This is a genomic window from Streptomyces diastatochromogenes, assembly GCF_002242805.1.
Classification (GTDB): Bacteria; Actinomycetota; Actinomycetes; order Streptomycetales; family Streptomycetaceae; genus Streptomyces; species Streptomyces diastatochromogenes.
In genome coordinates, this window is sequence record NZ_MCGQ01000018.1 from 1 (window position 1) to 40,481 (window position 40,481).

33 protein-coding genes are annotated in these 40,481 nt (G+C 73.5%); 20 read left to right on the forward strand and 13 right to left on the reverse strand.

Features of this window, described 5'->3' with window-relative positions:
- Nucleotides 1-140: 140 nt before the first annotated feature.
- Nucleotides 141-1,805 (reverse strand): FUSC family protein, encoded by a 1,665-nt coding sequence (locus tag BEK98_RS22515; protein ID WP_094218448.1) that lies wholly within the window; start codon nucleotides 1,803-1,805, stop codon nucleotides 141-143.
- Nucleotides 1,806-1,982: 177 nt separating this feature from the next.
- Between BEK98_RS22515 and BEK98_RS22520 the strand changes: the two genes are divergently transcribed.
- The 6 genes from BEK98_RS22520 (at nucleotide 1,983) to BEK98_RS22545 (ending at nucleotide 7,846) form a co-directional block, all read left to right on the forward strand.
- The gene (locus tag BEK98_RS22520; protein WP_094218449.1) at nucleotides 1,983-2,543 is read left to right on the forward strand and encodes a DUF5134 domain-containing protein; all 561 of its coding nucleotides are present in this window, start codon (nucleotides 1,983-1,985) and stop codon (nucleotides 2,541-2,543) included.
- An 84-nt stretch (nucleotides 2,544-2,627) separates the two neighbouring features.
- Complete coding sequence (locus BEK98_RS22525; protein WP_208643196.1) at nucleotides 2,628-3,323, forward strand: phosphatase PAP2 family protein; 696 nt, start codon at nucleotides 2,628-2,630, stop codon at nucleotides 3,321-3,323.
- Between the two features lie 10 nt (nucleotides 3,324-3,333).
- Nucleotides 3,334-4,023, forward strand: a complete 690-nt coding sequence (locus tag BEK98_RS22530) for an HAD family hydrolase (protein ID WP_094218450.1) — start codon at nucleotides 3,334-3,336, stop codon at nucleotides 4,021-4,023.
- A 151-nt stretch (nucleotides 4,024-4,174) separates the two neighbouring features.
- Nucleotides 4,175-4,840 (forward strand): TetR/AcrR family transcriptional regulator, encoded by a 666-nt coding sequence (locus BEK98_RS22535; protein ID WP_094218451.1) that lies wholly within the window; start codon nucleotides 4,175-4,177, stop codon nucleotides 4,838-4,840.
- Between the two features lie 171 nt (nucleotides 4,841-5,011).
- Nucleotides 5,012-6,355 (forward strand): FAD-dependent oxidoreductase, encoded by a 1,344-nt coding sequence (locus BEK98_RS22540; protein WP_094218452.1) that lies wholly within the window; start codon nucleotides 5,012-5,014, stop codon nucleotides 6,353-6,355.
- 135 nt (nucleotides 6,356-6,490) lie between these two features.
- Complete coding sequence (locus tag BEK98_RS22545; protein WP_094218453.1) at nucleotides 6,491-7,846, forward strand: nucleobase:cation symporter-2 family protein; 1,356 nt, start codon at nucleotides 6,491-6,493, stop codon at nucleotides 7,844-7,846.
- On the opposite strand, the gene BEK98_RS22550 is transcribed toward BEK98_RS22545, so the two are convergent.
- Nucleotides 7,799-10,663, reverse strand: coding sequence for a hypothetical protein (locus BEK98_RS22550; protein WP_143684145.1), 2,865 nt, complete (start codon nucleotides 10,661-10,663; stop codon nucleotides 7,799-7,801). The two genes, BEK98_RS22545 and BEK98_RS22550, sit on opposite strands and share 48 nt — an antisense overlap.
- A gap of 138 nt (nucleotides 10,664-10,801) precedes the next feature.
- Between BEK98_RS22550 and BEK98_RS22555 the strand changes: the two genes are divergently transcribed.
- Both BEK98_RS22555 and BEK98_RS22560 read left to right on the forward strand, forming a co-directional pair.
- A complete protein-coding gene (locus BEK98_RS22555) occupies nucleotides 10,802-10,987 on the forward strand; it encodes a hypothetical protein (protein ID WP_094218455.1) in 186 nt (61 codons plus the stop codon).
- A gap of 15 nt (nucleotides 10,988-11,002) precedes the next feature.
- The gene (locus tag BEK98_RS22560; RefSeq protein WP_425276621.1) at nucleotides 11,003-11,413 is read left to right on the forward strand and encodes an STAS domain-containing protein; all 411 of its coding nucleotides are present in this window, start codon (nucleotides 11,003-11,005) and stop codon (nucleotides 11,411-11,413) included.
- A 10-nt stretch (nucleotides 11,414-11,423) separates the two neighbouring features.
- Here the strand turns inward: BEK98_RS22560 and BEK98_RS22565 are convergent, their stop codons facing one another.
- Nucleotides 11,424-12,749, reverse strand: coding sequence for an SGNH/GDSL hydrolase family protein (locus BEK98_RS22565; protein WP_094218456.1), 1,326 nt, complete (start codon nucleotides 12,747-12,749; stop codon nucleotides 11,424-11,426).
- 23 nt (nucleotides 12,750-12,772) lie between these two features.
- The gene (locus BEK98_RS22570) at nucleotides 12,773-14,098 is read right to left on the reverse strand and encodes an extracellular catalytic domain type 1 short-chain-length polyhydroxyalkanoate depolymerase (RefSeq protein WP_244201933.1); all 1,326 of its coding nucleotides are present in this window, start codon (nucleotides 14,096-14,098) and stop codon (nucleotides 12,773-12,775) included.
- A 290-nt stretch (nucleotides 14,099-14,388) separates the two neighbouring features.
- Between BEK98_RS22570 and BEK98_RS22575 the strand changes: the two genes are divergently transcribed.
- Both BEK98_RS22575 and BEK98_RS22580 read left to right on the forward strand, forming a co-directional pair.
- Nucleotides 14,389-15,345 (forward strand): pectate lyase family protein, encoded by a 957-nt coding sequence (locus tag BEK98_RS22575; RefSeq protein ID WP_094218457.1) that lies wholly within the window; start codon nucleotides 14,389-14,391, stop codon nucleotides 15,343-15,345.
- A 31-nt stretch (nucleotides 15,346-15,376) separates the two neighbouring features.
- Entirely contained in the window at nucleotides 15,377-16,180 is an 804-nt protein-coding gene (locus tag BEK98_RS22580; RefSeq protein ID WP_094218458.1) for a pectate lyase, read from the forward strand.
- Nucleotides 16,181-16,311: 131 nt separating this feature from the next.
- Here BEK98_RS22580 and BEK98_RS22585 read toward each other — a convergent pair whose 3' ends face one another.
- A complete protein-coding gene (locus tag BEK98_RS22585; protein WP_094218459.1) occupies nucleotides 16,312-17,070 on the reverse strand; it encodes a PaaX family transcriptional regulator C-terminal domain-containing protein in 759 nt (252 codons plus the stop codon).
- A 71-nt stretch (nucleotides 17,071-17,141) separates the two neighbouring features.
- On the opposite strand from BEK98_RS22585, the gene BEK98_RS22590 reads away from it, so the two are divergent.
- Both BEK98_RS22590 and BEK98_RS22595 read left to right on the forward strand, forming a co-directional pair.
- Nucleotides 17,142-18,806, forward strand: a complete 1,665-nt coding sequence (locus BEK98_RS22590) for a DNA alkylation response protein (protein ID WP_094218460.1) — start codon at nucleotides 17,142-17,144, stop codon at nucleotides 18,804-18,806.
- A gap of 144 nt (nucleotides 18,807-18,950) precedes the next feature.
- The gene (locus BEK98_RS22595) at nucleotides 18,951-20,927 is read left to right on the forward strand and encodes a HEAT repeat domain-containing protein (protein ID WP_094218461.1); all 1,977 of its coding nucleotides are present in this window, start codon (nucleotides 18,951-18,953) and stop codon (nucleotides 20,925-20,927) included.
- 98 nt (nucleotides 20,928-21,025) lie between these two features.
- On the opposite strand, the gene BEK98_RS22600 is transcribed toward BEK98_RS22595, so the two are convergent.
- A complete protein-coding gene (locus BEK98_RS22600) occupies nucleotides 21,026-21,604 on the reverse strand; it encodes an Rv1733c family protein (protein ID WP_094218462.1) in 579 nt (192 codons plus the stop codon).
- A gap of 278 nt (nucleotides 21,605-21,882) precedes the next feature.
- Here BEK98_RS22600 and BEK98_RS22605 point away from each other — a divergent pair, with 278 nt between their 5' ends.
- From BEK98_RS22605 to BEK98_RS22620, 4 genes are all read left to right on the forward strand, one after another.
- A complete protein-coding gene (locus tag BEK98_RS22605) occupies nucleotides 21,883-22,968 on the forward strand; it encodes a WD40/YVTN/BNR-like repeat-containing protein (RefSeq protein WP_167444233.1) in 1,086 nt (361 codons plus the stop codon).
- Between the two features lie 138 nt (nucleotides 22,969-23,106).
- The gene (locus BEK98_RS22610; protein ID WP_094218463.1) at nucleotides 23,107-23,784 is read left to right on the forward strand and encodes a uracil-DNA glycosylase; all 678 of its coding nucleotides are present in this window, start codon (nucleotides 23,107-23,109) and stop codon (nucleotides 23,782-23,784) included.
- On the forward strand, nucleotides 23,781-24,755 hold the full coding sequence (locus BEK98_RS22615; protein ID WP_094218464.1) for an N-acetylglucosamine kinase: 975 nt from the start codon (nucleotides 23,781-23,783) through the stop codon (nucleotides 24,753-24,755). Before BEK98_RS22610 ends, BEK98_RS22615 begins: the two co-directional genes overlap by 4 nt.
- Before the next feature lie 142 nt (nucleotides 24,756-24,897).
- Entirely contained in the window at nucleotides 24,898-25,821 is a 924-nt protein-coding gene (locus BEK98_RS22620; protein WP_094218465.1) for a sirohydrochlorin chelatase, read from the forward strand.
- 65 nt (nucleotides 25,822-25,886) lie between these two features.
- Here BEK98_RS22620 and BEK98_RS22625 read toward each other — a convergent pair whose 3' ends face one another.
- Complete coding sequence (locus BEK98_RS22625) at nucleotides 25,887-26,918, reverse strand: lactonase family protein (RefSeq protein WP_094218466.1); 1,032 nt, start codon at nucleotides 26,916-26,918, stop codon at nucleotides 25,887-25,889.
- A gap of 282 nt (nucleotides 26,919-27,200) precedes the next feature.
- Complete coding sequence (locus BEK98_RS22630; RefSeq protein WP_094218467.1) at nucleotides 27,201-28,691, reverse strand: FUSC family protein; 1,491 nt, start codon at nucleotides 28,689-28,691, stop codon at nucleotides 27,201-27,203.
- Nucleotides 28,692-28,939: 248 nt separating this feature from the next.
- Between BEK98_RS22630 and BEK98_RS22635 the strand changes: the two genes are divergently transcribed.
- From BEK98_RS22635 to BEK98_RS22650, 3 genes are all read left to right on the forward strand, one after another.
- The gene (locus BEK98_RS22635) at nucleotides 28,940-29,416 is read left to right on the forward strand and encodes an Lrp/AsnC family transcriptional regulator (RefSeq protein WP_179851790.1); all 477 of its coding nucleotides are present in this window, start codon (nucleotides 28,940-28,942) and stop codon (nucleotides 29,414-29,416) included.
- 20 nt (nucleotides 29,417-29,436) lie between these two features.
- Complete coding sequence (locus tag BEK98_RS22640; RefSeq protein WP_094218481.1) at nucleotides 29,437-30,132, forward strand: HAD family hydrolase; 696 nt, start codon at nucleotides 29,437-29,439, stop codon at nucleotides 30,130-30,132.
- 286 nt (nucleotides 30,133-30,418) lie between these two features.
- A complete protein-coding gene (locus BEK98_RS22650; RefSeq protein ID WP_094218469.1) occupies nucleotides 30,419-31,921 on the forward strand; it encodes an MFS transporter in 1,503 nt (500 codons plus the stop codon).
- 61 nt (nucleotides 31,922-31,982) lie between these two features.
- On the opposite strand, the gene BEK98_RS22655 is transcribed toward BEK98_RS22650, so the two are convergent.
- Nucleotides 31,983-32,756 (reverse strand): LysR family substrate-binding domain-containing protein, encoded by a 774-nt coding sequence (locus BEK98_RS22655; protein WP_094218470.1) that lies wholly within the window; start codon nucleotides 32,754-32,756, stop codon nucleotides 31,983-31,985.
- A 58-nt stretch (nucleotides 32,757-32,814) separates the two neighbouring features.
- Here BEK98_RS22655 and BEK98_RS22660 point away from each other — a divergent pair, with 58 nt between their 5' ends.
- Entirely contained in the window at nucleotides 32,815-33,216 is a 402-nt protein-coding gene (locus BEK98_RS22660) for a DUF5997 family protein (protein ID WP_094218471.1), read from the forward strand.
- A 15-nt stretch (nucleotides 33,217-33,231) separates the two neighbouring features.
- Here BEK98_RS22660 and BEK98_RS22665 read toward each other — a convergent pair whose 3' ends face one another.
- From BEK98_RS22665 to BEK98_RS22680, 4 genes are all read right to left on the reverse strand, one after another.
- Entirely contained in the window at nucleotides 33,232-34,128 is an 897-nt protein-coding gene (locus BEK98_RS22665) for a peptidoglycan-binding protein (RefSeq protein ID WP_094218472.1), read from the reverse strand.
- Nucleotides 34,128-35,678, reverse strand: a complete 1,551-nt coding sequence (locus BEK98_RS22670; protein ID WP_094218473.1) for a DUF6519 domain-containing protein — start codon at nucleotides 35,676-35,678, stop codon at nucleotides 34,128-34,130. Before BEK98_RS22670 ends, BEK98_RS22665 begins: the two co-directional genes overlap by 1 nt.
- A gap of 54 nt (nucleotides 35,679-35,732) precedes the next feature.
- Nucleotides 35,733-37,910 (reverse strand): hypothetical protein, encoded by a 2,178-nt coding sequence (locus tag BEK98_RS22675; RefSeq protein WP_094218474.1) that lies wholly within the window; start codon nucleotides 37,908-37,910, stop codon nucleotides 35,733-35,735.
- Nucleotides 37,910-40,481 (reverse strand): putative baseplate assembly protein (locus BEK98_RS22680; protein ID WP_094218475.1); only part of this gene is annotated, 2,572 nt, incomplete at its 5' end. The genes BEK98_RS22680 and BEK98_RS22675, both read right to left, overlap by 1 nt.

Here is a 40,481-nt window from a genome sequence, read left to right on the forward strand (position 1 = left end):
GCCCGCAGCACCCCCGGCCCCCGCCTGCCCACCGCCCGCAGCACCCCCGGCCCCCGCCTGCCGACCGCCCGCAGCGTCCCCGCCGCCCGTCTGCCCCATGCCCGCTGCGTCCCCGGCCGGTGGTCGTCCGTTCGTCGGCGTCATGGCCGTGCGTCCTCCGTTGTCCTGCCCGTGTCGTGGTTCAGGGGTGCGCGCCCCTGGTGTCGTGCCGTCGCGGCGAGCGTACGGTGTCCGGACTGTTCGGCGAGCACGACCCGCTCCGTGGGCAGGGTGCGCTGCCACCACTCGCCGGAGGCGGCGTCGGCCGTGGCGCGCAGGTCGACCAGTGCGGCGGCGAGGGTGCGGTGAGCGGTCTCCAGGGCTCGGGGTTCCGGGTGCGGCTCGGCGAGCAGGCGGGCGGCGTGTTCGCGGGCGTGTTCGACCGTGGTCAGCGCGTGTTCGATGCGGTCGCCGGCGCGCCGGTTGGTGACGGCCACGGCCGCGACGAAGCCGACCAACGCGCCCACGAGGGTGTCCGCGATGCGCTCGGTGATGAGCCGGCCGGGGTCCTGGCTGCGGGCGAACTCGGTGATGAGCAGGGCCATCGGCGTGACGCACACACTGCCGAGCCAGTAGTTGCGGCTCATCAGCGCCTCGGCGCCGAAGTTGAAGGCGAGGCAGAGCAGCACCAGGGCCGCCGGGTGGAGATGGGCGAGCGGGGTGACCGCGGCGAAGACGAGGACGCCGACCAGGTTGCCGACGACGCGCTGGATGCCCCGGCTCCAGGTGAGGGTGACGTTGGCCTGGTAGAGGGAGGCGGCGGTGACCAGCGCCCAGTAGGGGCGGCCGACTCCCATGGCGAGGGAGGCGTATCCGGCGAGGGCGCAGCCGATCGCGGTGCGGGCGGCGAGGGGCGCGAGCGGGGCGAGCCGGTGCCGCAACGGGCGGCGCGGGAAGGCGAGTTCGGCGTCCACGCCGAGCAGCTCGCCGGTCGGGTCGTGCGGGGTCTCGATCCCGGCGACCGGGCCGGTTCCGCGCAGGTCCCGGGCCCAGGCGCGCAGCCGTTCCGGGTCGGTGTCGGCGGGGGCGGCCAGGGCGACCTCGGCGCGGATCAGGAGCCGTTCGAGGGTGCGCCGGGTGCGGTCCGGGCGGGTGCCCGCGGCCAGCAGGGACTGCCAGGCCGCGTGGATGGCGGCGGCACTCGCGGCGCGGGCCCGGGCGTGGCCCTCGGCGGTACCGCGCGTGGCGGCGTACACGGCGGCCGCGTTCAGGGCCTGGGCGGTGGCGCGGCGCTCGGGGCCGTGCGGGCGCAGCAGCCCGGGTGCCATGCCGACCAGCCAGGCCCAGGTGCCGGCCGCGAGGGCCAGCCCGACATGGCCGGGGACCTGGCCGAGGCTCTGCGGTGCGAACAGGGAGGCGGAGCTGATGAAGGTGAGGACCACGTTGCCGGGCGGACCGATGCGGGTGGCGTCGCACACCGTCTTCTGTACGGCGGCCAGGAGGGCGCCGACGGTGACCAGCACGACGGCGTCGCTGGTGAGCGAAGCCGCGAGCAGGGCGACGGCGAGGCCGCCGACCATGCCGAGCACCACCCAGGCCAGGGCCCGGGCCCTGGCGGCGTAGGGCCGGTTGTGGCCGTAGAGCGCGCACAGGGATCCCGCCATCGTGTACATGGCGAGGTCGAGACGCCCGAGCGCCAGCAGGGTCAGGTTGGGCGGGGCGACCGCGGCGACCGCGCTCAGCGCGGGCTTGAACCAGATGTCGGAGGGCCGCCCGAGGCGGAGCACGCCGGCGAGGGGAAGACGATGACGGGTCGCACTGCTCATACCATCAATTTAGCATGTGTTTTACTCGTAAATGATTTGGATCAGTTGTCGGTTGCCTCCTGCCTCACCTGCTGTGCTCCGGCGAATGCTCCCCGTGTACCCCCTTGCGCTCGCATGCGCCCCGCGTGGCGCGGGCATCGCATTCCTCGACCGACCGTCGAGCGTGGAGGTGTGCGCGTGCACGGACCGGTGTCGGCCGCCTGGCTGCTGGTCGCGCTGTGCGCGGCGACCGGCGCCTACTGCCTGCTGCGGATGCGCAGCGCCGTCGAGGAGCAGCGCCGCGCCGCGGGCGGCGAGGCGCTCATGGGGTTCGGCATGGCCGCGATGGCCGTGCCCGCCGCGGTGTTCACCCCGCCGGGCTGGGCCTGGCCGCTGTACGCGGCCGTGTTCGGCGCGGCGGCGCTGCGCGCCCTGTGGGCCGCGCGCAGCGGCCCGCACCATCTGCACCATGTGGTGGGGACGGTGGCGATGGTCTACGTGTCCCTCGTCATGGCGGCCTCCCCCACCTCGCCCGCCGCCCACCACCACCCGCACATCGGCGCCGGAGTGCCGCTGGTGACGGGCGCGCTCCTGCTCTACTTCACCGGTTATGTGCTGCTGTCCGGCGCCCGGCTGGTGCCCGCCGCCGCGACGGCGGGCACGACGGGGGCCGTGCGCTGGGGCGACCGTCCGGAGCTGGCAAGGGCGTGCCGGCTGTCGATGGGGATCGGGATGGTCGCGATGCTGCTGACGATGTGAACCCCCGGGCCTCCGGGGGAGGCCGGCGGAACCGAAGGGTCCGGCAAGTGGCCCCCGGCCCGTCTCGTCGACGAAGATCGCCGCATGCCCCACCAGCCCGCAGACCCTTCGCCCCGCCCGTCGGCCCACCGCGCCGCGGCCGTCGTGGCCGTCGCGCTCGCCGGCTGTGGCGGGCTGCTGCTGGTGCTCGTCGCCATCCGGTGGCATCCGCTGCTCGGCCTGGACGGCGACGTCTCGCGCACCACGCACCGCTGGGCGGTCCGCGAACACGGTCTCACGCATGCCTTCCGCATCCTGACGGACTGGGTCTGGGACCCGCTGACCATGCGTCTGGTGTGCGCGGCCGCGGCCGGCTGGCTGGTGTGGCGCCGCGCGGCCTGGTGGACGGCGCTGTGGCTGGCGGTCACGGTCGCCCTGGGCACCATCGTGCAGCAGTCGGTGAAGGCCGCCGTCGACCGGCCCCGCCCGATCTGGCCGGATCCCGTCGACAGCGCGCACTACGCGGCGTTCCCCTCCGGGCACGCCATGACGGCCACCGTGGTCTGCGGACTCCTGCTGTGGCTGCTGCACCGCTTCGGCGCGGGCCGCGCCCTGTGGCGTACGGCCGTGTCCGTGGCCGTCGTCTCGGTGGCCGGCGTGGGCCTGACCCGGGTGTGGCTGGGCGTCCACTGGCCTTCGGACGTCGTGGGCGGCTGGCTGTTCGGGGCGCTGGTGGTGGCGTTGGCCGTGACGGTGTACGAGTGGCCGCGGGGCGGCCGGGCGCGGTCACCGCGCGGGTAGAGTCCGGCGCATGGCTGCCGTGCTCTTCGATTTCTCGGGAACCCTGTTCCGCATCGAGTCCACCGAATCCTGGCTGCGGGCCGGGCTGAAGGAGACCGGCCTGACACTGGCCGAGCCCGAACTCGCCGACACCGCGAAGGCCTTGGAGGCGGCCGGTGCGCTGCCGGGCGGGGCGGACCCCGTCGAGGTGCCGGCGGACCTCGCCGGTGTGTGGGCGGTGCGGGACGAGAGCGCCCGGCTGCACCGGGCCGCCTACACCGGACTGTCGCGCCGCGTGCCACTGCCCGGCCCGGGCCTGCACGACGCGCTGTACGAGCGGCACAAGTCCCCCGCCGCCTGGTCGCCGTACCCGGACACCGCCGAGGTGCTGCGCACGCTGCGCGAGCGCGGGATCGGCGTCGGCGTGGTCAGCAACATCGGCTGGGACCTGCGCCCGGTCTTCCGTGAGCACGGGCTCGACGCCTACGTGGACGCGTATGTGCTGTCGTACGAACACGGCGTGCAGAAGCCGGACCCGCGGCTCTTCGAGGCCGCCTGCGCGGCACTGGACGTCGATCCGCGGCAGGTGCTGATGGTCGGTGACAGCAGGGTGGCGGACGGCGGGGCTGCCGCGCTGGGCTGCCGGGTGCACTTCGTGGACCATCTGCCGGTGGCGCAGCGGCCCGACGCACTGCTGCCGGTGCTGGACCTGGTGGCCTGAGGGTACGAACGCCGGGCTCATGCGCCGCCCGCCTGAGACGATCCCCCGCGTCGCCCCAGACGGACGGCAGCCCCGAACTGGCTCCCGCGCACAGCGGTGCCACTGCGCTGAGTATAGTTGGCTGGCAGCCAGTCAACGCAGGAGTTACAGGATGTCCCCGCGCAGCGCCTCGGTCAATGAAGAGTTGCGCCGTCGTTCCAGGGAGCGGCTGCTACAGGCCGCGGTGGAGCTGGTCGACGAGCACGGCTTCGAGGCCACCACGCTGGCCGACATCGCGGACCGGGCGGGCTCGGCGCGCGGACTGGTGTCGTACTACTTCCCCGGCAAGCGCCAGTTGGTGCAGTCCGCCGTGCACCGGCTGATGCACCGCACGCTGGAGGAGGCGCTGGAGCGGGAGCCGCACACCGAGGACGGCCGGGAGCGGCTGGCCCGGGCCATCGACGCGATCCTGGGCCTCACCCGCGACCGGCCGGTGCTCATGCGGCAGCACATGGCGGGGCTGCTCCAGGCCGAGGGTTTCGTGCCGTGCCCGGAGCAGCGGCGCCTGGCCGAGCTGTTGAGCGACACCGTCGCCCGGTACGGCTCCCACGACGTGACGGCCGACTATCCCCTGCTGCGGGCTCTGCTGATGGGGGCGGTGTACGCGGCGTTGGTGCCGGGGGCGCCGATGCCCGTGCCGACGCTGCGGGCCGAGCTGTTCCAGCGGTACGGGCTCGACTGGGAGCAGGGCATGCCGCCGGGGAGCGACATGGACACCGGGTCGGATCAGGGGCAGGACCTGTCGCGGTTCTTCGCGACCGAGGAGCGGTCCGAGTAACGGATCCCCGGTCCACTCGTCGCCCGACTCTCCTTTTCAGTGCACACACGCAACGTAACCGCATGATCACAATTTGTCCGGGTCACCCTGCCGGCCTCTGCCGTTGCGGGCCCGGCGGTGCCATGCTGGAGCCGTCCGCACACCCTCCTCCTTCGGGCAAGGAGTACCGCCGTGCTGCGTGTCGCCGTCGTCGGATCCGGGCCGAGCGGGTGTTACACCGCTCAGACCCTGGTCCAGCTCGATCCCGAGGTGCGGGTGGACGTACTGGACCGGCTGCCGTGCCCCTACGGGCTGGTGCGCTACGGCGTCGCCCCGGACCACGAGAAGATCAAGTCCCTGCAGGGCAACCTGCGCACGGTGCTGGAGCACGACCGGGTGCGGTTCCTCGGCGGGGTCCGGGTGGGCGGACCCGGCGGGCTGCCCGTGGCGCGGCTGCGGAGCCTGTACCACGCGGTCGTGTACTGCGTGGGCGCCGCCACCGACCGCCACCTCGGGATTCCCGGCGAGGAGTTGCCGGGCAGCTGGTCGGCGACCGAGTTCGTGTCCTGGTACAGCGCGCATCCGGACGCGGCCGACGCCGGGTTCGTGCGCGGGGTCCGGTCCGCGGTGGTCATCGGCGTGGGCAACGTGGCCGTGGACGTCACGCGGATGCTGGTGCGGGGAGCCGGTGAGCTGCGTCCGACGGACATGCCGCAGGCGGCGCTGGACACGCTGGCCGCGAGCGGGGTCGGCGAGGTCCACATGGTGGGCCGGCGCGGCCCCTCACAGGCCCGCTTCACCACCAAGGAGCTGCGCGAGCTGGGCGGCCTGCCGGACACCGAAGTCAGCCTCGATCCGGACGAGTTGGCGCTGGACCCGGCGTATGCGGATCCCTCCGCGCTGCCCGCCGTGCAGCGCCGCAACGTGGAGGCGCTGCGCGGCTGGGCGGCGGCCCCGCCCCGGCAGACGGCCCGGCGGATACGGCTGCGGTTCTTCCTGCGGCCCGTGGAACTGCTCGCGGACGACGCCGGCAGGGTGGGCGCCGTGCGCTTCGAGCGGACGGCGCCGGACGGGCGCGGCGGCATCACGGGCACGGGACGGTACGAGGACGTCGCGGCCCAGTTGGTGCTGCGCTCGGTCGGCTATCGCGGAGTGCCGCTGGAGGGGCTGCCGTTCGATGCGTCGACCGGCACCGTGCCGCACGCGGAGGGCCGTGTCCTGCGCGACGGCGTCGCGTCGCCGGGCGAGTACGTCGCCGGCTGGATCAAGCGCGGCCCGACCGGTGTCATCGGCACCAACCGGCCGTGCGCCAAGGAGACGGCGACCTCCCTGCTCGCGGACGCGCCCGCGCTCGTACGCCGGGAGGTGCCGGAGAACCCGCTGGAGGCGCTGCGGGCGGCGGGTGTCGAACCGGTGCCGTGGGCGGGGTGGCAGGCGATCGAGCGCGCCGAGGCCGCACTGGGCGCACGGCTCGGCCGGAGCGTGGTCAAGCTGGCCGACTGGGACGCGCTGCTGGGGGCTGCGCGGTCGGCCTAGGCCGGGTCGGAGCCGGCGGCTTCCAGGTGGGCATGACACACAACGGCAACACCCTTGACATCAACAAACTGTTCAAGGACCTTACGGTCTCGTGCTGTTCGGATGTCACTCCCCACCCGCCGCTCTGGAGTCCCCATGGCCACGACCGCAGAAGTGCACCCCGTCGACGAGATACCACCGGTGGGCCGGCTTGCGGCCTTCGGGCTGCAGCATGTGCTCGCGATGTACGCGGGCGCCGTCGCGGTGCCACTGATCGTGGGCGGTGCGATGAAGCTGTCGCCCGCCGACCTGGCGTATCTGATCACCGCCGATCTGCTGGTGTGCGGCATCGCCACGCTGATCCAGTGCGTCGGGTTCTGGCGGTTCGGGGTCCGGCTGCCGATCATGCAGGGCTGCACGTTCGCGGCCGTGTCGCCGATGGTGCTCATCGGGACGACGGGCGGCGGACTGCCCGCGATCTACGGCTCGGTGATCGTCGCGGGACTCGCGATCGTGCTGCTCGCACCCGTCTTCGGCCGGCTGCTGCGCTTCTTCCCGCCGCTGGTCACCGGCACGGTGATCCTGATCATCGGGGTCTCGCTGCTGCCGGTCGCGGGCAACTGGGCCGCGGGCGGTGTCGGTGCGAAGGACTTCGGGGAGCCGAAGAACCTGGCACTCGCGGCCTTCGTCCTGGCGGTCGTGCTCGGCGTGCAGCGGTTCGCGCCGGTCTTCCTCAGCCGGATCGCCGTACTGATCGGCATCGCGGTGGGTCTGGCGGTCGCCGTGCCGTTCGGGTTCACGGACTTCGGCGGGGTCGGGGACGCGGACTGGGTGGGGATCAGCACGCCGTTCCACTTCGGGGCGCCCACGTTCAAGGCGTCCGCGATCGTGTCCATGCTGGTGGTGGCCCTGGTGACGATGACGGAGACGACCGGTGACCTGATCGCGGTCGGCGAGATGACCGGCCGCCGGGTCGAGCCGCGCTCGCTGGCCGACGGGCTGCGCGCGGACGGCCTGTCGACCGTCCTCGGCGGGGTGTTCAACACCTTCCCGTACACGGCGTACGCCCAGAACGTGGGCCTGGTCGGGATGACCCGGGTGCGCAGCCGCTGGGTGGTCGCGGCGGCCGGCGGCCTCCTCGTCCTGCTCGGTCTGCTGCCCAAGCTGGGCGCGGTGGTCGCGGCGATCCCCGCGCCGGTGCTCGGCGGGGCGGGCCTGGTGATGTTCGGGACGGTCGCGGCGAGCGGGCTGCGTACGCTGGCCCGCGTCGACTTCAAGGGCAACAACAACCTGACGGTGGTGGCCGTTTCGGTGGCGGTCGGCATGCTGCCGGTGGGCGTGCCCACGGTGTACGCGAAGTTCCCGGACTGGTTCCAGACGGTGATGAACAGCGGGATCAGCGCGGGGTGTCTGACGGCCATCGCACTGAACCTGCTGTTCAACCATCTGCCGGGGAAGGCCGGTTCAGCCGCCGTCGCCGAGGCGGACGGCGTGTCCGTGGCCGGACAGTGACGCGGCGAAGCCGCCCGCCGCGTCCAGCCCGAACCGTCCGTGGAGTGGCGGCGGTGGGTCGCCGCCGGTGACGCGCAACAGGCCCTCCCAGGCCTCGGAGTCGCCGGCGTCGACGCCCGTGCGATAGCACCGCTCCGCGCGCCGCCGGTCACCGGCCTCTTCGTGCAGGCGGCCCAGCGCGGTCCACGCGGCCGTGTCGCCCGCGTCGGCCGCCTCGCGGTAGGCCACCTCGGCGCCCGGCCCGTCGCCGCGGTCCTCCCTGACCTGCCCCAGAGCGGACCAGACTCCCGAGCCGCCCGCGGCGACGGCCGCCCGGACGGCGCGCAGGGAGCCCTCCCGGTCGCCCGCACGCTCCCGGATCCGGGCGAGCGTGGCCCAGGTGTCCCCGGAGCCGTGCTCGGCGGCCTCGTCGGCGGCGCGTTCGGCTCCTTCGGTGTCGCCGGTCCGCTCCCGGATCCGGGCGAGCGCGATCCATGCCTCGGTGTCCCCGGCCCGGGCGGCCCGGGCCGCCGCGAGGTCGGCCGACGCGCTCTGTCCCGCTTCCTCCCGTACCCGGGCCAGGGTCCACCAGGCCTCGGCATGGCCGAACCGCGCGGCCCGTACGGCGGCCTCCTCGGCGCCCTCGGTGTCCCCGCTCTCCTCCCTGAGCAGCGCCAGATGGGCGAGCGCGCCGGTCGACCCGGCCGCGGCGGCCAGCCGGCAGGCGTGCTCGGCCGCGGCGGTCTCCCCCCGCTGCCGGTGGTACCGCATCAGTGCGCTCCACCCCTCTGCGTTCCCGAGTCCGGCGGCCCGCGTGGCCGCGGCTTCCGCGCCTTTCCGGTCCCCGGCCCGCCACCGGAGGTGCACCAGGGAGGACCAGGCCGTGGGGACACCCGCGTCGGCGGCCTCCAGATAGGCGGTCTCGGCTTCGGCGTCGCGTCCCGTCCTGTCGTACCACCGCGCTCTGCCCATCCAGCCCCAGGGGTCCCCGGCCGTCACCGCACGGGTGTACGCCGCGAGCGCGCCGGCCTCGTCACCCGTCCGCTCACGCCGCCGGGCCAGCGCCAGCCACGGCCGGGTATGCCCCTGCTCCGCCGCGGCCACGGCGGCTTCCTCGGCGCCCGCCCGGTCACCGACGTACTCGCGCAGCCGGGCGAGGAAGTCCCACGCCGAGGGCTCGCCCGCCAGCGCTGCCCGTTCATGGGCCCGCAGTGCTCCGGCGCCGTCGTCATGGCCCTCGCGCACCCCGGCCAGCACGGCCCAGGCCCACCCGCTGTCCGCGGCCACCGACTCCGCCGCCGCCCGGTCGCCGGCCTCCTCCCACAGCAGCGCCAGTGCGGGCCGGGCGTCGGCTCCCCGGTCGAGGGCGCGCCGGTAGAGCCGTAGCGCGTGTCCGTGGCGGCAGCGCGCACGCGCCTCCCCGCCCATGGCGTACAGGTCGTCCGCGGTACGGCCGTGGGCCTCGGCCGCCTCCCACAGTTCGGCGGGTGGGGCGAGGTGGGCGCGGGCGCGGCGCACGCTCTGGTCGAGGTAGTCGGCGGGGTGGTAGCCGTCGGCTGCGCCCACGCCCGGTGCGACCCGGTCGGGGACCAGGGCGGGCAGCCGGCCGCCGTCGGCGGAGCTGAGCGCGTGGACGGCGGCCGCGAACCACTCGGTGTCCCCGGTGACGCGGGCCGTGGACGGGAGGTAGCCGACGACGGCCGCCGCGAGCAGTTCGGGCGACAGCGCGGCCGCGTGGCCGAGGCGCCGCGCGTCGACGGCCGCCGTGACGATCGCGTGCTCGATCTCGGAGAAGGCGTTGCCCGGTCCCATCTCGTACTGCCGTACCAGCTCCGGACCACCGGTCAACTGCTGGATGACCCGCGCCGGTTCACCGGCCGCCGCCAGCGCCGCCCGCAGCCGCGGGTCGTGCGCGGCCGCCTTCCTGGCCCGGCCCAGGCTGCCGCCGAGGTGGTCCGGGACGAGGATCTCGGCGTGGTGGGCGCGCAGCAGGGCACGGGCGTGGAAGTGGTCGTCGCCGCCCGGGGCCGCGATACGGCGCGCGTACTCGGGCCACATGCTGCCGAGGACGGCGAGTGGGGCCGTCCGGCCGAGGAGGCCGGCCAGGGACTCGGCCACGTCCTCGCCGGCGGGTCCGGTCAGGTAGCGCTGTGTCTCGTTCAGCCAGATCACCGATCCGGCGTCCACCGCGTCGCCCGCGACCCAGTCGAGGAGTTCGCGCGGACCGGACGGGAACAGGACGGGCCAGTCGGGCAGTTCAATGCGCACGGCCTCGAAGGCCGACCGGGTCTTGCCGGTCGACGACTGGCCGACGAGCACGGCCAGTACCGCCTCGCCGCCCCTGGCACACCGCAGGCGCTCACGCACCGTCTCGTCGTGGGTCCGCTCGATGTACGGGGTGAGCCGGTCGAAGCCGGCGCCGTCCACGTCCACCGCGTGGTGCACACCGAGCCGGGCGGCGCCCCACGCCTCGGCGGTGCGCGGGGGCGGCCCGGGGCGCTCCTTCGCCTCGATCCACAACTCCCGTATCCGTACGACCGTTTCGGCCGGGTCGCGGTCCATGAGGCGGGCCAGCACCGCGGTGACCGACTCGGCGTCGTGCAGGCCGGGGAGTTTCGCACCGGTGAGGAGTCGCCCCACGGTGTCCCGGCTCGGGGCGCCGGGCAGGGAGTCGTCGAGGGCGGCCGTCTCCGCGATCCGGTCCAGGCTGGGCGTGCCGGCGGACAGGTACAGCCGGTACAGATACCGCTTGAACTCCCGCAACGCTCCCGGCGGCAGCCGCGGCGGCGCCACCGGGCGGGGTTTGCGTCCTGCGCCGCCGCTCTCGTCGCTACTCATCGCCCCGTTCCCCGTCCGGGCGGCGTCCCGGCGGCCTCTCGTCGCCACCGGTCGTCGACCGCTCGCAGGCAGCCATCCTCTGATCAACGACGGCGCCTCGTCCAGTCGGCGCCGCGATTCCCGCTCGTGGAGGCTCGGTTGATCCCCTTTCCCGTTCCGTCGGCCGCCCTGCGTGCCCTGCTGGTGCTGCCCCTGCTGCTGGCCACACTCGCCTGTCTGCCGGCGCTCGTCGTGCTGCCGTTCCTGCGGAACGGAGGCGCACGGACCGAGCGAATCGTGCGCCAGCTCGTCGCCTGGACACGTACGTTGGTCATGTCGCTGTGAGACAGGGAGTAGCCCGTGGAACCGATCGTCGACGGCCGCCTGAGCATCGTGTACGAGCACGTCTCCGCCTCGGTCACCGTGGTGACGCTTGCGGGCGAACTGGATGTGTACACATGCGTGACCCTGCGGGAGGTCCTGGTCGGCCTGATCAACGACGGGCGCTTCCTGCTGGCCATCGACATGCGGGAGGTCGACTTCATCGAAAGCCCCGGCACCGGGGTCCTCGTCGGCGCTCTCAAGCGCCTGCGCGCGCACGGCGGCCACTTGGCCCTGAGCGGAGCCCAGGGGCAGGTCCGGAAGCACTTCCGCATCACGAGGCTGGACAGGATCTTCCCGATCCACCCGACGGCCCTGGCGGCGGAGGAGTCCCTGTCCGCACCGGCCCTGGACCACCGCACCGCCAGGACCGCCGCCCCGGCCCGCTGAACTGCTCACCTCACCGCCGGAACAGCCTCTCGGGAACCGCCCCCGCCAGCACCCCGTACCCCTTCGGGTTGAGATGCAGCCCGTCCCCGACCTGGAGGTCGGGCAGCAGTCGGCTCGGCTGGGCCGGGTCCCGTACGGCCCGGTCGAAGTCGATCACCGCGTCGAAGTGGCCGGGGGTGCGGATCCAGGTGTTCACGCGCTGTCGGGACGCCTCCCGCTCCCCCGCCGGGTCGTCGTAGGGGGTGTTGCCCCCGAACGGCGTCAGGGTCGCACCGTAGACGCGGATGCCCTGGGCGTGGGCGCGGACCACGATCTGCCGGTAACCGGCGATCAGGTCGTCGGTGACCGCGCGCTGGGCCTCGGGGGTGGCGGCGGCGGTGCCGATGTCGTTCACGCCCTCGAAGAGGATCAGCCAGGAGACCCCGCTGCGGGAGAGGACGTCACGGTCGAGGCGGGCCAGGACGTTGGGGCCGAGCCCGTCGTTGAGGACCCGGTTGCCGCCGGCGGCCTGGTTGAGGACGGCGATGTCCGAGGTGGCGGCGCGGTTCCGGAGCCGGTCGAAGAACTGGTCCGGCCAGCGGTCGTTGCCGTTGGTGGTGGAGCCGCGGCCGTCGGTGAGCGAGTCGCCCACGACGGCCACCGCCTCGATGCCGCCGGGCGCGAGCACCTCGACGTCGCTGAGCAGATACCAGTGGTTGACCGGGGTCGCGTCCGGGAGGTCGTCGTCCCGGGTGTGGTCGCCGTGCAGCAGGTACGAGGTGGTGCGCGAGCCCGGGTGCGAGGTGAGCGCCAGCGACGGCTGGCCCTGTGCGGTGTACGCCGTCACGGTCAGGTCGGATCCGGCGCGCAGGTCGAAGTCGAGCGGGTCCGAGACCAGTTGGGCACCGACGGGGACGGTGGCCGCGTCCCGCCCGGCGAAGGTGACCCGTCGCAGGCTGTCCGGCTCGATCGCGCTGACGCCGGCCTGTCCGCCGCTCGGCAGCGCCACGGTCACGGCGGTCAGCGGCAGCGGGGTGTCGCCGTAGGCGTTGGAGAGCCGCAGCCGGATGCGGTGGCCGCCGGTGGTGACGCGGACGGTCTGCCGCAGTGTGGTGTCGGTCAGCACCGACTTGTCACCGGTGAAGGGCGCGGGCGGCAGGTTCGCCGGCTCGGTCAGCTGCGGCATCCCGGTCCAGGTGTTCACCCAGTGCCGGCCTGTGGCCGAAGTGGCCATGGGGCGGGCCGAGTTCGTCCTGTCCAGCAGTGCCCTGAGCGCCGAGGACGTCACGACCAGGGTGAGCACGAGGACGCAGGTGGTGAGCAGGGTGGCGAGCGGGGCTCTGCTGGGTGGCTTCATGGGCGCCCTTCTCCGTGGTTGCGTCAACCGACCGTGCATTCCGTGCCGTTGAGCGTGTAGGCGGTGGGTGCCGCGCTGTTGCCGGTGTGGGTGGCCTGGTAGCCGATACCGACACTCGCGTTCGGCGCGAGCGTGCCGTTGTACGAGAGGCCGGTCGCCGTCACCGCACCGGAGGACGGGCTGTACGTGGCGTTCCAGCCACTGGTGATGGTCTGGCCGGCCGGCAGGGTGAAGTCCAGTTTCCAGCCGCTGATCGTCGTCGTGCCGGTGTTGGTGATGGTGACGGAGGCGGTCAGGCCGGTGTTCCAGGCGTTGGTGGTGACCGTCACCTTGCAGGCGCCGGCGGGAGGTTGGGGCGCGGGGCCGTCGCCGCCGAGGCCGAAGAAGGCGAGGGCGCGGGAGGCCATGCCGTAGGAGTAGAGGTTGTGCCCCACGCCCTGGAGGCTGATCGCCTCGACAGGTGCCCGGTCACCGGTGCCGCCGTAGCGGGTGCGGGTCCAGCCGGACTGGGGTGTGTCGGTGGCGGCGGGGGTCTGGCCGACGCCGAGCACATCGGTCCACTGCTTCATCTCCTCGCCGAAGTTGGGATAGCGCAGCGTGTCGTCGGCGGTGCCGTGCCACAGCTGCATCCGCGGCCGGGGGCCGGTGTATCCGGGGTAGGCGGCGCGCACCAGGTCGCCCCACTCCCGCGGGGTGTGGGTGACGGTGCCGCCGGAGCAGGCGCTGTTCCACTCGGAGCCGTCGGTGGTGGCGAAGCAGCCGAAGGGCACGCCGGAGAAGGCGGCGCCCGCGGCGAACACGTCGGGGTAGTCGCCGAGCAGGACGTTCGTCATCATCGCGCCGGAGGAGATGCCGGTGACGAAGATCCGGCCGGTGTCGGCCGCGTAGGTGTGGGTCACCCAGTCGACCATCGACCTGATGCCGACCGGGTCGCTGCCGCCGCCGCGGCGCAGCGCCTGCGGCGAGGAGACGTCGAAGCACTTGCCGGCGCGGGTCACCGACGGGTACACGACGACGAACCCGTACTGGTCGGCCAGGGAGGCCCACTCGGTGCCGGAGTACATCGCCGGCCCCGAGCCCGTGCAGTAGTGGGCGGCCACCACGACCGCCGGATGCGCGGTGACGCCGCTCGGGACGTACACGTACATCTGCAGGTTGCTGGGGTTGTCGCCGAAGCCGGTGACCTCGGTGAGGGTGGCCGTGGGGACGGCCTCGGTGCGGGCGGCGGCCGGGGGTGCGGCCAGGGTCAGCGCCGCGAGCAGGGGCAGCAGCGCTCCGAGGAGTGCGAGCAGCGCCGAACGCAGCGGTGTTCTCTGGCGATTGGGGGTGTCGCCGGCTGTGGGGGGCACGTCGTTCGTCCCTTCTGATCGCGGCTCGTGCGGCGTCGTGCGGGGGAACTTCCGGCATCGTGGCATGGACATGCGCGCCATGGAAGCGCTCCCACACACTTGCCCGCCGACCGAAAACAGCCGTGCGCGAGGCGTTGACTAGAAAGCGCTTGCCCCCTACGGTCCGTTCATCAGCGTGACCGAGAGGATCTCGAATCAACCCCAACCGGTCACTCCACCCCCACAGGCGTTCCAGATGGCGTACGTCGTTCACGTACACAACCAACCCCCACTGGAAGGGACGCACCCGCATGCGAACACAACGACTCATCGCGCCGGCGGCCGCCGCCGTGGCCCTCGGCGCCGCCGCCGCACTCGTGTCACCCCAGGCCGCCGGGGCGGCCGCCGCCTCGCCCGTCGGGTTCGGCGCCGGGACGACCGGCGGCGGCAGCGCCACGGCGGTGACCGTCTCCACCCTGGACGCCTTCAAGGCGGCCGTGGCCGGCGGTTCGGCGAAGGTGGTGAAGGTCAACGGCCTGATCTCGCTCAGCGGTCAGGTCGACATCGGCTCCAACACCACGGTCCTGGGCGTCGGTTCGTCCTCCGGCTTCACCGGCGGCGGACTGCGCCTGAAGAAGGTCGCCAACGTCGTCATCCGCAACCTGAACATCAGCAAGGCCGTCAAGACCGACGCGATCACCGTGCAGGGCTCGACGAAGGTGTGGATCGACCACAACTCCCTGTCCTCGGACCGTGATCACGGCAAGGACCACTACGACGGCCTGGTCGACATCACGCACGCGTCCGACTACGTGACCGTCTCCTGGAACACCTTCAAGGACCACTACAAGGGCTCGCTCGTCGGCCACAGCGACAACAACGCGAGCGAGGACACCGGGCATCTGCGGGTGACGTACCACCACAACTGGTTCGACAACGTCAACTCCCGCATCCCCAGCCTGCGTTTCGGCACCGGGCACTTCTACGACAACTACGTCGTCGGCGCCGAGACCGCCGTGCACTCGCGGATGGGCGCGCAGATGCTGGTCGAGAACAACGTCTTCCGCGACACCCAGGTCGCCGTCACCACCAGCCGGGACAGCGACGTGGACGGCTACGCCAACCTGCGCGGCAACGACCTCGGCGGAGCCGCGACCGAGGTCTCGCGCACCGGCACCTTCACCAGCCCGCCCTACGGCTACACCGCCGAGCCCGCGTCCACCGTCGTGGCCTCGGTGACGGCCGGCGCGGGCGCCGGACGGATCTGACCACCCCCACTCGGAGGAAGGCATTCGGGACATGACCTCACGAGCACCCTCGCGCACCGGATCCGTGCGCGCCCTGCTGGGCGGACTCGCCGCCCTCGGCCTCTCGGTTGGCATGATCATGACTGACGGAGCCACGGCGAACGCCGCGACCTGGCCCACGGCCAACGGCAGTCAGGCGGTCACCGCCACCATCCCGGTCTCCGGCACCAAGGACTACGGGATGAAGCGCCTCTACGGCTCCGGGGACCTCGGCACCGGCGGCCAGAACGAGGACCAGGACCCGCTCCTCGAACTCGCCCCCGGCGCGGTCCTGAAGAACGTCATCATCGGCGCCCCGGCCGCCGACGGCATCCACTGCCTCGGCAGCTGCACACTGCAGAACGTCTGGTGGGAGGACGTCGGCGAGGACGCGGCCACCTTCCTCGGCTCCTCGTCCTCCAACGTCTACACCGTCAGCGGCGGCGGGGCGAAGGAGGCCAGCGACAAGGTGTTCCAGTTCAACGGCGCCGGAACGCTGAACGTCTCCAATTTCGCGGTGCAGAACTTCGGCACCTTCGCCCGCTCGTGCGGCAACTGCAAGACGCAGTACAAGCGCACGATCAACCTCAACTCCATCGAGGCGACCTACAAGGGCAACAAGCTCGTCGGCATCAACACCAACTACGGCGACAGCGCGACCCTGAAGAACATCACCATCGTCGGCGACTCCAGCAAGAAGATCGTTCCGTGCCAGAAGTACGTCGGCAACAACACCGGCAAGGAACCGACCACCAACGGCTCGGGTCCTGACGGGACTTACTGCAAGTACGCGTCGTCGGACATCACCTACAAGTAGGCACCCGGGGGTCGTCGTCCGGCGCGGACGGCGACCCTCAGCTCCTGTGTGCCAGGCCGGTCACACCTCGGGGGTGGCGTTCGCCTCCGTTGCGAGCCGCGCCCGCAGGGCCGACCTTGCCGAGATCGCGCTCAGCGGTCCCCGCGCAGCCCCACCGACGCGGCCAGTTCCTCCTGGTAGCCCGCGTAGGCCGTGCGAAGGGCCTCCCCCGGCCAGTCCGGTGGCAGGAGTGCGGGCGGGAGAACGGGGTCGGTGAGCAGGTGTCGTACGGCCGCGGCGAAGGCGGTGAGGCGGTCGGCCGGGTGATGGGAGTCGGCGGCGTGGGCGAGCAGGGTGCGCGCGGTGGCGGCCCAGGCGTCCAGCGGCCACAGGCGGGCCACCAGGTCGAGGGGTGAGTCGTCGGGGCGGGCGGTGTACGACTCGGCCACGCGCGCGAGGTCGCCGGGCAGGGGCCTGTCGAGGTTGGCCGGGCGCAGCCATACGCCCTCGCGGAGTTCGGCCAGGCGCAGGGCGGCCAACCGCGCGCGCAGGTCGGCCCGTTCGGCGGGGCCGCGGCCGGTCGCCGTGATCACCACCATCTCCCAGTCGCCGTCCCACGGGCGCGTGCGGGGACGCAGCGCCTCGTCCTGGCGGCGCTGACGGGCCAGCAGCCGGCCACTGAGCCGGTACACGGCGTCCGTGCGGCGCAGGTCCCCGGCGGCCACCATCCGGCTCAGCGCGGCCCGCAGCGTGGAGCCGCCGACGCCGAAGGGCTCCACCAGCCGGACCAGGTCCTTCACCGGCAGCTCGGGCGGATGCGCGCCCAGCAGCAGGCTCAGCACCACCGACCGCGCGGACAGCGGCCGCAGGCCGGCGGCCTCACCCGCCTCCGCTGACACGTTCATGCGCATGGGCACGTACTGTACGTGCGCCTCCTTGTTGCATCATTGCTACAGCCGCAAGAAGAGTGCAACATGGTCGCATGGTCTCGATTCCCGCGCAGTCGCCGCCGCAGCAGTACGCCACCCACGACGTCATCAACCAGGCCCCGCCCCTGGCCCCGTACGACGCCTCCGACGACCGGGCCCTGCTGGAGGGGCTGCGCCGGGAGGGTGCCGGGTGGGCCGAGGACGGCATCCGGCAGCTCGGGCTCCGCGCGGGCGGCGAGGAGGCCCAGGAGTGGGGCGAGCAGGCGAACCGGCACGAGCCGGAGCTGCGCACCCACGACCGCTACGGCCACCGGATCGACGAGGTCGAGTTCCACCCCAGCTGGCACCATCTGATGCGGACCGCGGTCGCCGAGGGCCTGGCCGGCGCGCCGTGGGCGGACGACCGCTCTGGCGCGCATGTGGCCCGTACCGCGGGCGGACTGGTGTGGGGGCACACGGAGGCCGGACACGGCTGTCCGACGTCGATGACGTACGCCGCCGTCCCCGCGCTGCGCGCCCAGCCGGACCTCGCCAAGGTCTACGAACCGCTGCTCACCAGCCGCGCCTACGACCCCGAGCTGCGCGTCCCCACGGAGAAGCCCGGGCTGCTCGCCGGGATGGGCATGACCGAGAAGCAGGGCGGCTCGGACGTCCGGACCAACACCACCCTGGCCACGCCCACCGGCGAGCCGGGCGTGTACACGCTGCGGGGCCACAAGTGGTTCACGTCCGCGCCGATGTGCGACGTGTTCCTGGTGCTGGCCCAGGCGCCCGGCGGCCTGTCCTGCTTCCTGGTGCCCCGGATCCTGCCGGACGGCAGCCGCAACACCTTCCGCATCCAGCGGCTCAAGGACAAGCTCGGCAACCGGTCCAACGCCTCCTCCGAGCCGGAGTTCGACCGGACGGTGGCCTGGCTGGTCGGGCCGGAGGGGCGGGGTGTGAAGACCATCATCGAGATGGTCAACTGCACCCGTCTGGACTGCGTCATGTCCTCGGCGACCCTGATGCGCAAGACGCTCGTCGAGGCGGGCCACCACGCGCGCCACCGCAGCGCGTTCGGGGCCCGGCTGTTCGACCAGCCGCTGATGCGCAACGTCCTGGCCGACCTGGCGCTGGAGTCGGAGGCGGCGACGACGCTCACCCTGCGGCTCGCCGGTGCGGCGGACCGGGCGGTGCGCGGGGACGCCGGGGAGCGCCCCTTCCGGCGGATCGCCACCGCCGTCGGCAAGTACTGGGTCACCAAGCGGGGCCCGGCGTTCACCGCGGAGGCCCTGGAGTGCCTGGGCGGCAACGGGTACGTCGAGGAGTCCGGCATGCCCCGCCACTACCGGGAGGCTCCCCTGCTGTCCATCTGGGAGGGCTCGGGGAACGTCAACGCGCTCGACGTGCTGCGCGCCCTGGGTCGGGAACCGGACACGGCCGAGGCCCTGTTCGCCGAACTCGCCCTCGCGCGCGGGGCGGACGCCCGGCTGGACACGGCCGTGGCAGGGCTGAAGGACCAGTTGGCCGAAACCGACCAGGTGGGCGCGCGCCGGATGGTCGAGCGGACGGCCCTGGCGCTCCAGGCATCGCTGCTGGTCCGGCACGCTCCGCACGCCGTCGCGGACGCCTTCTGCGCGACCCGGCTGGGCGGCGACTGGGGGCACGCGTTCGGCACGCTGCCCGCCGGAACCGACCTGGACGCGATCCTGGAGCGGGCCCTGCCCGACCGTGACTGAGCCCCTCCCCGGGCGACCTGGGCGGATCCCGCCGGTGGCCGGTGACAGCCGACGGATCGCACACAGTCAGCGCGCGACTCCGCATCGTTGTCAGTGCCGTGGTGCAGACTCGCGATCGGGTGGCACTCGTCTGGGGAGGACAACGTGTTCACGGGGATCGACGAGGTCGACTGGGCCTCGCTGCACCACGCGTACGGCAGCGCGGAGGACGTGCCCGGATGGTTACGGGGACTGGCCTCCGCTGACGCCGCCGAGCGGCAGACCGCGCTCGACGGCATGTACGGCACGGTGCATCACGAGGGGAACGTGTACGACTCGACGCTGGCCTGCGTTCCCTTCCTGTGCTCGCTGGCGGGCCGCGAGGCGGTGCAGGACCGGGGCTGCATCGTCGAACTGCTGGTCAGCATCGGGGCGGAGAGCGGGGACGCACGCGCGCGTGAGGTGGTGCGCGCGGACTCCGAGGTGTTTGTGTCCCTGCTCGGGGATCCGGACCCAGGGGTGCGCCGGGCGGCGGCCGAAGCCGTCGTACGGTTCCTGGACGGCCCGGCTCGCGCCCTGGACCTGTTGCGGCAGCGGATCCCGGTCGAGCGGGACGACCGGGTCCTGCTCGCGCTCACGGAAGCCCTCGGCCTGTTGGCACGCCGGCACCCGGAACACTCCGCCGCCGCGCTGGACCTCCTGACCGCGCAGAGCGCCCCGCCCCACGCCCCCGGGCTGCGGCTGGCCGCGCTCGGCCAGCTCGCCCTGGGCGCCCCGGACCTGCTCCCGGCCGACCTGGTGCCGACGGCCGTCCGGCTGCTGCGGGACAGGTCGGCGCGCCGCGCCCGGGTACCGGAGCCGTCCGGGCACGACACCCTCGTGGGCCGGATACGGCGGCTGCGCCCCTCGGACGAGGAGGGCGCCCAGCTGCTGCGCACCCTGCACACCGCGCTCGGCGACCGGACCGGTGACCGGATCGCCCTGCTCACCGGGCAGTTGACCAGCCCGGACCCGATGGACCGGTGCAATGCCGTGTGCATGTCGGCGGCGCTGTTCCGCGGCTGGCGCGCCGACTGTGCCGGGCCCGTGGCCCTGATCGGCGCCCAACTGGACACGGAGCAGGACCGGTTGCGGGACGCGGCGGTCTCGGTCCTGGCGGAGCTGTTCGGCCTGGCCGCGCCCGCCGCGGACGACCTCCACGCCCTGGTGACCGCCAGGCCCGACCTGTGGACGCACCGCTGGGAGCGCGGCTCGCCCGCCCTCGGCGGCCCGCTCAAGGCCCTGGCCCGGACCGGCGACCGACGGGCGGTCCCGGTTCTGGCCCAGGTGCTGGCGGGCCCGGTGGTGCCCGGTGGCCTGGGGCACGAGATCGCACACCTGGGCCCGGCCGCGGTCCCCCTCGCCCCCGCGCTGCGGCACCATCTGGCCCGTGTCCCCCTGGACTCCCCCACCGCCGACGCACTGGCCACTCCTCTCCTGGCCGCGCTCAGAGCGGTGGGCGACCGGCATGCGGTGCCTGAGGTGCTGCGCCTCCTGTCGGGTGCACCGGACGGCCTCGGGGCACGGGAGAGACTCGTCGGACCGGCCATCGAGACGCTGGACGCCCTCGGGGCCGCCGCGCAGGCGGCACCGGTCCTCCGGGAGCTGCTGCACACCCGGCACGCGGCCGCCGCGGCGGGCGCCCTGTGGTCGGCGGGCGACGGGCTCTCCGCAGTACTGCCCGTCCTGTTGCGGGAGTTGACGCAGGGCGAGCCGGGGAGCCGCCGGCTCGCCGCCCGGCAGCTGGGCAGGCTGGGTCCGGCCGCCCGCGCGGCCCTGCCGGAACTGCGGCGGGCGGCCCGCTCGGGGCAGGCCTGGGAGCGGACGTCGGCCGCGTGCGCGCTGTGGCACATCGGCCGGGACCCGGAACCCGTGCTGCCGGTGTTCCGGGCCGCCTGGTCGGAGAACCCCCGCACCCGCGGCCCGATCGCCCGGTGCCTCGCCGCGATGGGCCCGGCCGCCGCACCGCTACGGGACCTGGTGACGACCGAACTGACCGCCCCACGGCGTCACACGGCCCGCGAGGGCGGCTACGGCAGCCATGACATCGCCGAGGACGATGCGCTGCTCAGGACGTGCGGGGAGGTGCTGGCGGGGCTGTAGGCGTGGCGCGCGCCGGGTGGCCAGGGCCTGTCCGAGCGTGTGTGACACGCGTCGCGGGGCAGGTGGGAACGGTAACTGCCAGACAGATCCCAGGGCGGTCATCCGGTCATCCGGCCCCACTGCGGCCCCAGTCGGGCCCACTCCGCGTCCCAGTGGTTCATGCGGCGGTGCTCCAGGCGGCCGCGTAGTACGAGGCCGCCGATGAAGGGGACGGCGGCGGCGCTCGCTCCCACCAGGCCGCCTATCAAGGTGGCCCGGAAGGTGGCTTCGGAGGCGGTGGTGGGGCGGGTGACCAGGTGCCCCTGCGGGTCGGTCCACACCGTGACCGGGGTCCCGGCCTTGCTGCCCGGCGCGACCCGGGCCTGGCCGGTGTGGGCCGAGCCGTCGGCGACGGTCCAGCGGACCTCGGCCCAGACCCGCTCGCCGCCGCCCGCGGAGGTGGCGCTGCCGGGAGCCTTGGCGACGACGTGGGCGACGGCGGGATGCCAGGCGGCCCGCTCCCGGGCCAGTCCGTGCTCCACCGAACGGGCCGCCGTGAGCCCGGCCAGCACCCCGACCAGGACGGTCAGCAGCCAGGCGGCGAGCACCACCCAGGCCTCCACCACGTCGGCCCGGCGCCTGAGCGGATTGCGCCGCCAGCGCCACAGCCACACCTTGGGACCACGGAACGCCTTCAAAGGCATCCTCCTCACGAGCGCACCGACAGGCCGGACCGACCTCCCATACGGGCAGGGCCGCCCCGTTGCTCACGACGAGCCGTCACCCCGACGGTCGCACGAGACACCCCCTTCGCGCAGGCGCATGCCGCAACGCACCTTGCCGATCTCTACGACAGGCCGACCGCACCGCCTTGACCTGCGACGACGCTGCCGCCGGGGTCGACTGTCAGTGGCGGGGTGCAGACTGGCCGGTATCTGACGACTACCTGGACAAAGACGTCCTGGAGGTGATCGGCATGACCGAGGTCCTGCTCGCCGTGGGCACCCGCAAAGGCCTCTTCATCGGGCGGCGGCGCGGTGGCGCCTGGGAGTTCGACGACAGTCCCTACTTCAACGCCCAGGCCGTCTACTCGGTCGCCATCGACACCCGCGGCGGCACCCCGCGGCTGCTCGCGGGCGGCGACAGCGCGCACTGGGGCCCGTCGGTGTTCCACTCCGACGACCTCGGCCGCACCTGGACCGAACCGGCCCGGCCCGCCGTCAGGTTCCCCAAGGACACCGGGGCTTCGCTGGAGCGGGTCTGGCAGCTGCACCCGGCCGCCGCCGAGGAGGACGTGGTGTACGCGGGCACGGAACCGGCGGCGTTGTACCGCTCCGAGGACCGCGGGGAGAGCTTCGAGCTGGTGCGTCCCCTGTGGGAGCACCCGACCCGCTCCCAGTGGGTGCCGGGCGGCGGCGGTGAGGGCCTGCACACGGTGCTCACCGACGCGCGCGACTCACGGGCGGTGACCGTCGCCGTCTCCACCGCCGGGGTGTTCCGGACCACGGACGGCGGGGCGAGCTGGGCGCCCTCCAACTCCGGTGTCTCCGCGGTGTTCCTGCCGGATCCGAACCCGGAGTTCGGCCAGTGCGTGCACAAGATCGCCAAGGACGCGGTCGACCCGGACCGGCTGTACCTGCAGAACCACTGGGGCGTGTACCGCAGCGACGACGCGGGCGCGCAGTGGACCGACATCGGCGCGGGCCTGCCGTCGACGTTCGGCTTCGCGGTGGCCGCCCACCCGCACCGCGGCGAGACCGCGTACGTCTTCCCGATCAACGCCGACGCCGACCGGGTGCCCGCCGACCACCGCTGCCGGGTCTTCCGCACGGCCGACGCGGGCAAGAGCTGGGAGCCGCTGTCGAAGGGCCTGCCGGCGGAGGACCACTACGGCACCGTGCTGCGCGACGCGCTCTGCACGGACGACGCGGACCCGGCCGGGGTCTACTTCGGCAACCGCAACGGCGAGGTGTTCGCCTCGGCCGACGACGGCGACAGCTGGCGGCAGCTGGCCTCCCACCTGCCGGACGTGCTGTGCGTGCGGGCCGCGGTGATCGACTGATGCGAGGGCTGGCACGTAGGCCCACGGGAGAGGAGGTGAGGGCGGCATCGGTCATCCGAGTCGACGGTCCGGTCATCCTCGGTCGGCCTCCGGTCGCGGCTTGATCGCCGACCGGTGTACGGCAGTAGGGTGACGCCCGTGGCACCACGACCCTTGCATGAAATCGTCGAACCGGGCTGGGCGAAGGCCCTGGAACCCGTGGCCGGACAGATCGCCGCGATGGGCGACTTCCTGCGCACGGAGATCGCCGCGGGACGCACCTATCTCCCCGCCGGGCCGAACGTCCTGCGCGCCTTCCAGCAGCCCTTCGACGAGGTACGCGTCCTGATCGTCGGTCAGGACCCGTACCCGACCCCGGGGCACGCGGTCGGCCTGTCGTTCTCGGTCGCGCCCGAGGTACGTCCGCTGCCGCCGAGCCTGATCAACATCTTCCGCGAGCTGAACACCGACCTCGGGCTGCCCCAGCCGTCCACCGGCGACCTCACCCCGTGGACGCAGCAGGGTGTGCTGCTGCTCAACCGGGCGCTCACCACGGCACCGCGCAGCCCGGCCGCCCACCGCGGCAAGGGCTGGGAGGAGGTCACCGAGCAGGCGATCCGGGCGCTGGCCGGGCGCGGCAAGCCGCTGGTGTCCGTCCTGTGGGGACGTGACGCCCGTAATCTGCGTCCGCTGCTGGGCAGTCTGCCGGCCGTGGAGTCCGCGCATCCCTCGCCCATGTCGGCCGACCGCGGCTTCTTCGGCTCTCGTCCGTTCAGCCGGGCCAACGACCTGCTGATCCAGCAGGGCGGACAGCCGGTGGACTGGCGTCTGCCGTGACCGTCCCCGGTTACCTGGCGGTGGACTCCGGGGGCTCCGGACTCCGAGTCGCCGTCGGGATTCCGGGGCAGGCGCCCTCGGCACAGAGGGAGTCGAGCGAGCCGGTCCGTACCGGTGCGCGGGGCATCGATCCAGCCCACCTGATGGCGCAACTAGTACCCCTCGCCCGCGCGTTGACGGCCGAGGCCGGAGTGGGCGAACTGGGCACGGCCGTCGTCGGCGCCGCCGGGTTCGCCTCCCTGGGCGACGCCCTGCGCGCCGAACTGCCCGGCGCGCTCGCCCGGGAGCTGGGCGTACGGCACGTGGCGCTGGCCGCCGACGCCGTGACGGCCTACGTGGGCGCTCTCGGGCCGCGTCCGGGTGCCGTGGTCGCCGCGGGCACCGGCCTGATCGCGATCGGCACCGACCTGACCGGCTGGCGGCGGGCGGACGGCTGGGGCCACCTGCTGGGCGACTGCGGCAGCGGGGCGTGGATCGGGCGGGCCGGTCTGGAGGCGGCGCTGCGCGCCCACGACGGCCGGGACGGCGGCTCCGCCCCGCTGCTGGCCTGCGCCGAGGAGCAGTTCGGCCCGGTGCGGGGACTGCCCGGCCTTCTCTACCCGCGCACCGACCGCCCCGCGCTGCTGGCCACCTTCGCCCCCGCGGTGGCCGCCTGCGCCCCGCACGACCCGGTCGCTGCCGGCATCCTGCGTGCGGCGGCCCGGAACATGGCCGAGTCCGCCGCGGCGGTGTGCCCGGCCTCCGGTGCGCCCGAAGTGGCCTTCACCGGCGGCCTCTTCAAGATGGGCGACCCGCTCCTCGTACCCCTGCGCCAGGAGTTGGCCGCGAGGCTGCCGCACGCCCGGCAGGTGCCGGCCGAGGGCGATCCGCTGCACGGCTGTGTACGGATCGCGAGCGAGCTGGCGGCCGGGCGGCTCACCCTGCCGGGTGAACCGTCCATGCTCTACGTGGTCCCCACAAAAGGGGATTGAGCACTTTCGTGGCACATCTGTCCGGCAAGTGCCCGGAACACGTGCCTAAGGGACGTAACTCATCAGACAAAACGGGACGGAAACCGCTCACCTGCACCCTCTCCGAACAGGGGAGCCCAGGAAGCCAGTAACATGCGACGCCATGAGCTCCCCCACTGGACCCGCGTCCGGCCTGCCAGTACGAATGCCGCGACCCCGCCAGCCCGGACGGCACCGCCGACCGGAACCGCAGGTGGCTCCCGAGGGCGCGCCCGCGCTCGTCCTCGCGGTGCCCGGTGCGCCCAGCGCCGTCTCGCGCAGCCTCGCCGAGGAGGTCGTGAGCATCGCCCGCTCCGAGCTGCCCGGCCTGGATGCCCGGATCGGGTACCTGGACGGGGACGACGGCGAGTTTCCGAGCGTGCGGGCCGTGCTCGCGCACGCCGCCGAGGAGCGCACCGCCCGCTACGAGCAGGCCGTCGCCGCCGGTCTCGAGGTCAAGGAGCCCGACGGGCCGGTCGCGGTCGTCGTCCCGCTGCTGGCCGGTCCGGACAGCGCGCTGCTGCGCCAGGTCCGCCAGGCCGTGATGGACAGCCGGGTCGCCGCCGAACTGACCGATGTCCTCGGCCCGCACCCGCTGCTCGCCGAGGCGCTGCACGTGCGCCTGTCCGAGGCCGGTCTGGCCCGCGCCGACCGTGCCCGGCTGTTCACCGTGGCCACCGCTGCCGACGGCATCATCCTGGCCTCCGTGGGCGGCGAGGAGGCCGTGCAGGCGGCCGGGATCACCGGCATGCTGCTCGCCGCGCGTCTGGCCGTGCCGGTGATGGCCGCGGCCCTGGACCAGGAGGGTTCGATCACCTCCGTCGCCGAGCAGCTGCGTTCGTCCGGCTCACAGCAGCTGGCCCTCGCGCCGTACCTGATCGGCCCGGAGATCGACGCGGCGCTGCTGGCGGCGGCCGCCGAGGAGGCGGGCTGCGCCACGGCGGAGGCGCTCGGCGCGTACCCGGCGATCGGCAAGCTCGCCCTCGCCAAGTACACGACCGCGCTGGGCATCGCCCCGCCGCAGCCGCAGGGCACACCGGTCCGCTGACGCCGGACCCGGCACCCGAACAGGACAGGGCCCGCTCCAGTGACTGGAGCGGGCCCTGTGTCGTCCTACTCGAAGACGATGCAGGAGGCCGCGGCGACCTCGACGGAGCCGTCGTAGCGGGGCAGCCCCGTCTTCTCGTCGACGGCGAACCAGGTCACGTCTCCGGAGCGTTCGTTGGCCGCGTAGAGGAAGCCGTCGTGCTCGGCCAGCGCGCGCGGCCAGTGTCCGCCGCACGGCACCGTGCCGATCAGGCGGAGTCCGTCCGCCTGGACGGCGAGCACGGACAGGACGTCCTCGCCGCGGGTCGCGGTCCACACGAAGCGGCCGTCGGGCGAGACGACGATGCCCGAGGCGTAGGCGTCGCCGGCCGGGGCGCCCGGCAGGACCGGGACCTCGATGAGCGGCTTCAGGGAGCCGGCGTCGGCGTCCCAGAGGCAGACCGTGACGGTGGGGGTGAGTTCGTTGACGACATACGCGTGCTCGCCGTCCGGGTGGAAGGCCAGGTGGCGGGGGCCCGAACCGGGGCGCAACGCGATCTCGCGGTGCAGGGCGGGGGTGCCGCCGTCCAGGGTGCACACCCGGACCGAGTCCGTGCCGAGGTCGACACTGACCGCCCAGCGGCCGCTGGGGTCCGGCTGCACATGATGGGCGTGCGGGCCGCGCTGCCGCCGGTCGTGCGGGCCGGAGCCGGTGTGCTGGAGCACTCCCGAGGGCGCGGGGGCCAGGCTGCCGTCCGAGCGCACCGGTACGGCCGTGACGCTGCCGGAGCCGTAGTTGGCGGTCAGGACGTGCCCGGCGTGCACGCTGAGGTGCGTGGGTCCGCTGCCGTCGACCGCCACGGGCGGCCCGGCGGGCTCCGGCTTGTCACGGCCGACACGGAACGCGGCGACGGCGCCCTCGGCGGTCTCGCTGACCGCGTAGAGCATGGTCCCGTCCGGCGAGAGGGTCAGGTAGGAGGGGTCGGGCAGGGTGCCGAGGCGGCCGGTGAGGTTCAGCGCGCCGCCGCCCGGGCGCACGTCAGCGGTGACCAGCCCGGGCCCGCCCGCCGCCGTGAACGACCCGATGAACGCCCTGCGCCGCCTGCCGCCCTCTGCCACCGCTGTCCCCTCTCGGTCCGAGCCAGTGCCGACGGTAGCAGTCGATCGCCCTAGGTCTAGACCAAAAGGGTGACGGGGGCGTTTCGCCGACGGCACTCAGGCCCTCAGCAGCGGCGATCCCGACGGGGCCCACAGGGGCTCGACCAGGTCGGCGAGGGTGCGTTCGAGGCTGTGCAGGTGGGTCGGGGCGGGCTGGGCCGACCGGTGGACCTCGCTCGGGGCTGCCGACGGTGAGCGCCCGACCGGGCTCGGCCCAGCCGAAGGGCGACGTCGAGGCGTCGCTCAGGCCCCCACCAACGGCGACCCCGACGGAGCGCTCAGGGGCTCGGCCAGGTCGGCGAGGGCGCGTTCGAGGCTGTGGAGGTGGGCCAGGGCGGGTTCGGCGGGGGTTTCGGCGGGGCGGTGGACCCGGTCGGAGCCGCCGGCGGTGAGTGCCTCGACCGCGGCCTCCACGCGCCAGCAGGCGGCGGCCAGGCGGGCGTCGTGGGAGGCCTCGGGGTCGGCGGCGACGGCGACCAGGCCGCGGATCTCGCGGGCGCAGTCGTCCAGGAGGGCGAGGACCCGGCGGGCGCGGCGCTTGCGGCCGAGCATCGGGTTCAGCGGGTGCACCAGCGGGGCGACCGAGAGCCGGACCCGGCCGAGCAGCTGCTCCAGTTCGGCCACGCGCGGCGCCGGGTCGGCCGTGGCCGAGCCCGCGAGGCGCGCGGCGGCCTCGGCGGTGCAGACGTGGACGCAGCGCAGGGCGCGCTGGATCCAGGCGTCGGTGGTGGCGTGGGTGGTGACGGGCAGCACGAAGAGCACGGCGAGCACCGCGCCCAGGGCGCCGACAGCGGTCTCGGCGAGGCGCAGGGTGAGCAGAGCCGGGCTGAGGACGCCGAGCAGGCCGTAGAGCAGCTCGGCGAGCAGGGTCACCCAGAGCATCATCCAGGTGTAGGACACAGCGGCCGTGTAGAAGATGCCGAAGACGGCGACCGCGACGAGGACCGCGGTGGGGACGGGTGCGCCGTGCACGGGGGCGGCGACGAGCAGGCCGAGGGCGATGCCGATCACGGTGCCGAGGACCCGCCGGAAGCCGCGGACCAGCGTCTCGCCGCGCGAGGCGGTGTTGACGAAGACCCACCAGGTGGCGCCCACCGCCCAGTACCAGCGCTGCCCGGACACCAGCTGCCCCACCACCAGCGCGAACCCGGCCCCGGCGACCGCCTGGACCGCCTGCCGGGTGGTCACACGGGCCAGCCCGGAACCGGCGGGCGGTGCGGGTACGGCGGCCGGGGGCAGCCGGCGCTCGTAGCACCACAGGCCGAAGCGCACCGTGGCCGCGCTGAGCACGGACAGCAGGACGGCCGCGTACAGCTCGGGCAGCTGTCCGGGCGTGGCGTGCAGGAACTGGGCCACGAAGAAGGTCATGAAGGCGAACACGCCGAGGCTGTGCCCGCGCGGGCCCCAGCGGCGAGCGTACACGCCCGCGCCGACGACGGCGAGGAAGGTCAGGTCCCGGGCGACCGGGTGGTCGTGCAGCTCGGCTGCCGCGGCGAGCACCGGCACGCCGACGACGGGCAGCAGCGCGGTGGTGACCGCCTGCCCGCGCACGGTGGCGTCGGTGACGGTGAACAGGGCGAGCAGCGCGGCCAGACCGCCGGTGACCGCACCAGGGAGGGAGTGCCCCGCCAGCCCGCACACCACGACAGCCAGCCCGATGCCGAGGACGGCCCGCGCGGCGAAACGCAACCGCGTCCGCCCCGGGTCCGGAGCCACGAACACCCTCTTCAGCACTAAAGCCCTCCCCTTGGAACACCTGGCACACCGGGAACACCGGCACACAAAAGGCGCCGCGGGGATCCGCAGCGCCATCGACATGTCCATCAGAGCATCACAGGGGTCGATGGCTCAAGTGTCGGCTGAATCACTGAGCCATTGGACCAGAATCGGCCGCGCAGTAGCGTCCGGATGAATACCAACGGACCAGGTCGGGCGGCACACCGGCACAGCAGCCTGCTGAGCCATTGGTACAGTCGTACATCATGACCGTGGACGCACTCGACACCCGCATCCTGCGACTCCTGCTGGAGCAGCCGCGTACCAGCGTGCGCGAGTACGCCCGCATCCTCGGCGTAGCCCGTGGCACGCTCCAGGCCCGCCTGGACCGCATGGAACGGGACGGCGTGATCACCGGTACGGGCCCCTCGCTCTCCCCCGCCGCCCTCGGCCACCCGGTCCTGGCGTTCGTGCACATCGAGGTCACCCAGGGCCACCTGGACGACGTCGGGGACGCGCTGGCCGCCGTACCGGAGATCGTCGAGGCGTTCTCGATCACGGGCGGCGGGGATCTGCTGGCCCGGGTGGTGGGGCGGGACAACGCCCATCTGGAGGACGTGATCCAGAAGCTGATCAGCCTGCCGGGCGTGGTGCGCACCCGCACCGAGGTGGCCCTGCGCGAGCGCGTGCCGTACCGGTTGCTCCCCCTGGTGGAGTCGGTCGGGCGGGCAGCCCGCGCCTGACCCTTGGCATGCTGGACCGCATGAGCAAGTTCGGCACCCTTGCGGTCATCTTCGATCTCGACGGAACGCTGGTGGACAGCGAGCCGAACTACTACGAGGCGAGCCGGCAGACCCTGGCCGAGCACGGCGTCCCCGGCTTCACCTGGGCGGAGCACGAGGACTACGTCGGGATCAGCACCCTGGAGACGGCCGTGATCCTGCGGGAGCGCTACGGCCTGCACGCCACGGTGGACGAGCTGCTCGACGCGACGAACCGGCGCTATCTGGAGCTGGCCCGGACCCACACCCACGCCTATCCCGAGATGCGGAAGTTCGTGGAGCTGCTGGCGGCCGAGGCCGTGCCGATGGCGGTGGCCTCCGGCTCCTCCCCCGAGGCCCTCGACGCGATCCTCGCCGGGACCGGTCTGGACGCCTTCCTGCACACTGTGGTCTCGGCCGACGAGGTGACCCACGGCAAGCCCGCCCCCGACGTCTTCCTGGAGGCGGCCCGGCGGCTCGGTGCGGACCCGGCCGACTGTGTGGTCCTGGAGGACGCGGCACCGGGTGCGGCCGCCGCGCACGCGGCCGGGATGCGCTGGATCGCCGTCCCGTACGTGGCCGCCCAGGCCGACTCCCCCGAGTTCGCCACGGCCGCACTGCTGCTGCGGGGCGGTCAGGCGGAGTTCACGGCGCAGTCGGCGTACACCTGGCTGCTGGATTCGGCCACCTCCGGCTGACCCTCCCCCGCCTCTTCCCTATCTTCTGGGCGACTTGTCGAAGATCGTTCGATATCACAGACACCGATGTCACGGACATGGGCGACCGCCGGCTTCCGGGTGACGGTCAACGGGCGCATGCCGTTCCGGCTGCGGATGGAGAAGGCCCTCGACGACCCGTCCCTGCAGGCCCTGTTCTACGGCCCGGCCAGCCTCGTGGCGCGCAGCTCACCAGGCCTGACCGCTCCGACGCGCGCGGAAGTGCTCCTTCCGTGCGTTGGGCGGGGTGGCTGCTTAGCGTGACCCCATGACCACAGTCCAGGCCCCGCCCGCCCCCGACGACCGGCGGTGGAAGGCGCTCGGGGTCTGTCTGACGGCGGGCTTCATCTCGCTGCTCGACACCTCGATCGTGAACGTGGCACTGCCCTCGATGGAGCACGGCCTCGGCGCCTCCGAGGCCGCCCAGTCCTGGGTGGTGTCCGGGTACGCCCTCACCTTCGGGCTCGTGCTCGTCCCGGCGGGCCGGCTGGGCGACATGCGCGGGCGGCGCCAGGCCTTCCTGTTCGGGCTCGCCGTGTTCACGCTGGCCTCGGCGGCGTGCGGGCTCGCGCCCAGCGCCTCCTGGCTGGTGCTCTTCCGGCTGATCCAGGGCACGGCGGCGGGCGTGGTCGCACCACAGACCTCGGGGCTGATCCAGCAGATGTTCCAGGGCGCCGAGCGGGCCAAGGCCTTCGGCCTGCTCGGCAGCGTCATCGGGGTCTCGACGGCGGTGGGCCCGCTGGCGGGCGGTCTGCTGATCAACGCCGTCGGCACCGACGACGGCTGGCGCTGGGTGTTCTTCGTCAACCTGCCCATCGGGATCGCCGCGTTCGCAGCGGGACTGCGGCTGCTGCCCCGTTTCCCCGCCTCGGCGGACAAGCGGGAGGAGTTCGACCTGTTCGGGGTGCTGCTCCTCGGCTCCGGCGTGCTCGCGCTCATGCTGCCCCTGGTGCAGGAGCAGCAGTGGACCGGGCGGCTGAAGTGGGCGCTGATGCCGGTGGCCGCGCTGCTGCTGGCCGCGTTCTGGGCGTGGGAGCGGCGCGAGGGACGGCGCGGGCGGGCGCCCCTGGTCGACCTGAACCTGTTCTCGCTGCGGTCCTTCACGCTCGGCGCGCTGATCAGCCTGATCTACTTCGCGGGCTTCACCACGGTCTTCTTCGTCTACACGCTGTTCCTGCAGAACACGGTCGGATACAGCGCGCTGACGGCCGGACTCTCGGTCCTGCCCTTCGCGATCGCCTCGGCGATCGGCGCGGCCCTCGGCGGCCGGCTGGTGGTGCGCCACGGCCGCAAGCTCGTCGTCGTCGGTCTGAGCGGGGTGGCGGCCGGGCTGCTCGGGGTGGTCGTGGCGGTGCAGCTGGTGCCCGGGCAGAACGTGGGCTGGGCCTCGGCGCTGCCGCTGCTCATCGGGGGGATCGGCTCCGGCCTGGCGGTCTCCCCGAACACCACCCTGACCCTCACCCGCGTCCCCGTTCACCGTGCCGGTGCGGCCGGCGGGGTGCTGCAGACGGGCCAGCGCGTCGGCTCGGCCGCCGGGATCGCCGTCGTCGGTGCGGTGTACTTCGCGCACCTGGCCAACCACGGGCGCTCCGTCATCGCGATTCAGCTCGGGCTGCTCACCGCCGTGGGGATCATCATGATCGCGCTGGTACTGGCGGTGGCGGATCTGCGCGAGCGGCAGGTGCATCCCGAGCCGGAGAGGGCCGGGGAGACGGTCCGGCGGGATTCCGGGGAGGACGGGGCCGGGGAGCCTGTCCGACGCGGAGCCTGAGCGGTGGCGATGTCCGGCGCGGTCAGAGAGGGTCACGACCTCCGGCACGGTTCGTGAAAGGTCACGACCTCCGCCGCGGCTTGCCCCTCTTGGCCGGCTTGGCTCCCCCGGAGCCCGTACGGCCCCGTGCGGTACGGCTCGCGGGCTTGCCGCCCGTCGACTTCGCGGCCGTCGGCTTCTGCCGGGCGGCCCCCCGCTTCTGCTCCGCCTCGGCCTGCGCCGTCGTACGGCCCCGCGTGCTGTTGACCGTGCGGCCGCGGACGATGCCGATGAAGTCCTCCACCAGGTCCGTGGTGGCCTCCTCCGGCCAGGACAGGGCGATGCTGGACTGGGGGGCGTCGACGACCGGGCGGTAGGCGAGGTCTTTGCGGTGGTAGAGGCGGGCGAGGGACTGGGGGACGATCAGGAGGCCCACCCCCGCTGCCACCAGCTCGATCGCGTCCGGCGTCGTCGCGGGGCGCTCGAAGGCCGGCTCGCCGGGCGGGCTGTCCCAGTCGAAGACGTCGTCCAGGGGGTGGAAGAGCACCTCCTCGGCGAGGTCGTCCAGGGTCACCTCCTCCGCCGCCGTGATCAGGTGGTCCTTGGGCACGACGACCACCGTGGTCTCGGTGTAGAGGGGGATCGCGCTGAAGAACGTACGGTCGACCGGCAGCCGTACGAGCCCCGCGTCCGCCTCGCCCGCCCGCAGCACGTCCGCCGCCTCGGTGCTGGGCACCTGGACGAGGGCGAGCGGGATGTCGGGCAGGCGCTCGTTCCAGATCCGCACCCACTTGGCGGGTGTCGCCCCGGGGACGTACGCGAGCCGGAACGACGGTGTTTCCTCCGAGCCTGTCACCAGGCCAGGTTACCGGCCGTGGTCGGCCGCCCGGCACGCGGCCGATACCCTTGACCTCATGAGTTCGCAGCAGAGCACCCAGACGATGAAGCCCGCGACCGCGGCGAAGAAGCTGGGTGTGTACCTCCCCGCCACCCCCGCCGAGTTCCAGGAGGGTGTGGTCTCGCGCGCCGAGCTGAACGAGCTGCAGGCCAATCCGCCCGAGTGGCTGCGCGCGCTGCGGGAGAACGGCCCCCACCCGCGTCCGGTGGTCGCCGCGAAGCTCGGTGTGTCCATCGCCGGTCTGGCCCGCGCCGGGGTCACCGAGCCGCTGACCACCGAGCAGATCGAGGCGCTCAAGCAGGAGCAGCCCGAGTGGCTGGAGAAGGAGCGCGCCACCCAGGCGGAGGTCCGCAAGGAGTCGGTGCGGATCAAGAAGCTGCAGAAGGAGAAGCAGGAGAAGGGCGCCGAGCAGCGCTGACGCCCTTCCGCCGGTTCAGCCGTCCGACGGCACCTTCAGCCTGTCCCAGCTGGCCTTGCCGGGGATGCCGTCCGCGTCCTTGCCCTTGAAGCCGAGCTTGTGCTGCCAGGCGGCGTAGGACCTGCGGTCGGCCTCGGTCCACTCGGGGCTCGGCCCCTCCTCGTAGTGCCCGCAGCCCTCGGCGACCAGCCGGCGGCCCATGGCCGTGATGACGGGCGACTTCTGCCCGATGTGGAAGAAGCCGCTGCCAGGGAACGGCGCGTACTTTGGCTTGGGCACGGGCTTGGGGTCCGGCTCCCCCGGGTCGTTCCCGCCGCCCTTTCCGGCCAGCCGGTCGGCTATCCGCTTGCGCATCCCGTCCATGGTGAAGCCGCGCGGGTCCTGCTTGCCCGGCTGCCACTCCTTGTGCCCGATGACGGAGCGCTCCGACCAGCCGTGGTGCCGGCAGATGGCGGCGGAGACCTTCTCGATGGCCTCCTTCTGCGCCTCGGGCCAGGGGTCCTTGCCGTCGCCGAGGTTGATGCACTCGAAGCCGTAGAAGTGCCGGTTGCCGTCGACGTTCGCCTGGTTGTCGTGCGGCAGCCTGGTCTCGTTGATCACCGCCTGCAGGACGTCGCTGTCGCCGAGTCCGGCGTGGTTGGCGCGGCCGTTGCCGACGAGGTGGACATGGCCCTGCTTGTCGATCACGCCGTGACACAGGGGGCCGGGCAGGCCGGAGTAGCCGTTGTAGCAGATGTTCACGGAGTTCTCGGTGCCCGAGGTGACGGTGTGGTGGATCATCACGCCGTTCACCGGGCCCCAGGGGCCCTTGGTGTTGCGGTTGTGGTGGCGCCAGTCGCGCACCTCGTGGACGGTCAGGCCCTCGGCGCGCAGGACCTCCAGCAGCTTCGAGCCGGTCATCGGCTGAGCCATCAGTCGTCTCCTTCCACGGCGGCCTCCGCCGCCGCTGTGGTCTGCGAGCGCCCGCCGGACGGGTCGGCCTCGGCGGCCTGCTCCTGGCGCGCGGCCAGGGCCTCGGCGTCCAGGGCCGCCTGGTCGGCGGCGGGGAAGTCCGCGCCGAGCGGGCCGAAGGCGTACCGCAGGTCGAGGGTGCTGCCCTCGCCCTGCACCAGGGCCAGCGGCGCGAAGTGCCGGGCGATCCCGGCCGGGGCCTGGAGCAGGGGGCGGCGCGCCTGGTCGGCCGGCCATTCGACGCTGCCGGTGGCCGTGCGGGCGGGGATCAGCCAGTGGTCGCCGGTGCGGTAGCCGCCGCCCTTGGCGAAGTACACCTCGACGCCGTCCTCCAGGGGCAGCCACTCCCCCTCGGTGACGGGGACGGCGCCGCCCTTCAGCTCCGTCGTACGGCCCTTCTGCCTCGGACCCGCGTGGTGGTCCCAGCGGCGCAGGAACGGGTGCAGGTGCGGCAGCCGTCCGACGTGCGGGTCCGGCTCGGCGGACAGGCGGACGCGGCGGCCGGGCAGGTCCAATTCCTCGACCCGCAGCAGGGGCAGGGGTTCGAGGCGGGAGGCGTAGGCCGTGTCGGTGAACTCGACGTGGTCGCCGACGTCCAGGTCGAGCTTGTCGTCGAGGCCGAGGGTCGCCAACTGCACCCAGGTGCCGTCCAGTTCGTCCACCGGGAAGACGACGGAGCCGTTCTCCCTGGACCACTTGAAGGTGGCTTCCTTCGCCTCGCCGCCCGCGTGGATCTCCACCCGGTACAACTGGTTCTCCGGGCCCCGGTAGCGGGCGTCGGGCCGGACCAGGCAGGGGTCCTCGTCGGCGTGCTCGGGCCGCTCGCTGCGGGCGGCGAGCCGGGCGGAGGGCGCCGCCTGGGCCTTCGCCCACTCCTCGAACGCGTCGCGGACGGTCTTCCGGGACGGTTCGGAGTCCTCGATGCCGAGCTCGGACAGGGTCAGCGGAAGCACCTGCCAGACCACCTTGGCGCGGACCGCGGTGTCGGGCAGCGCGGCACCGAGGGCGACCTCGCGCAGCGCCGGGTCCTCGGCCGCCGACACCGCCCGCTCCCACACCTTCAGGTAGACGACGAAGGGCGACTGGGCGGGTGAGGGCAGCCGGTCGGCGAGCTGCTCCGGGTCACGGAAGGCGTCGGGCTGGCTCCAGTAGTCCCAGTAGGCGTCCGTCGGAGGGGGCGGGTGCTCCTCGCCGTCCTCGTCCGGTACGGGCGTGCCCGGCTGCGGTCGGTCCGCGTCGCACAGGATGCCGTCGACGTAGTAGCGGCCGCCGGAGATGCTCAGGGTGTCGATGTCGAGCTTGCCGCCGACGTACTGGATATAGAAGCCGGCGGAGCCGCTCGGCCCGCCGTGCCGGCCGATCAGGTCGGCGGCGAGGGTGCGGGTCTGGTGGAGCTGGATGGCGGCCTGTTCGTTGAGGTCCGCGTCGAGCTGGACGCGGCCCTGCTGGGCGACGACCGCGGAGTAGTGCCGCTCCGGGCGGAAGGTGGAGCGGGAGAGATCAGCGTGCATGAAGGGGGTCCCCCTGGTTCGGAAATCTGCGGGTGGGTCGTACGGCGGCACTGCTCACGTCACGAAGAAGATCCCGGCGTCCGCGCCCGCAGGCGAGTACTCGGCGAGCCGCGCCCTGAGGCCGTCCTCCCGCTGGGGCCGGTACAGGTCGTGGAAGGCGCCGAGTTCGGCGCCGTCGTCCGCGCCGCGCCGGATCTCCTCGGCACACCGGTCCGCCAACTGGCCGTACCAGGGCGTCCCATAGCGCTCGGAGGCGAACAACGGCCGTACGCGCCCGGCCTGTTCGGGGCCGACGAGATCGGGCTGGCAGCGATGGCGGCGCGGGGTGCGTGAGCCGGGCGGGACGTAGCAGTACCGCAGGCAGCCGATGCCGCGCCGGGCCACGTGGAGCCGGCCGGTGAAGACCGAGTTCTCGGCGATCTCCACCGCGTGCGTGTGCACCTCGCCGATGACGGTCGTGCGGTGCAGGTGCAGGACGGCGTGGGCGTGGCGGCAGTCCGGGGCGGAGAGGGCCGCGCGGTCGGGGCCGGTGGCGTCCAGGACGCTGTCGCGCAGATGGATGTCGAGGGGGTCCTCCGAGACCTCGTCGCCGATGACCTCGATGGTGCCGAGGATGCTGTGCTCGATCTGGAGGCAGGCGGTGGTGCGTTCCAGGACGATGCTGGGCTCCTCGGGCGAGTGCGGCTCGCACTCGGGCTCCAGGGACCAGCCGGGTACGAGGGTCGAGTGCCGGACGACGACGGCGCCCATCGGGCCGGTGACGTTGATGCCGCGGCCGGCGACGAGGAGTCCGTCGAGGACGAGCCGGGGCCGCTCGTGCGGGGCGCAGTCGTCGTTCACGGCACGGATGTTGAGGGCGTCGGGGCGGTTGCTGTACCAGTCCAGCAGCCGGATCACCGGCCGGGTGCCCTCGGCGGCCCGCAGTTCGAGGCGGTCGCCGGGGTCGAGGTCGAAGTCCAGCTGCTCCTGGTAGGCGCCGCTGTGGGTGATCTCGATGATGCCGGTGCGCTCGGGGCTGCCCTCGTCCTGCCAGGCCCGGTAGGCGTCCATGATCCGCTGGTACGGCTGGCCCGGGCCGACCCGGTAGAAGTCGGCCTCGGGGCGCGGCTCACGGTCGGGGCGCTCGTACTCGCCGCCGCCCAGGTCGGCGCCGAACGCGTAGTGGTAGTCGACCCACACGCCCTGCCGGGGTGCCGAGCGCGAGCCGAACGCGATCCGGCCCAGCTCCGGGTCGACGGCGACCTGCCCGCGCTTCGGCCGGTAGCGCCAGTCGGACAGGTCGGCGACGACGATGTCGGCGGGCGGTACGGGCCGGTCCTCGCCGTCACGCCGGATGACGAGGCTCTTGCCGGGGCCGTAGTAGTCGGCGAGCCGGTCGTGCAGCAGACGGCGGGTGATGAACGCCGGCACGTTGTCGACGGCGGCGATGTGCGCGGGCGCGGGCTCCGGGACCGGCTTGGTGACCAGGGGGGTGTCGTTGCCCAGGATGGAGAAGGTGTAGAGGTTGCGGGCGCGGTCGATGCAGTAGGCCGGGGACGAGGTCAGGGAGTACGGCTTCAGCCGCCAGACGAAGAGCCCCACCCCGGCGGGAGTCCAACCGCCCTGCCTTCTCGGGGAGTTGGCGCGTCGTACGTCGACCGTCCGCGCCGTCTGCTCGAAGGGACCGCCCGCGAGGGCGAGCGCGCCGCCGTCCCGCAGGTCGAGCAGGCGTCCGCGGTCCCCACGCCGCCCGGTGCCGTAGAGCTTGACCGGCTGGGTGTGGGCCACCAGCCGGGACAGCTCGACGGCGCGGGCGGGCCAGTCGGCGACCTGCTCGGACAGCTCCTCCAGGAGGTGGAGGGTGCCCTTGCGGCGCCGGTTGGCGACCGTGGCCGCCACGTCACGGCGGGGCGCGATGGCCTCGGCGAGCGCGTCCCGGCCGCCGCCGTGCAGGCCGGTGGTGAGGACCCGCTCGTAGCCCGGCAGGGTGCGGTAGCCGACCAGGTCGCCGAGGTACGGCAGCACCCAGGGCGCCGCGGTCTCCACGAACAGGTCCTCGTAGCCCTGCTGGACGCCGTCGCGGACCCGGTCGAGCTGCTCGGCGATCACCGCGAGCAGGGCCCGCAGCGGTTCGCCCTCCTCGGCGTCGCGCAGCCGGTGCCAGCGGGGCAGCAGCTCGGCGAGCCCGTCGGGCTCCCGGGGTGACTCCGGGGCCGGCGTCTCCAACTCGACATCCGTCGGCTTCGCGGCCATCACTTGACCTCCGTGAGTATCAGGGTGTCCGCGGCCCGGGCCGACAGCATGGTGAGCTGGGCCGGCCGGATGCCGCGGAAGACGAACACCGTCCGGCCCTTGTCCAGGCGCCGGGTGTCGGTGATGTCGGGGTTGAGGCGCAGGAGTTCGGCGAGCGGGATGCCGTAGCAGGCGCAGACGGACGTGAGGGTCTCGCCGTGCGCGTCGCGGACCGTGTGGGTCCGTTCCTCGTACGACGCCGGGTGCGCGGGGACGGACGCCCTCGGTGTGCCAGGGCCGGCGAGCAGCGCGGCGAGCTGTTTCGGGGTGGCGGAGGCGGGGACGCCGGTGAAGACGTCGACGTCCACGTAGTCGACGCCGGGCACGGAGTGCGCGGTGGCGAGGACCTCGGAGAGGCGGGCCGGCCGGGCCAGCTCCCGTCCCTCGTAGCCGAGTCGGAGCAGCAGAGCCTGACGCAGCCTCGGCTCGACGTTCTCCCAGGCGTGGTCCGGGGCGAGCTTCACCTTGGCGGCGATCAGCAGCAGGACGAGTTCGCGCACGTCCACCCGGACCGGCAGGTTCGGGTCGCCGTACTCGGTCAGCGCCCCGCGCAGGGGCCGCAGGTTGTCCTCGGTGAGCGGCACGTCGTCGGTGCCGGCGACCGTCACGTGGAGCACGCGCCGCCGGCCGTCGAAGAGTTCGCGGGCCGCCGCCCGGCCGATGCCGGCGCGGGAACGGGCGAAGTCCTCGTAGTCGGGCTCGGAGACCAGCCGGTCCAGGGCGGAGACGGCGAGCGGGATCGTACGGCGGGTGAGTCCGGGGCCGTCCGCGTCCGCGCCGCCGGTCGCCGGGCGCGGGTTGGTGACCGCGGTGACGCCGAGGGGGCGGGTGAGCGGCTGGGTGATCCGGTCGGCGGGGACGTTGGCGGCCTTGCCGGTGCCGAAGCGGTACCGGGCTCGGACGTTCTCGTGGCCGCTGGGCAGGCGGGCGCCGTGGACACCGTCGCCGAAGGTCACGGTCGTACGGCCGTCGGAGGCGGTGCCGGTGATGTACACGCGCTCGGTCGGGCCCCGTCCGGCGAGGCTGTCGACCTCGTGCCAGAGCACGCCGTCGACGCGGATGTCCAGGACCGGTGTGGCGCCGAGCGAAGCGAGATGGGGGTACCCCCGGCCGAAGGCTGGGGGAGGATTGTCGGCGGCGAGCCAGGTCAGCGGGGACTGCCAGAGGGCGAAGGTCTGGTTGACGCGGTCGGAGTCGCCGCTGCCGATGGCCTCCTCGCGGCTCTCGCCGTGGGTGGCCTCGACGACGTTGCCGAGGACGCGGACGCTCGCCCGGTGGTAGCGGTGGACCAGGTCGGTGGTGAGGGTGAGCCGGGTGTGGACGTGGTCGCCGGGGAGCCGCGGGTCGACGGCCGGGTCGGCGGCGGCGATGGTGACCACCTCGGTGGCGGTCACGCCGATCGTGCCCGGGACGTCGGTGCGCCGGCCGCTCACGAGGAGCGTGCGTCCGGGGCGCAACCCGTCGTACAGCTCGGCGAGTTCGATCTCGTTGCCGTGCACGTCCTCGCCGAGCGACTCGCCCGCCGCGTGCACGGTGGTGTCGCGGATGTGCGAGAGCAGGACGTCGAACTCGTCCAGCCATGGGTCCGCGAGGGTGAGTTCGGTGCCGCGGCCGGTGATGCCATAGGTGGAGTACGCCGCCGTACGGGCCGCCACGACCTGGGTGGTGACGAAGGCGTACTTGGCGTCGCCGGGTACGGCCGTGCCCTTCGTGGGGCGCTGGATCGCCACCCAGCTGCCGACGGTGATGCCGTCGTGCACGCTGTCCAGTTGCAGGACACGGCGGTTGAGAGGCTCCGGCTTGGTGGCGATGACGATCTCGACGTTGGGCTCGGTGCTGCCCACCGTGTACCGGACGGTCACCTCGTACTCGCCGTGGGTGATCTGCTTGTTCTCGCCCGGCCGCAGGGAGATCTCCTGGGCCGTGCCGTTGTGGATGCCGATGTGCACCTGGCCGCCGTCGTCCGGGCGGGACACGAACAGGCTGCGCTCGGGCAGGCCGGAGTGGAGGCGGGCGGTGACGCCCGGTTCCTCGGCGGTGGCCGGACGGCGGCTGAGCCAGCTCAGCTCGCGGTCCTGGGGGGCGCGGGTCGACAGGTCGACCTGGCCCGGGCCCAGTGTGAAGGTGACGGGCTGGGCGACGGGCAGGTTCTCCGCACGCTGGTCGCTGCTGCTGCCCTCGACGTACTGGAACTCCGCCCGGACCGGGACCTTGCCCGCGGGGTCGTACACCACGCGCATGCTCGCCAGCACCGCGCCCGTCAGCGGCCAGTCGGCGGTGCGGATGACGCGGCCGCGCTCGTCCTGGACGGGCTTGAGCGGGGCGGTGGCACCGAAGGGGGCCGCCGTGACCCGCATCGCGAGCAGCTCGCGCAGGAGCTGCACGGTGCCGGGTGCGGCCGCGGTGCGCCAGGCCGGGTAGAGGCTGCCGAGGCCGGGGTTGAGCGCGGAGAGGAGACGGGCGGTGTCGGAGCCGGGGCGGCGGCCGCGGGTCCCCTGGCGGGGGGCGGGGGCGGCGGTGCGCAGGGCGGGG

Excerpts from the sequence above, each read along its gene's own strand:
- BEK98_RS22515 (WP_094218448.1), bottom strand. The coding sequence starts at position 1,805 with ATGAGCAGTGCGACCCGTCATCGTCTTCCCCTCGCCGGCGTGCTCCGC.
- BEK98_RS22525 (WP_208643196.1), top strand. The coding sequence starts at position 2,628 with ATGCCCCACCAGCCCGCAGACCCTTCGCCCCGCCCGTCGGCCCACCGC.
- BEK98_RS22530 (WP_094218450.1), top strand. The coding sequence starts at position 3,334 with ATGGCTGCCGTGCTCTTCGATTTCTCGGGAACCCTGTTCCGCATCGAG.
- BEK98_RS22535 (WP_094218451.1), top strand. The coding sequence starts at position 4,175 with ATGTCCCCGCGCAGCGCCTCGGTCAATGAAGAGTTGCGCCGTCGTTCC.
- BEK98_RS22545 (WP_094218453.1), top strand. The coding sequence starts at position 6,491 with ATGGCCACGACCGCAGAAGTGCACCCCGTCGACGAGATACCACCGGTG.
- BEK98_RS22550 (WP_143684145.1), bottom strand. The coding sequence starts at position 10,663 with ATGAGTAGCGACGAGAGCGGCGGCGCAGGACGCAAACCCCGCCCGGTG.
- BEK98_RS22565 (WP_094218456.1), bottom strand. The coding sequence starts at position 12,749 with ATGAAGCCACCCAGCAGAGCCCCGCTCGCCACCCTGCTCACCACCTGC.
- BEK98_RS22575 (WP_094218457.1), top strand. The coding sequence starts at position 14,389 with ATGCGAACACAACGACTCATCGCGCCGGCGGCCGCCGCCGTGGCCCTC.
- BEK98_RS22580 (WP_094218458.1), top strand. The coding sequence starts at position 15,377 with ATGACCTCACGAGCACCCTCGCGCACCGGATCCGTGCGCGCCCTGCTG.
- BEK98_RS22585 (WP_094218459.1), bottom strand. The coding sequence starts at position 17,070 with ATGCGCATGAACGTGTCAGCGGAGGCGGGTGAGGCCGCCGGCCTGCGG.
- BEK98_RS22590 (WP_094218460.1), top strand. The coding sequence starts at position 17,142 with ATGGTCTCGATTCCCGCGCAGTCGCCGCCGCAGCAGTACGCCACCCAC.
- BEK98_RS22605 (WP_167444233.1), top strand. The coding sequence starts at position 21,883 with ATGACCGAGGTCCTGCTCGCCGTGGGCACCCGCAAAGGCCTCTTCATC.
- BEK98_RS22620 (WP_094218465.1), top strand. The coding sequence starts at position 24,898 with ATGAGCTCCCCCACTGGACCCGCGTCCGGCCTGCCAGTACGAATGCCG.
- BEK98_RS22635 (WP_179851790.1), top strand. The coding sequence starts at position 28,940 with ATGACCGTGGACGCACTCGACACCCGCATCCTGCGACTCCTGCTGGAG.
- BEK98_RS22640 (WP_094218481.1), top strand. The coding sequence starts at position 29,437 with ATGAGCAAGTTCGGCACCCTTGCGGTCATCTTCGATCTCGACGGAACG.
- BEK98_RS22650 (WP_094218469.1), top strand. The coding sequence starts at position 30,419 with ATGACCACAGTCCAGGCCCCGCCCGCCCCCGACGACCGGCGGTGGAAG.
- BEK98_RS22660 (WP_094218471.1), top strand. The coding sequence starts at position 32,815 with ATGAGTTCGCAGCAGAGCACCCAGACGATGAAGCCCGCGACCGCGGCG.
- BEK98_RS22665 (WP_094218472.1), bottom strand. The coding sequence starts at position 34,128 with ATGGCTCAGCCGATGACCGGCTCGAAGCTGCTGGAGGTCCTGCGCGCC.
- BEK98_RS22670 (WP_094218473.1), bottom strand. The coding sequence starts at position 35,678 with ATGCACGCTGATCTCTCCCGCTCCACCTTCCGCCCGGAGCGGCACTAC.
- BEK98_RS22675 (WP_094218474.1), bottom strand. The coding sequence starts at position 37,910 with ATGGCCGCGAAGCCGACGGATGTCGAGTTGGAGACGCCGGCCCCGGAG.